66 protein-coding genes and 1 tRNA gene (2 of these 67 running past the window's edge) are annotated in these 54,077 nt (G+C 67.6%); 37 read left to right on the top strand and 30 right to left on the bottom strand.

Annotated features, from left to right (window positions below):
• The 4 genes from BLW32_RS17830 to BLW32_RS17815 all read right to left on the bottom strand — a co-directional run.
• Nucleotides 1-699: the 5' portion of an ABC transporter substrate-binding protein gene (locus BLW32_RS17830; protein WP_068738959.1), read on the bottom strand. 645 nt of this gene lie to the left of the window's left edge; 699 of the gene's 1,344 nt are visible here — the first part of the coding sequence; its start codon is at nt 697-699; its stop codon lies beyond the left edge, outside the window.
• Between the two features lie 29 nt (nt 700-728).
• Entirely contained in the window at nt 729-956 is a 228-nt protein-coding gene (locus tag BLW32_RS17825; protein WP_068520690.1) for a 4Fe-4S dicluster domain-containing protein, read from the bottom strand.
• Nucleotides 957-983: 27 nt separating this feature from the next.
• The gene (locus BLW32_RS17820; RefSeq protein WP_068738957.1) at nt 984-1,709 is read right to left on the bottom strand and encodes a GntR family transcriptional regulator; all 726 of its coding nucleotides are present in this window, start codon (nt 1,707-1,709) and stop codon (nt 984-986) included.
• A 233-nt stretch (nt 1,710-1,942) separates the two neighbouring features.
• Nucleotides 1,943-2,827 (bottom strand): bifunctional helix-turn-helix transcriptional regulator/GNAT family N-acetyltransferase, encoded by an 885-nt coding sequence (locus BLW32_RS17815; protein ID WP_068738955.1) that lies wholly within the window; start codon nt 2,825-2,827, stop codon nt 1,943-1,945.
• Between the two features lie 69 nt (nt 2,828-2,896).
• On the opposite strand from BLW32_RS17815, the gene BLW32_RS17810 reads away from it, so the two are divergent.
• Together BLW32_RS17810 and BLW32_RS17805 are read left to right on the top strand one after the other, a co-directional pair.
• Nucleotides 2,897-3,862 (top strand): aldo/keto reductase, encoded by a 966-nt coding sequence (locus BLW32_RS17810; protein WP_068739661.1) that lies wholly within the window; start codon nt 2,897-2,899, stop codon nt 3,860-3,862.
• A 36-nt stretch (nt 3,863-3,898) separates the two neighbouring features.
• Complete coding sequence (locus BLW32_RS17805; protein ID WP_068738954.1) at nt 3,899-5,428, top strand: AMP-binding protein; 1,530 nt, start codon at nt 3,899-3,901, stop codon at nt 5,426-5,428.
• 1 nt (nt 5,429) lies between these two features.
• Here BLW32_RS17805 and BLW32_RS17800 read toward each other — a convergent pair whose 3' ends face one another.
• The gene (locus BLW32_RS17800; protein WP_068738952.1) at nt 5,430-5,879 is read right to left on the bottom strand and encodes a winged helix DNA-binding protein; all 450 of its coding nucleotides are present in this window, start codon (nt 5,877-5,879) and stop codon (nt 5,430-5,432) included.
• 128 nt (nt 5,880-6,007) lie between these two features.
• On the opposite strand from BLW32_RS17800, the gene BLW32_RS17795 reads away from it, so the two are divergent.
• Nucleotides 6,008-7,231, top strand: a complete 1,224-nt coding sequence (locus tag BLW32_RS17795) for an acyl-CoA dehydrogenase family protein (RefSeq protein WP_068739659.1) — start codon at nt 6,008-6,010, stop codon at nt 7,229-7,231.
• Between the two features lie 113 nt (nt 7,232-7,344).
• Nucleotides 7,345-7,476, top strand: a complete 132-nt coding sequence (locus tag BLW32_RS28375; RefSeq protein WP_255304290.1) for a hypothetical protein — start codon at nt 7,345-7,347, stop codon at nt 7,474-7,476.
• Between the two features lie 91 nt (nt 7,477-7,567).
• Here the strand turns inward: BLW32_RS28375 and BLW32_RS17790 are convergent, their stop codons facing one another.
• On the bottom strand, nt 7,568-8,131 hold the full coding sequence (locus BLW32_RS17790; protein WP_068520679.1) for a LysM peptidoglycan-binding domain-containing protein: 564 nt from the start codon (nt 8,129-8,131) through the stop codon (nt 7,568-7,570).
• A 130-nt stretch (nt 8,132-8,261) separates the two neighbouring features.
• Between BLW32_RS17790 and trxA the strand changes: the two genes are divergently transcribed.
• Nucleotides 8,262-8,630 carry a thioredoxin gene (gene trxA / locus BLW32_RS17785; RefSeq protein WP_068520677.1) on the top strand — a complete coding sequence of 123 codons (369 nt, stop codon included), beginning with the start codon at nt 8,262-8,264 and terminating at the stop codon, nt 8,628-8,630.
• Here the strand turns inward: trxA and BLW32_RS17780 are convergent.
• From BLW32_RS17780 to BLW32_RS17770, 3 genes are read right to left on the bottom strand one after another with little or no spacing between them, the layout of a single operon-like run.
• The gene (locus tag BLW32_RS17780) at nt 8,599-9,666 is read right to left on the bottom strand and encodes a lycopene cyclase family protein (protein WP_074850680.1); all 1,068 of its coding nucleotides are present in this window, start codon (nt 9,664-9,666) and stop codon (nt 8,599-8,601) included. The genes trxA and BLW32_RS17780 overlap by 32 nt on opposite strands.
• The gene (locus tag BLW32_RS17775; RefSeq protein WP_068738948.1) at nt 9,663-10,292 is read right to left on the bottom strand and encodes a response regulator transcription factor; all 630 of its coding nucleotides are present in this window, start codon (nt 10,290-10,292) and stop codon (nt 9,663-9,665) included. The genes BLW32_RS17780 and BLW32_RS17775 overlap by 4 nt, the downstream gene beginning before the upstream one ends.
• A complete protein-coding gene (locus tag BLW32_RS17770; protein ID WP_068738946.1) occupies nt 10,289-11,386 on the bottom strand; it encodes a sensor histidine kinase in 1,098 nt (365 codons plus the stop codon). Before BLW32_RS17770 ends, BLW32_RS17775 begins: the two co-directional genes overlap by 4 nt.
• Before the next feature lie 108 nt (nt 11,387-11,494).
• Between BLW32_RS17770 and BLW32_RS17765 the strand changes: the two genes are divergently transcribed.
• From BLW32_RS17765 to BLW32_RS17740, 6 genes are read left to right on the top strand one after another with little or no spacing between them, the layout of a single operon-like run.
• Nucleotides 11,495-13,015, top strand: coding sequence for an ArnT family glycosyltransferase (locus BLW32_RS17765; RefSeq protein ID WP_068738944.1), 1,521 nt, complete (start codon nt 11,495-11,497; stop codon nt 13,013-13,015).
• A gap of 33 nt (nt 13,016-13,048) precedes the next feature.
• Nucleotides 13,049-14,074: a prolipoprotein diacylglyceryl transferase gene (gene lgt, locus BLW32_RS17760; protein ID WP_082791176.1), complete on the top strand. Its 1,026-nt coding sequence runs from the start codon at nt 13,049-13,051 to the stop codon at nt 14,072-14,074.
• A gap of 10 nt (nt 14,075-14,084) precedes the next feature.
• Nucleotides 14,085-15,506 carry a pyruvate kinase gene (gene pyk / locus BLW32_RS17755; protein ID WP_068739657.1) on the top strand — a complete coding sequence of 474 codons (1,422 nt, stop codon included), beginning with the start codon at nt 14,085-14,087 and terminating at the stop codon, nt 15,504-15,506.
• A 14-nt stretch (nt 15,507-15,520) separates the two neighbouring features.
• On the top strand, nt 15,521-16,411 hold the full coding sequence (locus BLW32_RS17750; RefSeq protein WP_068738942.1) for an acyl-CoA thioesterase: 891 nt from the start codon (nt 15,521-15,523) through the stop codon (nt 16,409-16,411).
• Nucleotides 16,408-16,959 carry a hypothetical protein gene (locus BLW32_RS17745; RefSeq protein WP_068520664.1) on the top strand — a complete coding sequence of 184 codons (552 nt, stop codon included), beginning with the start codon at nt 16,408-16,410 and terminating at the stop codon, nt 16,957-16,959. The genes BLW32_RS17750 and BLW32_RS17745 overlap by 4 nt, the downstream gene beginning before the upstream one ends.
• 6 nt (nt 16,960-16,965) lie before the next feature.
• Nucleotides 16,966-17,694, top strand: a complete 729-nt coding sequence (locus BLW32_RS17740; protein ID WP_068738940.1) for a rhomboid family intramembrane serine protease — start codon at nt 16,966-16,968, stop codon at nt 17,692-17,694.
• A 39-nt stretch (nt 17,695-17,733) separates the two neighbouring features.
• Here BLW32_RS17740 and BLW32_RS17735 read toward each other — a convergent pair whose 3' ends face one another.
• Entirely contained in the window at nt 17,734-18,705 is a 972-nt protein-coding gene (locus BLW32_RS17735) for a cytochrome c oxidase assembly protein (protein ID WP_082791143.1), read from the bottom strand.
• 136 nt (nt 18,706-18,841) lie between these two features.
• On the opposite strand from BLW32_RS17735, the gene BLW32_RS17730 reads away from it, so the two are divergent.
• Entirely contained in the window at nt 18,842-19,150 is a 309-nt protein-coding gene (locus BLW32_RS17730) for a helix-turn-helix domain-containing protein (RefSeq protein ID WP_068520658.1), read from the top strand.
• 7 nt (nt 19,151-19,157) lie between these two features.
• On the opposite strand, the gene BLW32_RS17725 is transcribed toward BLW32_RS17730, so the two are convergent.
• Entirely contained in the window at nt 19,158-19,772 is a 615-nt protein-coding gene (locus BLW32_RS17725) for an ANTAR domain-containing response regulator (RefSeq protein WP_068520656.1), read from the bottom strand.
• Nucleotides 19,773-19,831: 59 nt separating this feature from the next.
• On the opposite strand from BLW32_RS17725, the gene BLW32_RS17720 reads away from it, so the two are divergent.
• Together BLW32_RS17720 and BLW32_RS17715 are read left to right on the top strand one after the other, a co-directional pair.
• Nucleotides 19,832-20,947: an alpha/beta hydrolase gene (locus BLW32_RS17720; protein ID WP_068738938.1), complete on the top strand. Its 1,116-nt coding sequence runs from the start codon at nt 19,832-19,834 to the stop codon at nt 20,945-20,947.
• A gap of 37 nt (nt 20,948-20,984) precedes the next feature.
• Nucleotides 20,985-21,061: transfer RNA gene (locus BLW32_RS17715), tRNA-Leu, on the top strand.
• Nucleotides 21,062-21,073: 12 nt separating this feature from the next.
• Here the strand turns inward: BLW32_RS17715 and BLW32_RS17710 are convergent.
• Nucleotides 21,074-22,264, bottom strand: coding sequence for a tyrosine-type recombinase/integrase (locus BLW32_RS17710; protein ID WP_074850675.1), 1,191 nt, complete (start codon nt 22,262-22,264; stop codon nt 21,074-21,076).
• Nucleotides 22,264-22,743: a helix-turn-helix domain-containing protein gene (locus BLW32_RS17705; RefSeq protein ID WP_139286256.1), complete on the bottom strand. Its 480-nt coding sequence runs from the start codon at nt 22,741-22,743 to the stop codon at nt 22,264-22,266. The genes BLW32_RS17710 and BLW32_RS17705 overlap by 1 nt, the downstream gene beginning before the upstream one ends.
• Nucleotides 22,744-22,869: 126 nt before the next feature.
• Between BLW32_RS17705 and BLW32_RS17700 the strand changes: the two genes are divergently transcribed.
• The 14 genes from BLW32_RS17700 (at nt 22,870) to BLW32_RS17635 (ending at nt 31,104) form a co-directional block, all read left to right on the top strand.
• A complete protein-coding gene (locus BLW32_RS17700; protein ID WP_068738936.1) occupies nt 22,870-23,079 on the top strand; it encodes a helix-turn-helix transcriptional regulator in 210 nt (69 codons plus the stop codon).
• Nucleotides 23,080-23,243: 164 nt separating this feature from the next.
• Nucleotides 23,244-23,657, top strand: coding sequence for a hypothetical protein (locus tag BLW32_RS17695; RefSeq protein WP_068738935.1), 414 nt, complete (start codon nt 23,244-23,246; stop codon nt 23,655-23,657).
• The gene (locus BLW32_RS17690; protein WP_068738934.1) at nt 23,654-24,043 is read left to right on the top strand and encodes a hypothetical protein; all 390 of its coding nucleotides are present in this window, start codon (nt 23,654-23,656) and stop codon (nt 24,041-24,043) included. The genes BLW32_RS17695 and BLW32_RS17690 overlap by 4 nt, the downstream gene beginning before the upstream one ends.
• Nucleotides 24,040-24,345: a hypothetical protein gene (locus tag BLW32_RS17685; protein ID WP_068738933.1), complete on the top strand. Its 306-nt coding sequence runs from the start codon at nt 24,040-24,042 to the stop codon at nt 24,343-24,345. The genes BLW32_RS17690 and BLW32_RS17685 overlap by 4 nt, the downstream gene beginning before the upstream one ends.
• Complete coding sequence (locus BLW32_RS27225; RefSeq protein WP_139286255.1) at nt 24,345-24,932, top strand: hypothetical protein; 588 nt, start codon at nt 24,345-24,347, stop codon at nt 24,930-24,932. The genes BLW32_RS17685 and BLW32_RS27225 overlap by 1 nt, the downstream gene beginning before the upstream one ends.
• A 46-nt stretch (nt 24,933-24,978) precedes the next feature.
• The gene (locus BLW32_RS17675; RefSeq protein ID WP_068738931.1) at nt 24,979-25,332 is read left to right on the top strand and encodes a hypothetical protein; all 354 of its coding nucleotides are present in this window, start codon (nt 24,979-24,981) and stop codon (nt 25,330-25,332) included.
• Nucleotides 25,329-25,529: a hypothetical protein gene (locus BLW32_RS17670; RefSeq protein ID WP_074850674.1), complete on the top strand. Its 201-nt coding sequence runs from the start codon at nt 25,329-25,331 to the stop codon at nt 25,527-25,529. Before BLW32_RS17675 ends, BLW32_RS17670 begins: the two co-directional genes overlap by 4 nt.
• 68 nt (nt 25,530-25,597) lie before the next feature.
• Entirely contained in the window at nt 25,598-26,029 is a 432-nt protein-coding gene (locus BLW32_RS17665; protein WP_068738930.1) for an HNH endonuclease signature motif containing protein, read from the top strand.
• Entirely contained in the window at nt 26,026-27,498 is a 1,473-nt protein-coding gene (locus BLW32_RS17660) for a terminase large subunit domain-containing protein (RefSeq protein WP_068738929.1), read from the top strand. Before BLW32_RS17665 ends, BLW32_RS17660 begins: the two co-directional genes overlap by 4 nt.
• On the top strand, nt 27,495-28,937 hold the full coding sequence (locus BLW32_RS17655) for a phage portal protein (RefSeq protein WP_074850672.1): 1,443 nt from the start codon (nt 27,495-27,497) through the stop codon (nt 28,935-28,937). The genes BLW32_RS17660 and BLW32_RS17655 overlap by 4 nt, the downstream gene beginning before the upstream one ends.
• A gap of 12 nt (nt 28,938-28,949) precedes the next feature.
• Entirely contained in the window at nt 28,950-29,516 is a 567-nt protein-coding gene (locus tag BLW32_RS17650; protein WP_139286253.1) for a hypothetical protein, read from the top strand.
• Between the two features lie 117 nt (nt 29,517-29,633).
• Entirely contained in the window at nt 29,634-30,467 is an 834-nt protein-coding gene (locus BLW32_RS17645; RefSeq protein ID WP_068738927.1) for a phage major capsid protein, read from the top strand.
• 2 nt (nt 30,468-30,469) lie between these two features.
• Entirely contained in the window at nt 30,470-30,787 is a 318-nt protein-coding gene (locus tag BLW32_RS17640; protein ID WP_068738926.1) for a hypothetical protein, read from the top strand.
• Nucleotides 30,784-31,104 (top strand): head-tail adaptor protein, encoded by a 321-nt coding sequence (locus BLW32_RS17635; RefSeq protein WP_068738925.1) that lies wholly within the window; start codon nt 30,784-30,786, stop codon nt 31,102-31,104. The genes BLW32_RS17640 and BLW32_RS17635 overlap by 4 nt, the downstream gene beginning before the upstream one ends.
• Nucleotides 31,105-31,508: 404 nt before the next feature.
• Here the strand turns inward: BLW32_RS17635 and BLW32_RS17630 are convergent, their stop codons facing one another.
• Nucleotides 31,509-32,666 (bottom strand): site-specific integrase, encoded by a 1,158-nt coding sequence (locus BLW32_RS17630; protein WP_074850670.1) that lies wholly within the window; start codon nt 32,664-32,666, stop codon nt 31,509-31,511.
• On the bottom strand, nt 32,653-33,123 hold the full coding sequence (locus BLW32_RS27220) for a hypothetical protein (RefSeq protein ID WP_139286252.1): 471 nt from the start codon (nt 33,121-33,123) through the stop codon (nt 32,653-32,655). Before BLW32_RS27220 ends, BLW32_RS17630 begins: the two co-directional genes overlap by 14 nt.
• Nucleotides 33,124-33,577: 454 nt before the next feature.
• Here BLW32_RS27220 and BLW32_RS17625 point away from each other — a divergent pair, with 454 nt between their 5' ends.
• The gene (locus BLW32_RS17625; protein WP_068738923.1) at nt 33,578-33,838 is read left to right on the top strand and encodes a hypothetical protein; all 261 of its coding nucleotides are present in this window, start codon (nt 33,578-33,580) and stop codon (nt 33,836-33,838) included.
• Nucleotides 33,839-34,020: 182 nt separating this feature from the next.
• Here the strand turns inward: BLW32_RS17625 and BLW32_RS17620 are convergent, their stop codons facing one another.
• The 6 genes from BLW32_RS17620 to BLW32_RS27210 all read right to left on the bottom strand — a co-directional run bounded on the left by BLW32_RS17620 (nt 34,021) and on the right by BLW32_RS27210 (nt 40,734).
• Entirely contained in the window at nt 34,021-34,602 is a 582-nt protein-coding gene (locus tag BLW32_RS17620) for a hypothetical protein (protein WP_068738922.1), read from the bottom strand.
• A 254-nt stretch (nt 34,603-34,856) separates the two neighbouring features.
• Nucleotides 34,857-35,246: a hypothetical protein gene (locus BLW32_RS27215; RefSeq protein ID WP_139286250.1), complete on the bottom strand. Its 390-nt coding sequence runs from the start codon at nt 35,244-35,246 to the stop codon at nt 34,857-34,859.
• A 577-nt stretch (nt 35,247-35,823) separates the two neighbouring features.
• Nucleotides 35,824-36,159 carry a hypothetical protein gene (locus BLW32_RS17610; protein WP_068738920.1) on the bottom strand — a complete coding sequence of 112 codons (336 nt, stop codon included), beginning with the start codon at nt 36,157-36,159 and terminating at the stop codon, nt 35,824-35,826.
• 85 nt (nt 36,160-36,244) lie between these two features.
• Nucleotides 36,245-37,093 carry a hypothetical protein gene (locus BLW32_RS17605; protein WP_068738919.1) on the bottom strand — a complete coding sequence of 283 codons (849 nt, stop codon included), beginning with the start codon at nt 37,091-37,093 and terminating at the stop codon, nt 36,245-36,247.
• Nucleotides 37,094-37,142: 49 nt separating this feature from the next.
• Entirely contained in the window at nt 37,143-39,257 is a 2,115-nt protein-coding gene (locus BLW32_RS17600) for a hypothetical protein (protein ID WP_068738918.1), read from the bottom strand.
• A gap of 214 nt (nt 39,258-39,471) precedes the next feature.
• The gene (locus BLW32_RS27210; protein WP_139286248.1) at nt 39,472-40,734 is read right to left on the bottom strand and encodes a DUF7373 family lipoprotein; all 1,263 of its coding nucleotides are present in this window, start codon (nt 40,732-40,734) and stop codon (nt 39,472-39,474) included.
• A 237-nt stretch (nt 40,735-40,971) separates the two neighbouring features.
• Here BLW32_RS27210 and BLW32_RS17590 point away from each other — a divergent pair, with 237 nt between their 5' ends.
• The 4 genes from BLW32_RS17590 to BLW32_RS27785 all read left to right on the top strand — a co-directional run bounded on the left by BLW32_RS17590 (nt 40,972) and on the right by BLW32_RS27785 (nt 43,339).
• Entirely contained in the window at nt 40,972-41,268 is a 297-nt protein-coding gene (locus tag BLW32_RS17590; RefSeq protein WP_068738916.1) for a hypothetical protein, read from the top strand.
• Entirely contained in the window at nt 41,265-42,089 is an 825-nt protein-coding gene (locus tag BLW32_RS17585) for a DUF2637 domain-containing protein (protein ID WP_068738915.1), read from the top strand. The genes BLW32_RS17590 and BLW32_RS17585 overlap by 4 nt, the downstream gene beginning before the upstream one ends.
• Nucleotides 42,086-42,418 (top strand): hypothetical protein, encoded by a 333-nt coding sequence (locus BLW32_RS17580; RefSeq protein WP_139286246.1) that lies wholly within the window; start codon nt 42,086-42,088, stop codon nt 42,416-42,418. Before BLW32_RS17585 ends, BLW32_RS17580 begins: the two co-directional genes overlap by 4 nt.
• A gap of 285 nt (nt 42,419-42,703) precedes the next feature.
• Nucleotides 42,704-43,339, top strand: a complete 636-nt coding sequence (locus BLW32_RS27785; RefSeq protein WP_156486365.1) for a hypothetical protein — start codon at nt 42,704-42,706, stop codon at nt 43,337-43,339.
• A gap of 136 nt (nt 43,340-43,475) precedes the next feature.
• Here the strand turns inward: BLW32_RS27785 and BLW32_RS17565 are convergent, their stop codons facing one another.
• The 3 genes from BLW32_RS17565 to BLW32_RS17555 form a co-directional block, all read right to left on the bottom strand.
• The gene (locus tag BLW32_RS17565) at nt 43,476-43,940 is read right to left on the bottom strand and encodes a sigma factor-like helix-turn-helix DNA-binding protein (RefSeq protein WP_068738911.1); all 465 of its coding nucleotides are present in this window, start codon (nt 43,938-43,940) and stop codon (nt 43,476-43,478) included.
• 79 nt (nt 43,941-44,019) lie between these two features.
• On the bottom strand, nt 44,020-45,201 hold the full coding sequence (locus BLW32_RS17560) for a DUF7373 family lipoprotein (RefSeq protein ID WP_139286243.1): 1,182 nt from the start codon (nt 45,199-45,201) through the stop codon (nt 44,020-44,022).
• Nucleotides 45,202-45,383: 182 nt separating this feature from the next.
• On the bottom strand, nt 45,384-46,160 hold the full coding sequence (locus BLW32_RS17555; RefSeq protein ID WP_437441753.1) for a DUF7373 family lipoprotein: 777 nt from the start codon (nt 46,158-46,160) through the stop codon (nt 45,384-45,386).
• Between the two features lie 176 nt (nt 46,161-46,336).
• Here BLW32_RS17555 and istA point away from each other — a divergent pair, with 176 nt between their 5' ends.
• Together istA and istB are read left to right on the top strand one after the other, a co-directional pair.
• The gene (gene istA, locus BLW32_RS17550) at nt 46,337-48,094 is read left to right on the top strand and encodes an IS21 family transposase (RefSeq protein WP_231703188.1); all 1,758 of its coding nucleotides are present in this window, start codon (nt 46,337-46,339) and stop codon (nt 48,092-48,094) included.
• Entirely contained in the window at nt 48,091-48,918 is an 828-nt protein-coding gene (gene istB / locus BLW32_RS17545; RefSeq protein ID WP_068526535.1) for an IS21-like element helper ATPase IstB, read from the top strand. Before istA ends, istB begins: the two co-directional genes overlap by 4 nt.
• Here the strand turns inward: istB and BLW32_RS27205 are convergent.
• Both BLW32_RS27205 and BLW32_RS17535 read right to left on the bottom strand, forming a co-directional pair.
• Complete coding sequence (locus BLW32_RS27205; protein ID WP_133298647.1) at nt 48,915-49,166, bottom strand: hypothetical protein; 252 nt, start codon at nt 49,164-49,166, stop codon at nt 48,915-48,917. The two genes, istB and BLW32_RS27205, sit on opposite strands and share 4 nt — an antisense overlap.
• 457 nt (nt 49,167-49,623) lie before the next feature.
• Nucleotides 49,624-50,616, bottom strand: coding sequence for a DUF7373 family lipoprotein (locus tag BLW32_RS17535; protein WP_068739940.1), 993 nt, complete (start codon nt 50,614-50,616; stop codon nt 49,624-49,626).
• A 497-nt stretch (nt 50,617-51,113) separates the two neighbouring features.
• Here BLW32_RS17535 and BLW32_RS17530 point away from each other — a divergent pair, with 497 nt between their 5' ends.
• Nucleotides 51,114-51,761 carry a hypothetical protein gene (locus BLW32_RS17530; protein WP_068739939.1) on the top strand — a complete coding sequence of 216 codons (648 nt, stop codon included), beginning with the start codon at nt 51,114-51,116 and terminating at the stop codon, nt 51,759-51,761.
• Between the two features lie 118 nt (nt 51,762-51,879).
• Complete coding sequence (locus BLW32_RS17525; protein ID WP_068739937.1) at nt 51,880-52,293, top strand: nucleotidyltransferase family protein; 414 nt, start codon at nt 51,880-51,882, stop codon at nt 52,291-52,293.
• A gap of 64 nt (nt 52,294-52,357) precedes the next feature.
• Here the strand turns inward: BLW32_RS17525 and BLW32_RS17520 are convergent, their stop codons facing one another.
• The 4 genes from BLW32_RS17520 to BLW32_RS17505 form a co-directional block, all read right to left on the bottom strand.
• Nucleotides 52,358-52,621 carry a hypothetical protein gene (locus BLW32_RS17520; protein ID WP_068739935.1) on the bottom strand — a complete coding sequence of 88 codons (264 nt, stop codon included), beginning with the start codon at nt 52,619-52,621 and terminating at the stop codon, nt 52,358-52,360.
• A gap of 623 nt (nt 52,622-53,244) precedes the next feature.
• Nucleotides 53,245-53,433 carry an antitoxin VbhA family protein gene (locus BLW32_RS17515; RefSeq protein WP_068739933.1) on the bottom strand — a complete coding sequence of 63 codons (189 nt, stop codon included), beginning with the start codon at nt 53,431-53,433 and terminating at the stop codon, nt 53,245-53,247.
• Nucleotides 53,430-53,975, bottom strand: coding sequence for a PIN domain-containing protein (locus BLW32_RS17510; RefSeq protein WP_139286240.1), 546 nt, complete (start codon nt 53,973-53,975; stop codon nt 53,430-53,432). The genes BLW32_RS17515 and BLW32_RS17510 overlap by 4 nt, the downstream gene beginning before the upstream one ends.
• 14 nt (nt 53,976-53,989) lie before the next feature.
• Nucleotides 53,990-54,077 carry the 3' portion of a helix-turn-helix domain-containing protein gene (locus BLW32_RS17505; protein WP_068739930.1) on the bottom strand. The gene runs 1,031 nt beyond the window's last position, so only the last 88 of its 1,119 coding nucleotides appear in the window; its start codon lies off the right edge, out of view — the gene reads right to left on this strand; it ends in the stop codon at nt 53,990-53,992.

The following is a 54,077-nucleotide window of genomic DNA, read 5'->3' as shown; positions in this document are numbered from 1 at the left end:
GACGACCCCGTGCAGCGTGGGGGTGTTCAGCTCGCCGCCGTCGTAGAGCAGGCGCGCCTTGCCCTGGTGGACGAGGAGGCCGGGCCAGGCGACGAACTGCGCCAGCGCCTGGACCTGGCCGGATTCGAGCGCGCTCGCCCCGACCTGCGGCTGCTGGTTCACGACGGTGACATCGGCGGTGCTGAGGCCCGCGCGGCTCAGCGCGGCGACGAGGGTGCCGTGCCCGGCGGAGCCGACGGACGCGGAGACCTGCTTGCCGCGCAGGTCGACCAGGGAGCGCAGCGGGGAACCGGGGGAGACCACCACCGAGTTGAGGGCGCCCCGCGCGCTCGACCCGGTGACCGAGAGCATCGCCGTCTCGGTCTCGGGGCTCGACTGCGCGCGGGATCCGTTGATCAGGAGGGGGTAGTCGCCCATCGATCCGATCTGGATCTTGCCGGCGAGCATGCCGCTCGTGATCGGGGCACCGGTGTCGAAATCCTGCCAGTCGACGCGGAACTTCCCGACGGTGGCGAGGCGCTTCTCCAGGAAGCCCTTGGCGCGCAGCAGGGTTCCCGCGGTGACGGTGTTGATGGTCTTGGACTGGTAGCCCACCACCAGGGTCTGGGTGGACTCGTCGGCCGCGGGCTCGAGCGAGCAGGACGCGAGGGCGGTGGCCGTCGCGGCGACGACGGCGACCGCGCGCAGGGTGGGTGTCATGGCTGGAGTTCTCCGGGGGCTGGGCGGGGCTATCGCAGGAGGTAGGGCATGTTGACGGTGACGGCGCCGGTCGGGCAGCGCGCGGCGCAGGGCCCGCAGTACCAGCACTCGTCGACGTACATGTGGGCGCGGTTGGTGCTCGGGTCGAGCGCGAGCGAGTCGAGGGGGCAGGCCTCGATGCAGATGTTGCAGCCCTCGATGCAGAGGGAGGCGTCGATGGTGACGGGGACGTCGACGCGCTGTTCGACCTGTGCCATGGGTGTGTTCCTCCGTGTCGGGGGCGGTCAGTCGCGGTGCAGGGTGCCGCGCAGGGTGATCCGGTCGGATCGGATGCGGATGTACTCGAGGTCGACGGGGCGGCCGCCCTCGAGGTGGGTGAGGCGCTCGTAGAGCAGGAGCGGCGAGCCGGTGGCGATCTCCAGGTTCGCGGCGGTGTGCGGATCGGCCGCCGCGGCGGTCAGGCAGTAGTCGCTGGTGCCGAGGCGATGCCCCGTGACGGCCTCGATCAGCGGGAAGACGTCCTCGTTCTCGAGGTCCTGCTCCAGAAGCAGGTCGCCGACATCGGAGACCAGGTAGGTGAGGTCCAGGCTGATGGGCTCGTCGTCCAGGTAGCGCAGCCGCTCCAGGTACACGGCCTCCTCGCCGCGCGGGATGCCGAGCTTCTCGGCGACGATCGGGGGCGGCACGAGCCGGGTGGCGGTCCGCACGCGATTACGGACCTCGCCGTGCAGCGAGAGGGTCTCGCGGAGCCCGCGCAGGCTGTCGAGCCCGTGGTCGACGGTGCGGGCGATGACCTCGGTACCCACACGTGGGCCGCGGCGGATCCAACCCTCGTCGCGCAGGATCGACAGGGCCTCGCGGACGGTGCCCCGGGAGACGGAGAACTGGGCGCCGAGGTCGTCCTCGCCGGGCAGGGTCCCGCGGTAGGTGCCGTCGTGGATCGCCTGGCGCAGGACGTCGGCGACGATGCGCGCGGAGTCGGCGCGGATCGGGCGGTCGGTCGCTGGCATGCGGCAACGATAGGAACAGGTCGGCCGGGTCCGGCCGACCTCGGGAGGGTGCCTCGGCGAAGGACCGGCGTCGGCGCGGGATTCCGCCGGTCGGCCCGCGCTCGCGGGGGCTCCGAACTGGGACTTCCCGGCGGTGGGCCGCTATTGCGCCACCCGCCGGAGCGCGCCGCGGATTTGAATCTCGGTGATCGACTGGTTCGGCGTCCGGGCCCTCGTGGGCGCTCGGACGGTCGTCAGAGCTCCTTGGCGAACCAGTGTTGCGCGTACGGGTTGTCGTTGTACCGCTCGATCTCGCGGTAGCCGAGCTTCCGGTACAGCGCTATCGCCTCGGTGAGCGCGCCATTGGTGTCCAGCCGCAGGGCGCGCACGCCCGCGGCGCGGGCGCGGTCCTCCAGGTCGGCCATGAGTCGCTGGCCGAGACCGAGACCGCGGACCGAGGGCGCAGCCCAGACGCGCTTGACCTCGGCGAACCCGTCGTCCTGGAACGTGAGCGCGCCGCAGCCGACGGTCTCCTCGCGGAGCGTCGCGACGAGCAGCAGCCCCGCGGGCGGGGTGATCGACGCGTCCCTGATCGCGCCGCCGACGCCCGGATCGAAGCCGTCCTGGAGCCGAGCCCCGAGTTCGGCGTAGTACTCGCGCGCCGCGAATCGTCCGGCGGGCGACTGCGCGTCCGCCTCCTCGACCCGCACCAGCGAGGCGACGAGCAGCCGCTCCACCTCGGCCATCGCCGCGACGAGCCGCCCCCGCTGGCCCGCAGAAAGGGGATCGAGCAGCGCGTGCGCGGCGTCCTCGGACCGGGACTCGAGCTCGGCGTACTCCGCGGCGCCCGCGGCGGTGACCCGCGCGGTCCGGACCCGGCCGTCACCGTCGTCCTGCTCGACGGTGACCAGACCGTCCGCCTCGAGCGCGCGCAGGAGCCGGCTGAGGTATCCCGAGTCGAGGTCGAGGCGGGCGCGCAGGTCGCGGACGTCCGCGCCGCCGCCGGTGCGGCCGATCTCCCACAGCAGCCGGGCCTGCCCCAGCGGCCGGTCCCGCGCGAGGTAGCGGTCCTGCAGCACGCCCAGCCGCTGTGTGACCGCCCGATTGAACCGCCGTACCTGCGCGACATCCTCCGTCATATCTCTGACCTTAGTCAGAGATATGACCGCGGGGCAACGGTCGAGCGAGAACTGCGTACCGTGGTCGGCGTGCGCTACCAACCACTCGGACCCAGCGGCCTCATCGTCTCCACACTCGGCGTGGGCTGCAACGCCTTCGGTCGCCGAATCGACCAGCGCGCCACCGACGAAGTGGTCAACGCGGCCATCGACGCGGGCATCACCCTCTTCGACACCGCCGACAGCTACGGCTCCGGTGCGAGCGAGGAACTGCTCGGGCGCGCGCTCGTATCGCGCCGCGACCAGGTGGTCGTCGCGACGAAGTTCGGCATGGACACGCAGGGCCTCTACGGCGAGGACCACGGCGTCCGCGCGAGCCGCACCTACATCCACAAGGCGGTCGAGGGCAGCCTGCGCCGCCTCGGCACCGACTACATCGACCTCTATCAGCTGCACACGCCCGACCGGATCACGCCGCTGGAGGAGACGCTCGAGACCCTCGCCGATCTGGTGACGGCGGGCAAGGTCCGCTACATCGGCTGCTCGAACTTCACCGCCTGGGAGGTCGTAGGCGCCGACTGGCTCGCCGAGACCCTGGGGACGCCGCACTTCATCACCGCCCAGAACGAGTACTCGCTCTACAACCGCAGCGCCGAGACGGAACTCGTGCCGGCGCTCGAGAGCGTGGGCATGAGCCTGCTCCCGTACTTCCCCCTGGCTTACGGACTGCTCACCGGGAAGTACCGGCGCGACCAGGCTGCGCCCGAGGGCACGCGCCTCGCGCAGGAGACGCACCGGCTCGAGGGCGCCGACTTCGACGTCATCGAGGGCCTGCAGGCGTTCGCGGACGACCGCGGCGTCTCGCTCCTCGAGGTCGCGATCGGCGGACTCGCGGCGCAGCCCGCCGTCGGGTCGGTGATCTCCGGCGTCAGCCGCGCCGAGCAGATCGCCGCCAACGTCGCGGCCGTCGCTTGGGAGCCCACCCTCGAGGACCTCGCCGCGATCGACGAGATCGTCTCCGCCCGCCCCACCGGGTACACCACCTTCGCGTTCTGACCCCGGAGGTTTCGGCCCGCACGTAGCCTGACGGGCATGTTCGTGAATCTGGGCGTACGCGACTTCCTCGACCGGGCCGAGATCGTCTATCCGGACCGCATCGGCATGGTCGACGAGCCGGACCAGCCGGCCCCGTCGTGGGGCGCGAAGACCTACGCCGAGATGGCGGCCCTGGCCCGCGGGCAGGCCGCGCGGCTCGACGAGCTGGGCGTGCCCGTCGGCGGTCGCGTCGCGATCGTCTCGCAGAACGCCGCGCGCCTGCTGACCTCGTTCTACGGCGTCTCCGGGTGGGGCCGCGTCCTGGTGCCGGTGAACTTTCGGCTCGCGCCCGCCGAGGTCGAGTACATCGTCGAGGACTCGGGCGCCGACGTCCTCCTGCTCGACCCCGAGGTGGAGCACCTCGCCGAGACAGTGCGGGCGAAGCACGTCTTCGTCCTCGGCCGCGACGACGAGAAGATCTTCGGGCCGGCGGGCGCACCGTCGGATCCCACGCCGTGGGCCGGCGACGAGAACGCCACCGCCACCATCAACTACACCTCCGGGACCACCGCCCGCCCCAAGGGCGTGCAGCTCACGCACCGCAACCTCTGGCTCAACGCGACGGTCTTCGGGCTGCACGTCGCGCTCACCGACAACGACGTCCTGCTGCACACCCTGCCGATGTTCCACGCCAACGGCTGGGGCATGCCCTTCGCCGCCACCGGGGTCGGCATCAAGCACGTGGTCCTCCGCAAGGTCGACGGGGCCGAGATCCTCTGCCGCGTCCGGGATCAGGGCGTGACGATCATGTGTGCCGCGCCCGCCGTGGTCACCGCGGCGCTCGACGCCGCCGCGGAGTGGGACGGCCCGATCCCGGGCGCCGGGACCGTGCGCGTCATCTGCGCGGGCGCGCCGCCGCCCACGCGCGTGATCCACCGGGTGCGCTTCGAGTTGGGCTGGGAGTTCATCCAGATCTACGGGCTCACCGAGACCTCGCCGTTGATCACGGTCAACCGGGAGCGCGCCGAGTGGGCCGGCGACGACCCGATGGAGGTCGCCCGACGGCTCGGTCGCGCCGGCGCCCCGGCGCTGGGCGTCACCCTGAAGATCGACGAGGACGGCGAGATCCTCACCCGCACCAATCACGCGCTCACCGCGTACTGGAACAAGCCGGCCGAGACCGCCGCGGCGCTCGAGGGCGACTGGTTCCACACCGGGGACCGGGGCACCTTCGAGGACGGTTACCTCACGATCGCCGACCGGAAGAAGGACGTGATCATCTCGGGTGGCGAGAACGTCACGTCGATCGAGGTCGAGGACGCGCTGGCGCTGCACCCCGCGGTGCGCGAGGTCGCAGTGATCGGCATCCCCGACGAGAAGTGGGGCGAGCTGGTCACCGCGATCGTCGTCGCCGACGGGGTGACCGCCGAGGAGCTCATCGCGCACACCCGCGAGCACCTGGCCGGCTACAAGTGCCCGAAGCGCATCGACTTCGTCGACGCGCTGCCGCGGACCGCCACCGGGAAGATCCAGAAGTTCGTGCTCCGCGCCCCGTTCTGGGACGCGTTGGAGCGCAAGGTGAACTGACTCAGGCGTGCCAGGCGCGGTCGCCGATGTTCTCGATCATCCGCTGCAGGGTCCGGATCGTGGTGATGAAGTCCTCGTCGGAGACGCCCGCGCGGATCTGCGCGAGGGTGGCGCGGATGTCCGGCCAGGTCTCGTCGCGCCGCCGCTGTCCGGCCGGACTGACGGTGAGCGCACCGTCGGCGTCGTCGAGCAGTCCCGTCGCCACCAGGCAGGCGACGTCGGGGCGCAGCGCGTCGTCGGTGTCGACGAAGCCGCGGTGGTACTCGACCACCTCGTCCATGCCGACGCTGGCGGGGCGGTCGGCGATGTAGTTCAGGGCCCACCACTGCGGCTGGGTCAGTCCGTGGCGCTCGAGCGTGGCGCGGATGAAGGTGACGGCGGACCGTCCGGTCATGCTGGCCCAGTAGCCGATCGGTTGCCCCAGGATGCGGTCGTCCGTGTAGCTCTCCATGCCCCGACGCTATTTCCTCGACGACGGTTGAGGTCAAGGCCTTCCCGGGGGTTCGCGCACCGTCGGGCGGCGCGAGGTGCGAGGATGGACCCCAATATGTAGAACACGTTCTATTGATGGAGGTTGCGGTGTTCGAGTGGTCCGACGAAGACCTGATGGTGCGCGACGCCCTGCGGGCGTTCATCGACAAGGAGGTGCGCCCCCACGTCGACGAGCTGGAGACCGGCGCGCTGCCGCCGTACGACATCACCCGCACGATGCTCCAGACCTTCGGCATCGACCAGGTCAACCGCGAAAACCTGGAGGCCGAGCTGGCCGCCGAGGAGGCAGGGGAGAAGCCCAAGGCCGGCGGCTCCAGCACGCTCAGCTCGTCGATGTTCCTCATCCTCAACGTCGAGATGGCGGGCGTCAGCCTCGGCCTCATCGGCTCGATGGGCGTCTCGATGGGCCTGACGGTGTCCACCATCAAGTCCCGCGGCACCCTCGCGCAGAAGAAGCGCTGGCTGCCCGAGCTGGTCACCATGGAGAAGGTGGGCGCGTGGGCGATCACCGAGCCCGACAGCGGCTCCGACGCCCTCGGTGGCATGAAGACGACGGTGCGCCGTGACGGCTCCGGCGGTTACATCCTCAAGGGGCAGAAGACCTTCATCACCAACGGCCCGCACGCCGACACGATCGTGGTCTTCGCCAAGCTCGACGAGGGCGACGGGACGCCGCTGCGCGACCGCAAGGTGCTCACCTTCGTGCTGGACACGGGCATGGAGGGCCTCACGCAGGGCAAGGCGTTCAAGAAGATGGGCATGATGAGCTCGCCCACCGGCGAGCTGTTCTTCGACGACGTGCGCCTCGGCCCCGACCGGCTGCTCGGCGAGACCGAGGAGACGCCGGGCGGCGGCGGGGCCTCCGCGAAGGCGGGCTTCACCGCCGAGCGGATCGGCATCGCGGCGCTGAGCCTGGGCATCATCAACGAGGCGCAGCGCCTGTCGATCGACTACGCGCGCTCGCGCACCCTCTGGGGCCAGGAGATCGGGAAGTTCCAGCTCATCCAGCTCAAGCTCGCCGAGATGGAGATCGCGCGGATCAACGTGCAGAACATGCTGTTCACCGCCATCGAGGCTTCGCGGGCCGGCAAGCCGCCGACGCTGGCGCAGGCCTCGGCCATGAAGCTGTACAGCTCGCGCGCCGCGACCGAGGTGGCGATGGAGGCCGTGCAGCTCTTCGGCGGCAACGGCTACATGGCGGAGTACCGGGTGGAGCAGCTCGCGCGCGACGCGAAGTCGCTGATGATCTACGCCGGCAGCAACGAGATCCAGGTGACGCACGTGGCGAAGGGGCTGTTGCGCGGCGAATGACGGTTAGCGCGACCGATACGCGGTCTTAACGCGACAAGCGTTGCCCCGCTCGGTGGTTCGGTTCGATACTCGATGGATCACGCTGCACCGATCCGCCGAGAAGGAACCGCATCATGTACGCATTCGCCCGTCGTCTGCACGCCCGCTGGACGATGACGCCGCAGGAGCGCCACAACCTCCGGCTGGCGAGCACACCGCTCGCCGTCGTCTCGGCGTCCCTCGGGTGCCATCCCCGGCATCGCTGACCTCGCCGTCGCCGACCCGTACGACGAAACCGGCCTGCCCTCGCTGAGCGAGAGCAGGCCGGTTCGTGATTCAGAGCGTGATCTTCGGCGATCAGGGGATGGTGATGACCTGGCCCACGTTGATCAGATCCGGGTTCGCGATGCCGTTGAGCTGCGCGATCTCGGTGTAGCGGTTGCCGTCGCCCAGGTACTGCTCGGCGATGGCCCACAGGGTGTCGCCGGAGACGACGGTGTGGGTGCGCGGCGCGGGAGCGGCCGGCGCCTCGGCGGCGACGGGCTCGGGCTCCGGGGCGGCCTGACGGGCCGGGGCGGGCTGGTCGGTGGCCGTGTTGGAGGCCCACTTGTCGGCGTCGCCGGCGTAGACGACGAGGTTGCGGTCGTCCTGCAGGACGATGCGGTCGGCACCGGTGCCCTCGGTCTGGGTCGACCAGACGCCCTCACCCGCACCGTTGTAGAGAACGAAGTTGCCGTCGGTCTGGAAGTTCGCCCGCTCGACGCCCTTGCCGTCCGTGGCGCTGGCCCACACCACGGTGCCGGCGCCCTCGGTGAGCACGAGGTTGCCATCGCTCTGCAGGGTCAGCGTGTAGCCGCCGTTGAGGGAGTCCAGGGTCTCCCCGAGGCCGAGCTGGTTACCTGCGCGAAGCACGTCGGTCATGTGTATCCCCTTAGTAGATGTACTCGGTGTACATGCGGCGCGCGGGTGCGCGCCCGAGTAGACAATAGCGATCCCATCCGACATTTTGGCGAATGGGAATCATGGAGTCGGCAAAATCGTTGGAGGGGGTATGGCGACAGTTGAATTGACCGCAGACAAGTTCGATCAGACCGTGACCGGCAACGATATCGTGCTGGTCGACTTCTGGGCGTCGTGGTGCGGCCCCTGCCGCGCGTTCGCGCCCACCTTTGAGAAGGCATCCGAGACCCATCCCGATGTGGTTTTCGCCAAGGTGGACACCGAGGCCGAGCAGAGCCTCGCTGCCGCCGCGAACATCCGCTCGATCCCCACGCTAATGGTCTTCAAGAAGGGCAATCTCGTGTACAACGAGGCTGGCGCGCTCCCGCCCGCCGCGCTCGAGGACCTCATCGGCCAGGCCCGCGCGCTCGACATCGAGCAGGCCGACGTCAGCGGCGCCGGCGAGAAGCCGGCGGAGTAACCGCCCGCGCCAGGCGCCGGCGCAGCCCCCACGGCGCCGCCCCGAACGCCGCAGCCATCGCTGCGGCGTTCGCGGTCGTCCCGGACCCCGGCGCCAGAAACGCCCGGACGTGCCGGTCCGGGAGCCCGAAGAAGACCTCGAAGAAGGCCCGCTGCTCCGCCGCGGACATGCCCAGGAGCGCGCGCAGCGCCGCCGCCCGCAGCCGGTGCGCAGCCACCGCGTCGGTGCTCATCGGATTCCGGCCGGTGCTCAGCGCCGAGACGGCGTCCTCGGCGAAAGCCAGCGATCCCGCCACCGAATAGCCCGTCGCCGGGTGCAGCGTGGTGCCGCGCACCCCGACCCCGCACCAGCCCCGCCCGCGGCGCGGTCCGGGCGCGAGCAACGCGAAGTCCACCCGCTCGTGCAGCGCGCCCGCCGCGACGCCGCGCGCCGCGAGCCGGGCCCGGAGCCGCACCTCCAGTTCGTCGACGGTGACCGCTGGCGCCCCCGCGAGGCAGGTCTCCTCCACCAGCACCGCGTCGCCCGTCACCCGCACGGCGTAGAGGAACGACGCCGCCGCGTCGGCCGCGACACCCGGCGCCGGCCGCCAGTCCATCCACAGCTCCTCGTGCGCGCCCGCCGGGACCAGCACTCCGGCCGCCGTCTGCCGCGGCACGTCGACCGGATCCGACGGTGCCGGCCCCCGCGCGTCGATCACGAACGCCGCGCCGTGACCGTCGCGGCCGGCCCGCTCGGCGCGGACGTCCACCCCGTCGAGCGGCATCGCGTCCTGCAGGGCGTCGACGTCGAGCACTGCGTAGTCGCGGCGCAGGTCGTGCCGGGTCCGCGCGATGACCTGCGGCGTCGAGACGGCCGCGACCACGTCGGCGGGGAGCCACGACGGCAGCTCGTCGGCCCAGAGTCCGAAGGTGCGCCGCCACCGAGTGTCCGGCGCGGGATCGAAGGCCCGCACCCGCAGGCCCGCCGCCGCCGCCCGGTGCGCGACCGCGCGGCCCGCCGGCCCGAGGCCGACCACCACCACGTCCGGTGCGCTCACAACACCGCCCCGAGCAGGGCGAGCTGCGTGCGGTTAGCGCAGTCCAGCCGGGTCATGAGTGCCGAGACGTAGCCCTTCACGGTGGACTCGGCGAGGAACAGGCGCGCAGCGATCTCCGCGTTCGAGGCGCCGGTCGCCAGTTCCCGCAGCACGTCGCGGTCCCGCTCGCCCAGGGCGTCGACGCGCGGGTCGCGGCGCGGCCGGTCGCCGGCGAGGCGGACGAGGCGCGCCAGTGCGTCGGGCGAGAGCAGCGAGCCGCCCGTCGCCGCGGTGCGCACCGCCGACGCCAGCAGCGCCGGCTCGGCCGTCTTCACCACGAACCCCGCCGCACCCGCGGCCAGCCCGTCGACCAGCACCGCATCGGTGTCCAGCGTGGTGATGAGCACGACCGCCACCGGCGGATCGAGCTCCCGCAGCGCCCGGGTCGCGACGATTCCGTCGACGCCGGGCATGCGCACGTCGAGTAGCGCGACCTGCGGCGCGTGCGCGATGCCCGCCTCCACCGCGGCCGCGCCGTCGGCGGCCGTCGCGACCACGTCGAGGTCCGGCTCGGCCGACAGCACGGTCCGCAGGTACTCCCGCACGAGCGGGTCGTCATCGGCCACCAGCACGCGCACCGTCGTCATCGGGCGGCCGCCGGGAACTCGGCCTGCAGCGTCCAGCCACCGTCGGGCGCGGGGCCGTGGCGGAGCGTCCCCCCGACGAGCGCGGTGCGGGCGGCCAGACCACGCAGGCCCGTGCCGCTGCCGGTCGCGGCGAGCGCGGGGTCGGGCGCCGCCGATGGATTGTGCACGCGGACGCCGCGGCCGGTGACCTCCACGTCGACGGGGGCGCCCGCGGCGTGCTTGCGCGCGTTCGCGAGCCCCTCCTCGAGCACGCGGGCCAGGCAGTCGGCGGTCGCGCGGGGGAGCGGCACGGCGACCGCACCGGCCAGGTCGACGTGCTGGCCCGCGTCCCGGGCCCGGCCCACCGCCTCGGCGATGGCGTCGTCGACCTCGGCGGAGGCGACGATGCCGTCGGTCGCCAGCGGCACCGAGGGCGCCTCGGCCGTCCGCAGCCCGACGACCACGCGCCGCAGGTCGGCGAGCGCGGCCTGCGCGTCCTCCTCGATCCCCGGCTGGCCCGCCGCGCGGGCCGCCAGCACGATCCGGGTCAGGCGTGCGGTCGCGAGGTCGTGCAGCTGCGCCGCGAGAGTGAGCCGCTCGTCGGCCCGCGCCTGCCGCGCCGCGAGAGCGTGCCGCTCCCGCTGGGTCACGCGCAGCCGTATCCCGAGGCCCACCGTCGTGCCGCCGAGCACCGGCGCGAGGGAGCCGAGCGCGCCCCACACCGAGTGCGACGACACCGCCACCGTCGCCGCGAAGACCACGAACGGCGCGAAGGCGATCGCCGCTTCGCGCCGGTCCCGCGCGGTCTGCGCCGCCGCCGACGAGACGAGCGAGGCCGCCACCGCGACCCAGAACGCCGCGCCCGACGCGGTCGCCTCCGCCCACGGACCCAGCACGAGGTAGCAGCCCGCCGCTGCGACCACCGGCGCCGCGAACACGGGCCGCAGAACGCCGACCGCGGCGGACGCGGCGAGCATCGCCGCCGCGCCCGCCCACAGGCCGGTGCCGCGCAGGGTCGGGAACAGCGCCATCACCAGAGCGACGGTGCCGGCCGCCGACACCCCGAGCAGCGCCGCGTGGGCGCCTCGGGTGCGGGGGCCGGGTTCGAAGGACATGCAGCCATCGTAGGGAGCTGCCCGACGGTGCCGATACCTCCTTTCGTCGGTCGACGCGCCGCCGAACGGCGCTACCGGCGCCGCACGCGATCCGGGAGCGTCGAAGCCATGACATCCCAGGTCATCGCCCCCGACACTCCCTCCGCCGAGACCGGCGACGTGCTGCCGCGCCTCGCGCGACTGCCGCTCGCCCTCATCGGCGGCGTCGTGCTCGCCGTGATGCTGATCGGCAGCCGCAACTACGGCTACTTCTTCGACGAGGCCTACTTCGTCGTCGCCGGGCGGGAGCACCCCGCCGCCGGCTACTTCGACCAACCGCCGCTCGTGCCGCTCCTCGCGGCGGGGCTCGACCACCTGGCGCACGGGAACCTCGTAGTGCTGCGGCTGCCGGCGGCGCTCGCCGTCGTCGCCATCACCCTGCTGGCGGGACTCCTCGCCCGCGAGCTCGGCGGCCGCACCGGGGCGCAGGCCTTCGCCGCGGCGGCCGTCGCGATGTCGCTGGTGAGCTCCGTCGGGCACTGGCTCGCGACGTACTCGCTCGACCCGCTGTGGTGGACGGTGATCCTGTACCTGCTTGTCCGTTGGGTGCGCACTCGCGACGACCGGCTGCTGCTCCTCGCCGGCGCGGTGACGGCGCTGTCGCTGCTCACCAAGTTCCTCGTGCCCGCGCTGTGGATCGCCATCGTGCTCGGTGCCCTCGCCTGCGGACCCCGCCGGCTGGTGACCCGCCCGGCGCTGTGGGCCGGCGCCGCCCTCGCCGTCGTCGCCGTCGCGCCCACGCTCTGGTGGCAGGCGGGGCACGACTGGGCGTACACGCGGATGGGCGCCGTCGTCCGGGCCGAGTGGCCCGGCGGAGCAGGGTTCGCGCTCGTCGGGCTGTTCGGCGCGGGCCTCCTGATCGGGCTGCCGCTGCTCCTGGCCGGGGTCGTCGCACTGCTGCGCTCGCGCGACCTGCGCCCGTATCGCTTCCTCGGCGTCGCGCTGGTGCTGGTCGTCGCCGCGATCGTGCTCACCCACGGCCGCGCCTACTACCTGGCCTCGGTGTACGCCCTGCCGATGGCCGCGGGCGCCGTCGTCGCCGAACGGTGGCTCGCGCGCCGCGGACGCCGGGCCCACGGCGTGCTCCGCGCGATCGCGGTCCTCGCGCTACTCGGCTCCGCCGCCAGCTGGATCGCGGCCTCGCCGGTGTGGACGCCCGCGATGGCCGAGCGGATCGGGACGCCGCCGCTGCGCGCGCCCGCCACCATGCTCGTCGACGGCGACACCCTGCTGCAGAAGCTGTCCGGGACGGTCGTCGCCGCCTACCGGACGCTCCCGCCCGCGGAGCGCGACGGCACCGTCATCGTCGCCGAGAGCTACCCCTTGGCCGCCGCCGTCGACTTCTTCGGCCGCGACGAGGGCCTGCCCCGCGCGTACAGCGGGCATCGCGCGTACTACTACTTCGGCCGGCCGCCGGCCGACGCCCGCGCGGTGCTCTGGATCGGCGACCCGTCGCCCGTGCTCGACGGGGCCTTCGCGCACCGTCGGGCCGTGCCCGCCCCGGGGGACACGGGCGATCCCGTGGTGCAGCTCTACACGGGACGCACCGTCGCCTGGCCCGAGCTGTGGGAGCGGCTGCGCTCGCAGTGACGCCCCGCGTCGGCGGTCAGTAGGGTGACGGGCGTGATCCTCGCGAGCATCCCGAGTCCCGCGCAGGGCGTCTGGCACCTCGGGCCCGTCCCGATCCGTGCGTACGCGCTGTGCATCATCGTCGGCATCGTCGTCGCCTGCTGGTGGGGCGACCGCCGCTGGGTGGCCCGCGGCGGCAAGCCCGGCCAGGTCCTCGACGTGGCGGTGTGGGCCGTCCCGTTCGGCCTCATCGGCGGCCGGCTCTACCACGTGATGACCGACTTCAGCACCTACTTCGGCCCGAACGGCCGCGGCCTCGGCGCCGTATTCCGCATCTGGGACGGCGGCCTCGGCATCTGGGGCGCCGTCGCCCTCGGCGGCGTCGGCGCCGCCATCGGCTGCCGGAAGATGGGCATCAAACTCGGCCCCTTCGCCGATGCGATCGCCCCCGCGATCATCGTCGCCCAGGCCATCGGCCGGCTCGGCAACTGGTTCAACCAGGAGCTCTACGGCGCTCCCACGACCCTGCCCTGGGGCCTCGAGATCTACGAACGCGCCAACGACGTGGGCCAGCGCGGCCCCGACGTGCTCGACGGGCACAGCACCGGCGTCGTCCTGTCCGTCGTGCAGCCGACGTTCCTCTACGAACTCGTCTGGAACCTGCTGGTCGCGGCCTTCCTCGTGATCGTCGACCGCCGCTTCCGCATCGGCCACGGCCGCCTCTTCGCGCTCTACGTCGCGGGCTACTGCCTGGGCCGGTTCTTCATCGAGATCATGCGCGACGATCACGCGACCCTGATCTTCGGCGTCCGGATCAACGTGTTCACCGCCGCGCTCGTCTTCGCCGGCGCCGTCGCCTACTTCCTCCTCGCCCCGAAGGGGCGCGAGGACTCCGTCTTCCTCGACGAGTCGGCCGCGGCACCGTCGGAAACCGGCACCGAGCAGGACGGATCGACGGAGACCGACGCTCCCGTCGCCCTGGAGAAGGCCGACGACGCCGCCGGGACGGAGGCTGATGTTCGCCCGATGGATACCGGCGGGTTGCCGGGAGACTCCACATCGCGGAATAAGGAGGACTAACGTGGACGCCGTGACTCGTCGAACCAAGATCGTCTGCACCCTGGGCCCCGCTGTCGGAACCGATGAGAAGGTTCTTGCTCTCGTGGAGGAGGGCATGGATGTTGCGCGCCTGAATTTCAGCCACGGTGAGCACGCCGATCACGGTGTGAACTATGAGCGTGTGCGTGCCGCCTCCGACAAGACCGGCCGGGCGGTGGGGATCCTGGCGGACCTGCAGGGCCCGAAGATCCGGCTGGGCCGGTTCGCCGGCGACGGCCGCACCGTGTGGGAGACGGGCGAGACGGTGCGGATCACCGTCGATGATGTGGTCGGTACGCATGATCGGGTCTCGACCACCTATAAGGAGTTGGCGCAGGACGCCCGCCCCGGCGACCGGCTGCTGGTCGACGACGGCAAGGTCGGGCTGACGGTGACGTCGGTCGATGGCAATGACGTGGTGTGTGAGGTCACTGAGGGTGGCCCGGTGTCGAACAACAAGGGTGTGTCGCTGCCGGGGATGAACGTGTCGGTGCCGGCGCTCAGTGAGAAGGACATCGAGGATCTGGAGTTCGCGCTCGAATTGGGTGTGGATTTCATTGCTCTGTCGTTCGTGCGGTCGCCGGCGGATATCGAGCGGGTGCATGCGGTGATGGATCGGGTGGGCCGCCGCATTCCGGTGATCGCGAAGTTGGAGAAGCCGGAGGCGATCGAGAACCTCGAGGCCGTCATTCTCGCGTTCGATGCGGTGATGGTTGCGCGTGGTGATCTCGGTGTCGAGCTGCCGCTCGAGGAGGTGCCGCTGGTGCAGAAACGGGCGATCCAGATCGCCCGGGAGAACGCCAAGCCGGTGATCGTCGCCACGCAGATGCTGGAGTCGATGATCGAGAACAGCCGCCCCACCCGCGCCGAGGCCTCCGACGTCGCGAACGCCGTGCTCGACGGTGCGGATGCCGTGATGCTCTCCGGTGAGGTCTCGGTGGGCAAGTACCCGATCGAGACCGTGCGGACCATGGCCAAGATCGTGCAGGCCGTCGAGGACGGCGGACCGTCGGTGCCGCCGCTGAACCACGTCCCGCGCACCAAGCGCGGCATCATCTCCTACGCCGCCCGCGACATCGGCGAGCGGCTCAACGCCAAGGCGCTCGTCGCGTTCACCCAGTCGGGTGACACCGTGCGGCGCCTGGCCCGCCTGCACACCCGCCTGCCGCTGCTGGCGTTCACGCCGCTGCCCGAGGTCCGCAGCCAGCTCGCCCTGTCCTGGGGCACCGAGACCTTCCTGGTCGACGGTGCCGACAGCACCGACGCCATGATCAAACAGGTCGACCACTCGCTCGAGGGCATCGGCCGCTACTCCAAGGGCGATCAGGTCGTCATCGTCGCCGGTGCGCCCCCCGGGACCATCGGCTCGACCAACCTGATCCAGGTGCACCGGATCGGCGAGGACGACCACTGACATACGCTCGTCGTATGACGGAGACACTCACCGATTTCGACGAGTTCCTCGGCACCCTGGATCTCGCGGAGGCGGGGGAGGACCGCTACCTCGGTCGTCACCCCGCCAAGACCGCGTCCCGCACGTTCGGCGGGCAGATCCTCTCGCAGGCGATCGTGGCCTCGGGCAACACCGTTCCGGGGGCTCGGGATTCGCTGTTCCTGCACGCCGCGCACACGCACTTCATCAACGGCGGCGAGACGAACGCCGACCTGGAGTTCGTGGTGCGGCGACTGCGGGACACCCGCAACGTCGCGAACCGGCTGGTGTCGGTCGAGCAGGGCGGCACCGTGCTCGCCCTGATGCAGCTCGCCTACCAGACCGACGGCCGGAACCCGCTCGTGCACGGCGACCCCGCGCCCGAGGTTCCCGCCCCCGACGGGCTGCCGAACATCCAGGACACCCTTCAGGGCTACGAGGACGTCGTCACGATGTTCGTCGAGGCACCGCAGCCGATGGACATGCGGTTCACCAACGATCCGGCGTGGATCGCCAAGGGCAAGGGCCTGATCCAGGAGGACAACAACGTCTGGATCCGGACGGCCGGGCCCCTGCCGGACGATCAGGTCATCCACGACGCGGCCCTGGCCTACGCCTCGGACACCACGATCCTCGACTCGATCATCACCCGGCACGGTCTGTCCTGGGGATTCGACCGGATCATGGCGGTCACGCTCAACCAGTCGCTGTGGTTCCACCGCCGCGTCCGCTTCGATCAGTACAACCTGTACAGCTCGCATTCGACGGTGGCCGACGGCGGTCGCGGTATGTCGAACGGGCAATTCTTCGATTCGGAAGGCATTCTGGTAGCAAGCACCACCCAGGAGGGTGTGCTCAAGTACTTCCCGTCGAAGGGGGCGAAGTGACGAGCCAGGACACGCAGCAGCGTCCGATCCCGAACGTGCCGGAGGGCACGCCCGGCCGCGATTGGCGCGCGGAGCTGCCCGCGCCTCTGCCGCAGGGCTCGCAGCAGCCGTGGCGCCGCCACGGCCCCGGCTCCCGTACCTGGGTCGGCGTCCTCACCGCGGTCGTGCTCGTGATCATGGCGGTCGTGGGCATCTTCGCGGTCTCCTTCGGCTTCGCGACGACGGCCTTCGAGCGGGAGGGCGTCGTCGTGCTGACGCCGTCCGAGTACGTCGCGACGAGCAAGACCTGCTCCGGTGCGCGCGACGCCGCCGGCGTCCGCGAGGGATCCCGCATCGTCTTCCGGAACGGCTCCGACAGCTTCGACACGGAGCTCGGCGCGGGCGTGCTGCGCTCCGGCCGGTGCGTCTTCCCGTTCACGCTGTCGTCCGTGCACGCGGACCCCGACGTGAACTACGCGGTGACCGTCGGCGACGCCCAGGCCACTCCCGTCGCGGGTAGTGAGCTCGCCTCCACGTCGGGCACCCTCATGGTGTCCCTCGCGGGCTAGCGGCCGGTGACCGCTCTCGGCACGACGGTCCGCCGCGACTGGCAGCCCGTCGTCACGTACTCGCTGATCGCGGTCAACGTGATCGTCTTCGCGTTCAGCGCGAAGCAGACCGGCAGCATCGAGAACAACATGGCCTCCTACGAGGTCGCGCGGTTCGCGCTGTCCGAGCAGGCCACGCTCAACGGCTGGTGGTGGACGGCGGTGACCTCGGGGTTCCTCCACTTCGGGCCGATCCACCTGCTGGTCAACATGTTCACGCTGTACGTCTTCGGGCGTAACGTCGAGCAGGCGCTGGGCCGGGCACGGTTCGGCACTATCTACGCCGTCTCGCTGCTCGGCGGCAGCGCGGCCGTGCTGTGGTTCGGGCTGGAGAACACGATCACCGTGGGCGCCTCGGGCGCGATCTTCGGCCTCATCGGCGCGGAGTTGGTGCTCTACCTGAAGCTGAAGCTGAATCCGACGTCGCTGCTGGTGATCATCGGCGTCAACGTCGTCGCGTCGTTGACCCTGTCCGGCATCTCGTGGCTGGGCCACCTCGGCGGCTTCGTCACCGGCGTCCTCGTGACGGCGGGCTTCGTCTACGCGCCCGAGTTGCTCCCGAAGGACCGGCGCACGCGGCAGCAGGTCGAGGCACTCGGCTGGGCGTGCGCGGGCGTCATCGCGGCCGTCGTGGTCGCGGCGATCGCGGTCCGGTTCGGCACGTTCCCGGGCGCGCAGGTGTACTCCCTGCGGTGACCCGGGATCTGCCGGCGCGGTACGGCGGCGGCCGGGCTGTCAGTGGCCCCGGTTCATCTCCCGCAGCCGGGCGTTGTAGGCGGCCAGGGCGGCCTCGTCGTCGTCGATGTCGACGTCCTCATCGCCCTCGCCCATGAGCTGGCCGCGGCGCGCGGAATCGAGCCAGGAGCCCATCCCGCCGCCGCGCTTCCCGGTGGCCTCCGCGGTGATCCACTGGAAGGCCACGACGAGCAGCAGGATCATCATGAGCCCGTCGCCGCCGAACCACATGATGGCGCCGGCCGCCGACTGGTCCTCGAGCCCCGTCGGGCCCCAGCCCAGGCGCGACGCGGCGTAGCCGGGCGCCAGCTCGGTGGTGGTCATCATGAGCGTGACACCGACGAGGGTGTCCGGGCCCATGGCCAGCAGGAACGAGGCGAAGCGCAGCGGGTGCGACAGCTTGGTGGGGCCGCACAGCTCGTTGCCGATGAGCGGCAGCATGAAGATCCAGCCGACGACGAAGTAGCCGGTGTACTCGAGCTGCTTGAGCCACGGATTGTCCAGGGCGAGGTCCTGGAAGCCGGTGAGGTGCGTGCTGATCAGGGCGAACGCGTACAGCGGCAGGCCGACGATCGGGCTCGTGACCAGGCGGACGATCCGGTTGCCCAGGAAGGCGCGGACGCGGCGATCGCCGGCCTCGCCCGTCGCCGTCGCGAGCAGGCGGATCGGCTCCGCGAGCACGAGGAACATCGGCACCACCGTGATGAGCACGAGGTGCACCACCATGTGGGCCCAGAACAGGTGCTTGGCGAGCTCGGCCATGACGCTGTTGACGGAGAACACCAACAGCGCCATCGCGACGAACCACGACAGAACGCGGACGATCGGCCACGCGACTCCGGCGCGCCGCGCCCGCACCGTGCCGTACACGTAGAGAATGGAAGCGACGACCATGAGGCCCGTCACCACGGGGGTGAAGACCCACGTGTGGAGCACGTCCGGCGACTCGGTCGCCACTGCTGAGGGATACATCGCTGCCCGTTGTACCACCCCTGGGAAACTAATCCAACCGACGTGTAACAAAGCGCGGAGGATGATCGATGAAGGGACGAACGTCCCTGTCAGAACGCCTGGGTACCCGCCCCGGGCTCGAACGCACGGAGTAGAGATGCCGAAGGTCCCCGAGCCCACGCCTCAAGAGGTCCGCGACTTCCTCAGCCCGATCTCGCACTGGTCCCACCTCAAGGCCAATGCGGAGGAGCAGTACCGCAAGACGATCCTCGCCGCCTACGCCGCGCGGATCCCCATCGTGCACATCGCCCGCTACACGGGCACCTCGCCGCAGGCCGTGAAGAAGGTCATCGACCGTCAGAACGACAAGGCCGCCGGTGACGCGCCCGCGTTCCAGAACATGCCGCGCACCGGGTACTACCGGGGCCAGCAGCTTCCGCCGTCGCGGTCGGTGCGCGCGGTCTGACCGACCGTCAGGGCGCGCCCGCCGTATCGGTGGGTGTGCCCAGCGTGTCGATCACGAGGTGCGCGACGGTGCGCATGTCGGTACGGCGGTCCATCGCGGTCCGCTGGATCCATCGGAACGCCTCCGGTTCCGACACCCCGTGCGCCTGCATGAGGATGCTCTTCGCCCGGTCCACCAGCTTGCGGGTCTCGAGCTGGCCGGAGAGCGTCGTCACCTCCTTCTCGAGCGCCTTGAGCTCGGCGAACCGGCTGATGGCGATCTCGATCGCGGGCACCAGGTCGGCCTTCGTGAACGGCTTGACCAGGTAGGCCATCGCGCCCGCCTCGCGGGCCTTCTCGACGAACTCGCGCTGGCCGAACGCCGTCAGCATCACGACGGGGGCGATCCGCTCGCGGGCGATGTCCTGGGCGGCCTCCAGGCCGTTGCGGACCGGCATCTTCACGTCCATGATCACCAGGTCGGGCTGGAGCTCGCGAGCCTTCTCGAGGGCGACCTGGCCGTTCTCGGCCTCGCCGACCACGTCGTAGCCCTCCTCGCGGAGCATCTCGGAGAGGTCCATGCGGATGATCGCCTCGTCCTCGGCGACGAGCACGCGGTGCGGGGTGGGCTCGGTGTCCTTCATCAGGGGGTACGTTACCGGGCGGCGGAAATCGGGCCCGCCGCGCGCGGTACCGTAGGCCCATGAACGTATTGAGCCTGACTCAATTGCGCGAGCGCGCCGGCAACCTCTGGGCGTTGACTCTGGGGGAGGGAATCCGCCCCGTCGAGCGCACCCCGCACGTCGTCGTCGCCGACGGTGACCACCGCACCCTCCGCCGGTTCGCCACGGATCCCGACCGCGCCGCGGCCGCCGTGCCCGGCGCCGCACCGGTGCTGCTGGTGCCGCCGATCGCCGCGCCCGCCACCTGCTACGACCTCTCGCCCGAGACGTCCGTCGTCGCGCACCTCGCCGCGACGGGGCGCGTCCCCTACGTCATCGACTTCGGCGAGATGGGCTACGGCGACCGCGGTCTCGGCTTCGAGGACTTCGCCCTCGACATCATCCCGCAGGCCATCGCGCGCGCCCTGGATGACTTCTGGGGTGGGGACGTGCCCGACGGTGCCGGCGTCGACCTGTACGGCTGGAGCCTGGGCGGCACGCTGTCGTTCCTCACCGCCGGCGCGTCGACGGACTCCATCCGCTCGATCGTCTCCATCGCGACTCCACTGAAGTACGCCGCGCAGCCGCCGTACCCGCTGGTGACCTCTGTGATGAAGCCCGTGCGCGGCCTCGGCCCCGGCGCGCTGATCGCGCTCATGGGCGGCATTCCCGCGCCGATCGTGCAGGTGGCCTACCGCGCCACCTCGTGGGACCGGGAGCTGAAGAAGCCCAAGTTCGTGCTCCAGAATCTCGGCGAGCCCGAGAAGTTGGCCCGCATGGAGGTCATCGACCGGTTCCAGCGCACCTTCCCCGGGTACCCCGGCAAGCTGGCGACGCAGCTGTGGGAGCGGCTGATCTTCCGCGGCGAGCTGGCGGACGGTCACGTGACCCTGGGCGAGACCGTCGTGGATCTGCATTCCATCGACGTGCCCGTGCAGCTGTTCGGCTCGCACCGGGACGCCCTGTGCGCGTGGGAGACCGCGCGTCACGGCGTCGACCTGTTCACCGGTTCGCCCCGCGTCGAGTTCGCGACCGTCGAGTCCAGCCACCTCGGCCTCGTCGCCGGCCCCGACGCCGTCCGCGAGACCTGGCCCGTGATCGACGCCTTCCTCGCGTCCGTGGACGCCGAGTCCGAGGCCGCCGACCCCGCCCGGTAAGCTGGCTCGGCTGGCCGTCTCCGACGGTCCGCCGGACGCCCCCGTAGCCCAATTGGCAGAGGCAACGGATTCAAAACCCGTCCAGTGTGAGTTCGAGTCTCACCGGGGGCACCACATCGCCGCAGCTCAGAGCGGTATTCGCCACTGTTTGACCAGGCTCAGCTTCCCGCCAGTCCGCAGCTGGTCCGCAGCAGCATCGAACGAGTCGCTCACCCGGTCCAGATCGTCCGGGAACAGGTGCCCGTACCGATCCAGCGTCAGCGTCGCCGTCTTGTGGCCCAGGAGGGTTTGCAGCACCTTCACGTTCGCGCCGCCGCGGATCGCCAACGACGCGCAGGTGTGCCGCAGCTGGTGCGGTGTGAGCCCCTTCTCGCCGACCGTCGTCGCTGCCTTGTCGAACACCCATCGCACCTGCCCCTCGGTGAGCCACCCGCCCTCGCGGCCCGGGAACACCAGCTCGTCATCCTCGCGTCCGTCGAGCTCGGTCCTGAGTAGCGGCACCAGGAACTTCGGTACCGGCACTCGCCGCGTCGAGCTGTTCTTCGGGGCGCCCTCGACCTGTCCCTGCCCGGTCACGTACGTCACGGACTTGGCGACCGTGATCCGCCGGGCATCGAGGTCGACACGCCCGACCGTCAGTGCGATCGCCTCGCCGAAGCGGAGGCCGCAGTACGTCAGCACTAGAACGAACGTCCGGTACTCGCCGCACGCGACCGCCAGACGGTGCGCCTGCTCATGTGACAGGTATCGCTGCTCCACCTCGACCTTGCCTGGCAACTCCACGTCCTCGGCCGGGTTCGTAGCGATGTACCGGGCCTTGACCGAGAACCGCAGCACGGAACCGACGACCTGGTGGGTCTGAATCACGCGGGATGCGGACAGCCCGCGGCCGGCGAACCTGGTCGACCCGTCCGCGCTCAGCCCGGAGATCCACACCTGCATGTCGTCGAACCGGATGTCGCCCAGCGGCACGTCCCGCCAGCGGGGGAGCGCCACGGTGTCCAGAATGGACCGGTAACCGGCTACCGTCTTCGGCTTGCGGCTCGCCTTCGTCGCGATCCACTTCTCGGCGACCGCGCCGAACGTCTGCGCGGCCAGCTCCGGGTCCGTCCACGTCCCGGTCACCTGGTCGGAAACCTGCTGCTCTAGCCACCGTTGAGCGTCCTTCTTGAGCCCGAACGACTTCGTGCGCTCCCGGCCGTCGCCCGCTACGTAGCGGCCCATCCATCGAAGGCCCTTGCCATGGCGCGCGCTCGGCTGGCCGTCGGCCCGCGTCCACCGGTCCTCGACACCGGAGCGACGGTTGCGCTTCTGCATCACAAAATGTCGCCCTGCTCTACGAACGCGCTTGCGTCGCAATATCCGTCAGTGACGTAGCGCAATGTCTCGATGGTCTCATCGTCGATCAACTCCTGAGCCTCGGCGTCAAGCTCCTTCATCAGATCGCTGAGGCGTGCGAGCGCTGAGTCGAACGATTCGCTTGCCTCAACCGTGCGAGTCGCCGCTGCGTACGTGGCCTGATATTGCTGGACAATCGCTGCAGCCAACGACGCCGCCTCGGGTTTCGCCATCAGGGAGTCCAACGGCTGCATGAGGGCCTTAGCGATGAGTTTCGCCTCGCCCAGACGTGGTGCCCTGTCTCCGTCCTCGATTCGGGTGATGGTCGTTTGGTGAGCGTTCTCCCAACCGAGCCCCTCTAGCCACCGAAGTAGGTCGGCCTTCGACAACCCGAGAGCTTCGCGGGTGCGCTTCATGTTGGTCCCGAAGTTCTTGTCGATCGCATCCTCTTCACCCATAGCCACCATCATGACACGCCAATTCACAAAACACGGGGTTCGGGGGCACCAGACGTGAATCCCCGTGCTACTCTCATCCTGTGCGTTGCCACGCACACCTCGTGAATCCTTTGAGGGAGAACCTGAATGACCACTTCTAGCCTCGGAGCCCCCAGGGTGCTCCTGTCCGCCAAGCAGCTCGAGCAGCGCTACGGGATCAGCGTGAACACCTGGCGCTACTGGCGACAGTGCGGCACCGGACCCGCCGCCGTCGTACTCGGCAAGCGCAAGATCCTGTACGACGTCGATGTCGTCGAACGCTGGATCGCCGCTCGCAGCGAGCAGGAGACGGCGTGAACGTCTCCGACTTCCTCGAGGCCCCCCCACGCCTGCTGCATCTGCCGTGACCAGATCCCGAACTGGCCGATCGGCGCGAACATGCCCGACCCGATCGCGGCGGACGGCGAGTGCTGCGACTCATGCAACCGGCAGATCGTCATGCCGGCCAGGGAGGCAACCTCGTGAACCGCCCGCAGGAACAGCACTGCGACCTCGGCCTCGACCCCGATGCCGACCGCACCCCGGATATGAGACGAGCCCCGGCGGATGCCGCCGCCGAGGCCCAGATCAACGCAATCGCCAGCCAGCAGAAAGAGAAGATCATGACCAGTATCGCACGACCCGCGTTCCCCCGCACCGACCGAAGGGACACGCTGACCGAAATCCTGGCCGAGCACTACGGCCCCGAAGTACAGATCGTCGACGCGCCTCTCGAGTGGATGCCGATCAACCTGTTCCTGGAGAACATGGGCATCAGCACCACCGAATTCGTCGCCACCGCGCGCCTCATCGCGGAGATCACGACCTGCACGATCGGCGATGCGTCGAACCAGCTCGAGGCCATCGGAACCGCGATCGAGGTGATGAGCCGATGAGCGCCCTCGACAACCAGCGGGACTTCGACACTCAGCTCTACGACAAGCTAGGCGCGTTGCCCAGCGAGCCGGGTGAGTACTGGGCGGACGCGAAATCCGTGTGGATCGACGGTATCTACGCCGACTCCGACCACTACCGGCAGAACAGCAACACCATCGTCGCCGTGTCCCGGTTCGCGAGCAATGACCCCGGCTTCGGGGAGCCGGTCATCGAGCACGTCGTTCGGATAGAACGCAGCTACGAGCGGGAGAACCCACTCGAGATGACCCCCGAGGCCGCGGTGGTGCTTGGCCGACACCTGCTTGTTGCGGGAACTGCCGCGATCCGCGATCTTGCCGCTCACGCCAACTGGCTCGCCCATGAGCATCCGGAGGTCCCGAAGTGACCGGGCCCGCGGCCGCGGTCGCCGCATCCACCAACGTGGTCACCCTGCCGCACCACGATCGGATCAAGAAGGCGATCGAGAAGGTCATCGCCGCCGGCCAGCCGTTCGACGCCGACGCGATCCACGCCGCTCTGCCGAAGGCCACGCGGGAATGGCTGGACGAGCACCCGCAGGTGTTGGGCGGGTACGTGCAAGGCGTCGTGCATGACGGCCGCATTCGGTTCGTCGGCTGGACCGACTCGCGCCGCCGCCCCGGACGCCCCCAGCGCGTCTGGGACTGCCCGAGGAGGGAGAGCAAGTAGTGACCGACGCACGACTACCTGAGCGGTGGCTCATGGACCTGCGGATCGCCCGCGCGTCCGACGAGGCGTTCCGCTCGTACTGCCTCGCGCTCATGTGGTCGGTGTCCAACCGCACGGACGGGGTGCTGCTGCCCGACGACCTGAACCTGATCCCGGGGTTCCGGCGCGGCACCCCGTCCGAGCTGGTGGCCGCTGGCTTGTGGACGGCGCAGTCCAACGGCTGGCTCATCACCGACTTCGAGAACACCCAGACGACCCGCGCCCAGCTCGAGGCAGCCGACCGGGCGCGGGTCCACGAGAGGGAGAAGAAGCGACGGCAGCGTGAGGCCAAGCGCCAAGCGGATGCTGCAGGCCAAGTGTTGACCAGCACCGATCCTGTTGTCCCGGGGGACATCCCCGAGGGCGTCCCGACCTACAACACAGGACAGGCTAGGACAGGACAGGCATTTACTAGAGCGACTACTTCCAGCGCGCCCGATCGCTCACTGTCGCCGGTGCTTGACATCTCAGAGCTCCCCGCTGATCCCGATGCAGCAGCACGCGCTGCTGACGCCCTCATCGCCCGTGTGACGGGCAAGACCGCATAGCGGCTCGCTACCAAGTCGCTACCAAGTGCTTCCCGAAAGGAACCCCATGACTGAGTTCGACCCCCACAATCCGCCCGCTGAGGCGTTCATCGTCGACGAGCAGGGCATGCCCATCGGCCACATGGACATCGACAAGATCCAGTCCGACGCCGTGCTGTTCATGTACGACATCGCGTCGACCGCCGGCAACGACGCCGAGACCGACCGGGTATCTGCCGAGTGGGTGGGCAAGGTCGGGCCGCAGAGTTTCGGATACGTCGCGGCGGGCGCACTGTCCATGCTCGTGCGGCACATCCTCGGCCCGACGCTCGACACCTGCGAGCTCGCGGGCATCCACCTGCGTGATGGGCTGAGGGCTGCACGGGACGACGCTCACCGCGACCTCGGCGGTGCGCAGTGAGCGGCAGTCACCCGTGCTCGGTGCCCGGTTGCACCCAGAGCACCGCGTCCGTCACCACCTTGTGTGTCGAGCATCGCCCGTCGCCGCCCGTCACCCGCGACGGTGAGCGCATCTGGATCGGCACCGGCCTGTGCCTCGCACCCGCTGCGGCCCGAGACCTCGCCCTGGCCCTCGCAGACGTCTTGGAGGCCCCATGAGGCGCCCATGCCTCGGGTGCGGGGAGCTCATCGCCCGGGGAAACCGCTGCGGCCCGTGCACCCCGAAGGTGCCCACCCGTGCGGTCGCGCACGCCGGCACAGATTCCCGGTGGCGGCGCCTGTCGCTCAAGGCCCGCAAGCTGCAGCCGTTCTGCATCGACTGCCGCACCACCCGCAACCTGACCGCCGACCACCTGCTGCCCGTCTCGGAGTTCCCCGAACTGGCGTACGAGATCGAGAACCTGACCGTCCGGTGCCGCTCCTGCAACAGCATCCGGGGCACCACGTGGACCACCGCCGACGCCGAGGAAGTCCTCAGTCGTCTCCTGCGGGCACAGAAGCACGCACGCAAGGTTCGGTACGCCCGGCTCATCCCGATCGCTCAGCGGGCCGCACAGGGTGGGGGGATACCCCCTTCCAGCAGCCCGAACACCTGCCTCGGTAGCCGCAATCACGAACTATTTGGTAATGGTTATCATTTCGATAGGGAAATCCGATGAGACGTGGACCGAAGGCACCGACGACGGACGAGCCGCTGCCGTTCGCCCCGATCGGCTCGCTCGAGTCGGAACGCTGCCTCGAATTCATCGCGCAGTTCATCCGCGTACCGAAGGGCACGGGCGCGTTGGAGCCGTTGCAGGTGGCGGACTTCCAGCGCGACATCGTGGTCGCGGTGCTGGACTCGGGGGCGCGGACGGTCGGGATCATGCTGCCCCGCGGATCGGGGAAGACCACGCTGAATGCGGCGATCGCGCTGTACGTGTTCTACACGTGGGGTGAGGGCGCGCATGTGGTGGTCTTCGCCGTCGACGAGCGGCAGGCCGGACTGGCTTTCAACGCGGCCCGGCGGATGGTGGAGCTCAACGATGAGCTGTCCGAGCGGGTGCAGGTGTACCGCGACAAGCTGGTGCTGCCCGCCACGGATTCCACGTTCCAGGTGATGCCGGCCTCGGCTGCCGCTGCGGAGGGTCTGGACTTCGTGCTGGCGATCGTCGATGAGGCTGGTGTGGTCTCGCGGGATCTGTTCGAGGTGGTGCAGCTCGCGCAGGGCAAGCGCGCGCGGTCGGTGGTGGTGGCGATCGGCACGCCGGGCCCGAACCTCGACGACCAGGTGCTACTGAGCCTGCGCGAGTATCACCGGGACCATCCGGAGGATGTCTCGCAGGCGTGGATCGAGCATTCGGCCGCGGGCTTCGAGCATCACGAGCCCACGTGCCCGCATTGCATCGCTCTGGCGAACCCTGCGATCGAGGCGGGGTTTCTGCACGCGGATGCGGTGGCCGCGCTGGCGCCGCCGAAGACCCGCGAGGCCACGTTCCGGCGTGCGCGTCTGTGCCAGCTCGCCACCGACACCGAGGGCGGTTTCCTCCCGCCGGGCGTGTGGGATGCCCTGTGCCAGGCGCACCCCATCGACAAGGGCGCACAGGTCGTCGTCGCGCTGGACGGCTCATTCAGCGACGACACCACGGCGTTGCTGCTCGCCACCGTCGCGGAGGAACCACACCTCGATGTCCTCGGTGTGTGGGAGCGGCCGGCGGGTGATGACGAGTACCGGGTGCCGATCACGGAGGTGGAGGACACCATCCGCCAGGCGTGCAAGGACTACCGGGTGCAGGAGATCATCGCGGACCCGTTCCGGTGGGCTCGGACCCTGCAGGTACTCGAATCCGAGCGGCTGCCGATCGCGGAGTTCCCGCACTCGCCGTCACGTCTGACCGCTGCCACGTCCGCCCTGTACACGGCGTGTGTGAACGGCAAGCTCACCCACACCGGAGATGAGCGCCTGGCCGCTCACATCGCCGCCGCGGTCGTCGCGGAGGACCCGCGGGGAATGCGCCTGGCTAAGCGCTCGCGTTCCCGCACCGCTCGAAAGATCGACCTGGCCGCGTGCGCGGTCATGGCCCACAGTCGCGCCACCTGGCGTGCATCACGCCCCAAGAAGAAGCATCGCGTAAGGAGCTTCCAATGACCGAACCCACACTCGCCGAACTCGACAACGCACTGAATGTGCGACTGCCGCAGCTCAACCGGCTCGGCAAATACTATGCGGGACAACAGCCCTTGTCGTTCATCGCACCGGAGGCACGCAAGGCCCTCGGGCAGCGGTTCGACCGGTACTCGGTGAACCTGCCCCGCCTCGCCGTGACCGCGATCGCCGAACGCCTGCGGGTGCAGAGCTTCCGCACCGCCGACGGCGCCCGCGATACCGCCCTCATCGCGGCGTGGCGGCGCAACGACCTCGACCAGCTCGCCCCCGTCGCGCACCGGGAAGCCCTCGCCGTCGGTGAGGCTGCCGTCATCGTGTGGGCCGACGAGCGCGGCAAGGCCCGCGTGTCCGTCGAATCCGCCGAGCAGGTCGCCGTCTACCGCGACGCCGGCAGCCGCGAGACCATCGCCGCGATCAAGCGGTGGGTCGACAAGGCGCCCGACGGCACCGACCGGCAAACCCGTTGGGTGGTGTACTATCCGGACCGGATCGTGCACCTGCAGGGCGACGGCGCCTCGATCACCGCCGCGAAGACCCTCAAGACCGTGGACAATCCGTTGTTGGCGGTGAACGTGGTCGCGCTGACCAACGCGGACCGCCCGATGGACACCTTCGGAGTGAGCGAGTTCGAGGACCTCATCCCCATCACCGACGGCATCAACAAGCTCTCCACGGACCTGCTGACCGCCTCGGAGTACGGCGCGCGGCCCCGCAGGTGGGCGACCGGCCTCGAGCTCGAGGAGAAGCCCGTCGTCGACGACGAGGGGAACCCGGTCCTCGACGACGACGGGGAACCGGTCATGGAGGCCGTGAACCCGATCGGTGAGACCGACAAGCTGATGATCAATGAGGACTCCGCGGGCAAGTTCGGGCAGCTCGACGGCGCTGCACTCGATGGATACGAGAACGCGGTGTCCGTGATGCTGCAGCAGGCGATGGCGGTATCGGGTCTGCCGGCGCACTACGTCGGTGTCACCACCTCCGTGCCGTCCTCTGCGGAGGCGATCCGCGCCGCCGAGGCCGGTCTGACCGCCAAGGCGGAGGCAGCGCAGGCCAAGTTCGGCCGCGCGTGGGAGGCCGTCGGCCGTCTCATCCACGCGATCGAGGACGGTGGGGAGGTCGACGACTACGCCCCGCAGATCGTGTGGTCCGACCCCGCGACCCGCTCCGTCGCGCAGGAAGCCGACGCCACGGTCAAGCTCCACGGCGCCTCGATCATCTCCACCGCCGAGGCACGCGAACGCCTCGACATCGACAACCCCGACGACACCCCCGCACCACCACCCGCAGATGCCCGCGTTTCAGACGCGAGCAAGGGTCGCACCCCGGATGCGACCCCTCCCAAGGGTCGCGTTTCGCCCGCGACCCCCGCCGCCCCGAAACAGGGCGGCGACTTCAACCCAATGACCGCAGCATTCTAGGAAGGACACACCATGACCGACGACAAGTCTCGCGCTCAAGGACTACAGGAGTCCTTGACGGACCCCCCCGAAGCTGACATCCGCCAGACGGACGCTGATCAGGCTTCTTCGGCGACCACCGAAGAAGTTGACGGCACCGGCAAAAAGCCTGATGTCAGTGCTGCTGACACTCCTGAGAGTTCTCAGGAGCAACCCGCAGAAGGGTCCGATCTCGAATCTGACCCCTCCGAAGGTAATCCCGATTCCGGGACTACCGAGGGCGACACGTTCCCGCGCTCGGTGGTGGAGAAGCTGCGCACCGAGAGCGCCGGATACCGCACGCGGGTGCGCGAGCTCGAACAGCAGCTCCACCGGATGCAGGTGGAGGGCACCGGAGCGCTCGCAGACCCCTCGGATCTGCCCTTCGACCCGGCGCATTTGGAGTCTCCGGAGGCTCTGCAGGCCGCGATCGACGCCCTGTTGGAGGCGAAACCGCACCTCAAGGCCCGCCGATTCGAGGCCGGCGCCGCAGCCCAGGGACCGAAATCCGGCACCGAAGCACCCGTCGATCTGCTCGCGGCACTCCGAAGCCAGCTCTAACCTGACCGTAAGTTGAGGTATGGTGGGGATCGAACCCAGGCGGTTCGATCCCCATCACGCATCCAGGGCCCAGGCGGCGAGAGACGCGAAACACCCTCTCCCCGTTAGGAATTGCTCATGGCTCCCCAGACCCCCGCCACCGTCCCCACTCTGCTCAACGACACGGTCTCGCAGATCGTCGTCCAGCCGCTCGAAGCCGCGTCCGTCGTGCTCGCCGCCGGCCCGAAGATCTTCGACACCAGCAGCCAGCTCCGCGTGCCCCGCATCGCGACCACCACCAGCCCCGGCTTCGTCGCCCCCGGCGGCACCATCCCCGACGCCGCCCCCGGCTTCGACGAGATCACCCTCCTGCCGCCCGCCCTCAAGTCCCTCAAGACGCTCACGCGCCTGACGAACGAGGCGATCCGGCAGACCGTCGTCGGCCTCGACTCCATCGTGCGGCAGCGGATCACCACCGACCTCGCCAACAGCCTCGACATCGCACTGCTCACCGGCGCCGGCACCGCGAACACCATCAAGGGCCTGGTCAACCAGAGCGGTGTGCAGGCCCTCGCCGCCGACCCCGCCGTGCCGGACACGTTCCTCACGGCCCTGTCGCTGCTGCGCGCCCAGGAGGTCAAGCCCAGCCACATCTTCATCAGCCCGGCCGACTACTTCGCTATCCGTGCCCTCAAGGACGCCGACAACAGGTACTTGATCACCACCGACGCCACCGCCGACGGCTTCGAGCGCCTGTTCGGCGTGCCGCTGGTCATCACCAGCCGCCTCGCCACCGGCAAGGCCGTCGCCCTCGACATCCAGTACGTCGCCGTCGCCCGCGACCTCGCCCCATCGGTGTCCCTGGACACCTCGCGGTACTTCGACACCGACGAGTCCGCGATCCGTGTCGTCGCCCGCTTCGACATCGGCCTGCTGCAGCCCAAGGCCGTCGTCGTCATCACCAAGGCGTAACCGTGGCGACCACCGCGGTCGACCTGCTCAAGTGGTTGGGGCAGCCCACCGACGACGCTGCCCTGACCGCGCAGGCAGGGCAGGCGATCACCGTCGCCGGCGGCATGATCGACGCCTACACCCGCGGTCGGCACCTCACCGCCAACGGCGAGACCCGCCCGGGGGTCGCCGCGGTGGTCCTCATGGTCGCCGCCCGGATGCTCGCCAACCCCGAGCAGCTACGGCACACCGTCGGATCGGTCGCCTTCAACGAGGGCTTCGCCGGATTCACCCTCGCCGAGCTCACCGTCCTCAACCGGTACCGGAAGCGGGCGGCATGATCTTCCACGACACCATCGACCTCATGCTCGGCGGCGGTGAGGACGACGACGGGAACCCGCTGCCGACGGTGGCGGTGCCGTACCGCGCCGACGTGTGGCCCATCTCGGCGGAGGACCGGCAGGCGTTCGGGCAGACCACCGCGGTCGCCGCGTACCGCGTGGTGATGCCGCCGTTGCGCGCCGGCCACAAGGTCACCACCGCCACGAAGATCCAGTGGGACGGCCTGGAGTACGACGTGCTGGGCCCGCCGATGGTGAACAAGGTCAACGGCCGGGTCCGGCACCTCGAGCTACTGCTGAAACGAGGCACCGGCTAACCCCGGGCCCAACCCTTAGACGGGCCGACGTTCAGTGCCCTTTCCAGGCGTCGGTAAGGAGCCGCGAACGATGCCGCGGCACCTGCGCCCCCTTCCGCGTTTCGGACGCGAGAGGGGGCGTTTCCCGTCCGCCAGTCCGCAGCCAGTCCGCAGTAGCTCAATCAACACCCATCGCTACCCATTCACGCCCACGCTTTGACCTGCGCTTATTCGTGCACCCCATCGTTGCTCGGATTACGAATCCCCAGATAGGGCGGATTCAAAACCCGTCCAGTGTGAGTTCGAGTCTCACCGGGGGCACTACCGCACTTGCTGCGAACCTGCAGGTAGATCGCCTGCGGGTTCTTTCGTCTTCGGGTTCCGAGCTGGTCATGAGCACGTTTTGAGCACAGTTCGGTCGATGCTTACGCGGAGAAGGTGGCTGCGCGATCCAGTGCGACAGCGACGCTGTCGAGGTCGTCGGGGAAGAGATCCGCGTAGGTGTCGAGAGTGAGCGTGGCAGAGCTGTGGCCCAGCATTCTCTGAACAGCCTTGACATGCGCGCCCGCGGAGATGGCCAACGAGGCTGCAGTGTGTCGCAGGTCGTGCGGTGTCACACGAGGGAAAGGTGGCGTCGTCGCCTCTCCGTGTTCGCTCTGCGCAGCTTCCTCCGCCCGGGCCTTCGTGGTCCTCTTGATGCACCGCTGCACAGCGCCGTCCCACCAGGTGTTATGCCCTGGCGGCTTGGCATAGCCGCCCTGACCTGCGGGAAATACGATGTCGTCGGGCTGCATCCCTCGGCAGTGCTCGGCGAGCATCGTGACGACGAACGCGGGTAGGGGAACCGTTCGACGCTCGTAGTCCTTTGGATCGCCGATGTGCACGGTCTTACCCACGAACACGGCGATCCTCTCAACCGACACTCTGCCGCGTCGGAGGTCTATATGGCGACGCAAGAGGCCCGCGAGCTCGGACCAGCGCAACCCCGTGTAAGCGAGGATATAGACCTCAATCGCATGCTGCTTGGCCTCGTTGGCGAACAGTGCGACTTGCGCGTGAGTGAGAAATTCGTTGCTCTTCGCGGTACCTCGGCGGGGCAGCTTCACGCCGCGGGCGGGATTCGACCCGATTCGCCTATCTGCCACTGCCCCTTCCAAGATGCCGGACAGTATGCCGTGGATCCGTGCGACTGAGTCAGGGCCCACCCTGTCGGACAGTTCGGCGATCCACACTCGAATGTCGGTGGTACGGACCTTTACGACTTGAACCTGGCCCCAACGTGGTTCGACGTGGACCCGCCAAGCCGATTCGACTGAGCGCTCGCCAGACGGTTTGGTGTGGGCGCGACCCGTGAGCCACTCCGCGCCGAGCGTGCCGATTGTGACCCTGCCGGCGTTGACATCGATGTACTCGCCGCGAAGTGCGCTGACCTGGACGGTGGCGAGGTAGGATTCCGCTTCCCTTCGTGTTCGAAACCCACGTTTCGTCGTCTGGACGCCGCTCGGACGGCGGTACCTCACCATGTACCGGCCACGGTCTCGTGCGGGGCCGCGTTTGAGTTCGTATCGCTCAATCGTTGCCACGCCGATGTCTTTCGGCTTCTTCGAACGATTCCGCAGCAGCAACCCGATTGACTTCAGTCGCGACTTCGTGCAGCAGGTCGCGGGTAACTCTTCCCTTTTTCTGGGGAGTTGCATCCGAACCGGCCCTGCTGTCTCGTTCTTCGGTCGCAGTGCGCCCGAAGAGGTTGGAGGTGGCAACCTGAACCTGAATCGGGAATAGATCGAGTTCCTTGCATAGGCGATCGTCTACCTGTCCCCAACCGCGTGCAAGGGTTGGATCGGGCAAGGCGGGCAGCGATGCTGCGGTCGGGGCGACCGGGACACCGCGAAGGGCAGCCGACAATGCTCGGTGCTCACCGTCAGCCGGAAGTAGATCTGCGAGAGCGACCGGGTTGCCTGAGAGCTCTGCGATCGCGATCGCGATCGCGTGCAGAGTAAGGAGATCCGGTGCCAGATGGCCAACCTCGACCTGCGCCACCCGGACGTTCGTCCACCGAAGCTCAGGCCCGGCGCGGTTTACAGCCCTTGCCAGCTGATCCTGCGTTGCGCCAGCCGCTTCGCGCCGTCGTCGAATCTCAGCGCCAACCTCTCTCCCGAATGCCCCGCCCATGCCACAGACTATATGCAGAACGTAACCCTGTTGACAAGTCGTGATTCTGCCGCATATGGTCAACAGTATTACTGATGACAGCAACTCTGAGAGGTGAGCAAATGGGAGCGGTCGCTGTCGAAAGCATCGATCCGGAGAGGCTTTACAGCCCTGCGGGCGTTGCGGAGCTTGTTCCTAACACGAGTACAGCTTCACTCGCTCAGATGCGCCGTCGAAGGACGGGACCGAGCTACAGTCAGCACTGCCCCCGTGGGCGAGTTCTGTACCGCGGGCGAGACCTCCTCGCATGGATTGATGCAGGTATCCAAGAGCCGAGTGCACGATGACGCGGGCGGTGATTGTCAGCTTGTTCAGCACCGATGCCGATTGGCGAGCCTTGAGCCCGAACACCGCCGAGTGGTCGTCGCCCGAGGGGCATGTGGTAACAGTGCACGTTACCGACGACATGGCGGAGGTGCGTGTCGACCATGCGGGTGACGCCGTATCCAGCGTGCTCGACCTTGGGCCCTGCGCCGATCCAGGAGAGGCGCACGCTCGGATCGAGGAGGAGGCCGAATTCCTGCTGAGGCAGGTCGAAAACTAGCAAGGCGGGCTTGGTGAGTAGGCATTCGAGTAGCAATCGCTTCCTCTGCGTCGGTGCGTGGCCTCCTTTGGGCGGAGTTCTGATCGGCGGCATGCGGTGTGGTCGGCGATGTGGGGCCGCGGCGGCCGCCCCCAAGAGTTTTCCTCGCACAAACATGGCTCAGTCCTGTTGCGGAGCTCGCATCAGGATCCCGATCGAGCCGTCTTCCGCCGGGTCCACCATCCGGTGACCAACCCGGGCGCGTGTGTTGGATAGGCCGTGAGCTGGCGCGCACGCAGCGTGTGGGCCGCTTCTACGAGAGCTGCAATTCGGTCAGGTTGTTCCTTTGAGACCGCTTCGTTCCAGAGCTGCTTCGCAGTCAGTCCGCCATCTTCCTCATCGGGTGCAGCCAGGATCCTCCGCGCGAGGTCGCTGAATCCTTGGTTCAGATGTTTCACCTCCTCGTCGTCGATGAGCAGGACAAGGTGGTCGAGCTTGCTTGCCGATTCGCGGAGCGGGCCGACGAGCGGACGCGCTTCGTGCCATTGCTCCGGGGTGATCGTTCTTGATTCGAGGATGGCGTCGTCGGCGTACCACACGTAGGCCTCCATTGCTCCCGCCGTCGCGATGACAGCGTCGGCGTATTCTTTCGACGCCGCGAGCAGAACGTCCCGCCGCTTCTGCTCGGCGTTCAGCTCAGCGATGGACATCGCTGTCTGACGCGCAATGAATGCTCCGATACTGACCCCGCACAGGCCGATGACCGCGGCGATGATGGCTCCCATAGCGGAAGGGTGCCACTCACAGGACCGCCTCGGCGCGGATCCGGACACAGATGTGCCACTGTTCAGGCTGAAAGTCGACGAGCTACACCCCCTGTGGAAGGCAAACGTCGATCCGCGGGGGCCATTGAGAGCACGCTGAATTCACCGGTTGCGAAGGCCGGCTCATGGTGGCCGCTGCAGGAAGCAGCAAATCGGAACGAACGTTTGAGGGCGAGCAAGCAACCTGGCCAGCTGGCAAACCGAATGCTGGTCGATCACGTCAGAAGGAGGTTGAGTCCCCAGCGAGATAGCGTGTCGTCCAGGTATGTGACCTCGTTAGAGCGATCTGTGTCGCCGCTACTCAGGAGGCCGACTGCGTACGCGTCGTACCCGTTCGCGGTCCTCACTGTGAGGAACACACCGCTGCCGCTGTCGCCCTTCACCGCGTAGCCGCCCCATTTCACAACGTCGGGCCCCGCCGAGACCATCGGCCCGCAGGTGACTCCTGCGCGTCCGCCCATCATGCAGAGCGGCGTACCGGCGGGTAGAGAGCGTACGGCGTCGCGGTTGAGGCCGCCTGCGATGCGTACCCCGGCGGTCACGTTCGTCCGATAGCGGTTACTGGCGACCGCGTCAGAGGGTAGGCCGATGAACGCTGCGTCCAATCGCGCCCCTGATGGTCCTGTGCCCTGTTCCGCGCCGATGTAGTCAGCAGCCAGTTGGATGTCCCCGGTTGGGGACACGAAACTGACAGGACCGTCTGACTTGTCACAGTGCCCAGCCGTGAGAAACCCAGTGCGGCCGGCGTTACTCCGGACCGGCCACCCAATCGTGCAGGTCGCGGCGGTATCTGGCCCAGACGGTTGGCTGACGGTGACACCCATTCCCGGAATGGTTCCGCTGCTCCCATCAGCCGGTATGCCGCCGTAGCTGTCCGGAAGCGCGACGTAGGGCCCTGGCGGTAGCTGGACGGTGACGCCACCAGGGACCGTCGGTGGCGCTGCGATCGACGGCGGCGTGTAGCCCGGTCCGTCAGTCGGCACCGGCGTCACCGAATAGTCCGGTGTGGCGGTGCCGGTAGTGGGGGAGTAGCCAGGCGGAAGCGGGAGTAGGCCGTTCTCGTTGGTGGTCGGGGCGGAGCTGCCATCACTCGCCGTCTGAGTGCGGTCGACGCCACACGCTGAAGACAGTGCTACTGCCGCGGCGAGCGCCGCGATGATGCCCCGCCTCATTCTTCTTCCCCTAGATCTTGCTCACGCTATCCGCGCCGTCTCGATCAGCAGCCTGGATCCGGTCGTACGTGAACTTCGCTACCTTCGACCCGAGGATGACATTGTCAGCTGCGGTCGTCAGTCCGGCCACCTGCCTCTCGAGGAATGCGGACAGCGACTTTCCACCCGCGTCGTAGATCGGCATCGGCCGCTTGGTGCTGCCGTTGCTAGCTTCGTCCGCGTACGTCTTCTCCAGGCGGGCACGTTCCGCGGCAGCAACGGCTTTCAGGTTCTCGGCTGCGGCGATGATCGAGGCAGTCTTGCCTGGGAATCCCGGTACGTCCCGGATCTCGATGTCTTCGGCCATGTGCGCGCCCTTCTGAATTCGGTCACCCGACCATACCGAGAGATGCTGACGATGCAGGAACGTGACGCGACGCCTCGTCCCGGGTCTAACGAGACGCTTCTTCGCGGATCCGCTTCGCCAGATCGTCGATCAAAGTACTGGGCGAGCGGCTTTCGACCAGCGACTTCTCTGCTGGCGTCTGCGATGTCGCATCGAATGTCCAGCGGAGGTAGGTCATCGGTAGCCGGTCCATGAACTTTCGACTCATCGCGGGCTGCTTTTCCAGCAGGTCGGCACGGCACGCAGCGTTATCGTCGACGTGGCACCTTCCAACGAACCCATATCGGGAGCTGAGCATCCCCCACAAACGCCGGAACTCTTCTTCGTACAGCACCGACTTGGTCGTGAGCGCCACCCGGGCGGTTGAATCCAGCTGGAACAGGAGAGTCGACGTTCTCTCCAGGTAGGACTTCAGCTCGAATGCCAGTTGCTGCGTTTCTCCGTCACGAGCAGGGAAGACGGTGACTTTTTGGTACGCAACGCTTAGATCCCTACCGCGCGTCGAGAGGTCGCGCACAGCCTGGTCGTCGAGGCGCAGCGTACCTGGCACGAACTTCTCGCCCGGTAGAGCAGAGTCCGGATTCCAGAGAGGGTTCGGGCCGAGTTGAACGGGGACGTTGTTGTTGAGCAGTAGCTGCAGGGACTGTGCAGCATCGATGAACGCAAGATGAGCGTCGACGGTCTGTTGCCGGGTGTAGTTCTCCTTGGACTGGGTGACCGAGGCGGACGCTCCGTAGTAGCCGACCAGACTCGCGATGACACCGCCTGCCAGTGTGGCGGCGAGCGAGGAGATCAGGGATCCACGATCATCCCGAAACTTCCTCCACGCGAGGCCGGCGAGGATAACCGAGACGATGAGGACGACAGCGAAGGCTCCCATGGGAAACAGAGTCATGGAACTGAGCGTATGCAGAAGCCTCCTGATCGATCGGCTTACGGTCCACCTACAGAATCCCCGCGGAGTCGAGCGGCTTCGAGCCGGAGGACGTCCCTCCCTGTCCGTTGCCGGTGTTGGTCCCGCTGGTGCCGCCGGGCCCGCTACCTCCCTGCACGGGCGCGTTCGGCTCGCCGCTGGAGGTCACGCCGGGCTTCGAACCGCCGGAGGGCGAACCGGGCATCGGTGTTCCCGAACCGCTCCCGCTACCGCCCTGGCCGGAGCCGCCGTGATCGCCCGTTCCCGGGGTCGGCTTGGGGTCGGTACCCGCAGCGGGGTTCTCGACCTTCGTGCCACCCTCAGCGGGGCCGGAGACCGCACCATCGTGCTGACCGCCGCCGTTCTGGCCTCCCTGACCGCCCTGGTCGCCGCCCTTGTCGGTGGCCGCGGCGTTCGGGTCATCGGGCAGGTGGAACCAGCCGCCCTTGTCGCCGAGCTCGGGAACCTCGGATCCGGAGACGACCTTGTAGTCGTCGGTGTAGAACTTGTCGTCGCCGAGGAACAGGAACTGACGGTCCCCGGCCACCAGCAGGTCGCCGGGCTTGGCCTTGGTCGGCGCGATCTGCTCGCCCGGATCCTGGCCCGCGACCGGCGGCTTGAGTCCGGCCTCGGCTGCCGCGTCGGTCAGCGTGAGCGGGTGCTCGGCGTCGGCCTTGCCGAGCAGGTCCGCCATGCGGGCGACGCGCTCGTTCGGGAACTCGACCTTCGTGCCCTTCATGTCGACCGTGGTGTTCGGCTTGGGAGCGCCGGGCTTGGGGGTCTTGTTCTCCTCCTCGGGCTTCTTGTTCTCGCCAGGGACCGTCGCTGCGGGAGCGACCGCGGCCGGAGCAGCCTCCGGCTTCTTCTCCTCGGGCTTCTGCTCGACGGGCTTGACCTTGTTGTTCAGGCCCGACAGGTCCGGCTTCTTCGGCTCCTCCCGCTTCTTGATCGGCTCGTCCTTCTTCTCCTCGGGCTTCTTCTCGTTCAGCTTGTCGCCGAGGTTCGCCAGCGGGTTCTGGCCCTGGTTGCCGAGCGGGTTCGATCCGCCGAGGTTCGGCATCTGCGGAGTCGACAGGTTGGGCATGGACGGCGTGTTCGGAGTCGCCTGCTTCGCCGTGTTCTGCAGACCCTTGAGCGCGTTCGCGAGATCGTCGGTGCTCTTCTTCTCCGGCGTCTCGGTCTGCTGCATCGTGGGCATAGCCGGCATGGCCCCGTTCACAGGCTGCGGCTTGTGCATGCCAGGCCGGTCGTGTGCCCGGACCTGCGTCGTCGTACCGTCCTTGAAGGCGGCAGCCGACAGCGGGGCCTCATTCATCACGTCGGCCATCCGCTGCTCGGCCCGGTCGAGTGTGGCCTCGACACCCTTCATGACCGTGATGATCTGAGACGAATTGTCGGTCAACGAGCCGTCTTTGGACAGTTGGATGCGCGCGGCCCGATTCATCTCAATGATCTGCTTGTATGCTTTATCCGCGGCGTCCGAGCACGTGGCCAACTCTTTGACCATTACCTCGCCGGCTTCGTTGGGAACGCGATCGAGCACCGCAAGATGTCTCAGCAGCGGGGGTGCGGATTCGCGAATCTTCGGTTCATCAGAGTTCTGGAGGACGTCTCGGATCTCCGCCGATGCCGCAGCGATCGTCTTGCAGTAGTTGGCGATCGCGGTCTTGACCTCGTCAGGGTCGATACGAGTCGCGGGAAGCGGGTTCTGAGTCCAAATCTGTCCCTGGGGACCGTCGGTCATGCCGAAGATCTTGTTCTTGTTCAGGTCGGTCAATACCCGGTCGAGATCCGCAACATGGTTGATGTCCTTCGCTGCCCCCGGCAGGATGAACGTGGTGGTGCCGTCAGGCGGTGCCCACTCATCGACCCGGTTGCCTCCCGTTGCGTCGCCGTCGTCGGTGAGGCTCCAGACTGTGTACGCGGCGGTGGCGGCCCAGCCGATCGGACCAGGGACGAGTCCGACAAGGCCGAGGGCCCCCTTGGTGTAATGACCTTCAGCGATATCCTGGACGGCGAACCCCGCACCGACGAACGGAGCGATCCGCGCGACCCGCGCGAGCTTCCCACTCTTCATGAACCCCTTCAGGGCGGGCGCGACCTTGGGGCCGAGCTTGGTGGCCACCTTGCCGATCGCTGCAGTCATTCTGCACCTCCATCATTGACGACTTTGAGTGCACGCTACGTCGAGTCCCTGACATCGAACGACTGTGGCGCGCAAAGTGATCAACAGATTAGAGGCGGACTATCGGCTTGCTTGTATGGCTGCTGTCAGGCTGGCATGACAGCAGGCCAGCATGCTTGCTTGCCAGCAAACATGCAGCCTGACCAGGACATTCTTTCGCGAACAGCTTCACCAGTCAGTCGCCGGCGCGCACCATGATCGAGTACGAGGCGGCCGCAGCCTGCTTCGCTTGAGCGGCGGTCGCCGCAGTGACCGAACTCCCGTACTTACCGACCTTGACCGCGCATCGCGTGTAGTCCGCGAGCTCTGCTTGGCCTCCGCTGCCTTGGTCGGTGTACCGCTGAGCCTTCCAGCACGCCGCCGATGTGGCGGGGACACCAGGCACATCTTCGATCGCGCCACCTTGACCGGATTGGAACTGGAACCACTGCTCGGCGCGCGCAGAGTCCGGGAAACGCGAGACCGCCCCGACCGGTGTGGCGCCGATCCAGTCGATTCCGAATCTGTTCTCGATCGCCTCGGCGTTTCCGTCCAGCAGCCCTTGGACGTAGGGAGTCCTGTACCCGGTGTATAGACCGAACCCGGGTGTCGTGTCGTGCAACGGATACAACGCGGGCCCCTGTGCCTTGATCGTCCGCCGCATCACTCCAGCGACGTCCATCCTCACGGACGGTATGCCGTCGGTGGTCGACGGATTGGGTGGCTGCTCCAGGGTTCGGGCTTTCGCAACTTGGAGTGCCAGCGCCTTGTCTGCCAACGCGAACGCGGCATCTTCTCCTTTGACGGTCGCCGAGCCGATGGCCAGCAAGTTGCCGACGGGCGCAACGCTGGTGACCTGTGATTGCCCTGTCGAAAAGTTGCCTGCCACGACGTATCGCGCATCGGCTACAGGAGGGCGTTGAGGAGACGTTCCGAATCCGCTCGCGGCGACGAGAGCGTCTAAGGCTTTTCGTGCGGTCGCCTCATCCGCGTATCGGACGATGGCCGTCCGTACAACTCTGTCCAGTCCGGATCCAGATGTGCCGGCGGTACTACGCCCGCCCAGCGCCGCGACGAATCCCGCTTGAAGGGGCACGCTGTTCAGAGCTGCTTGTTGCTGCGGGCGGAACACCGTCGTTGCACCGGCGAAGAAGTCATTGGGAACGATCACCGACATCGACCCGCCCGGCTTCACGCCCAAGCTGAGGTCGCCCGCGACTTCACGAGGATTCACAACCCGATCGCCGATGGTAAGCCCGACCTGATACCAGGCATCACGAGGTTTGGCCGCCGTTGTGACGTCTGTGCGCGGCTGAGTCGCGTAGTTGCCAGTATCGAGACCGCTGAGCTTCGACGACTCATCCGTTACTGGCGTCCCGGCAACCTCACTTGAGCACGCCGCAGCGCCCAGCGTAAGTGCGACCAGCACCGACAGCAGGCCCCGCCCTCCCCGTTCCATGAACTAGTTCATACACGGTTTCTCCTTATGTTTCGGCTAACCGTCGCTTGGATTGGGGCGTGCTTGCTTGCCTGCAGGCTGCAAGCACACCCTGAAGCAAGCCCGTAACGTGCTGCTGAAGGGCGCCGTGACATATCGATGTGGCGGTGGACCAGAGACGCCGTGGCGCAGGTCGGCCGAAGTTGACATTCAACTGGCTCAACATGTTTCATCCTGTCCGCGAGTACCCTGACATAGATGCGAACAAGCATCACTGACACCGTCGACCCCGCCGAGTTGCATACGCACGTCGTGCAGCTCCTCGACGCAGTCGCCACTGCGCGGCATCAGCTCAAAGACATCCGTCACGCGTACGCAGCCCTAGATCCGGGCCAACTAGGCGTCGACGATCTCGGGTCCGAGCTTGCGGCCGCCGACTGCATTGCGACAGCCCAGAGGGCATTCCTCGCTGTCGGCGGCGCACTCGCAACGGTCTCAGACAGCGTCCACGACGCGATGCGGCACACATCGCGGTTGAAGGCGACGGCGGTATGACGCACACGAGCACAGTCCGCCGATACCTCTGGGCGCTCCTGATCGTCGGCACCGCCGCGTCGGTAGCGGCGAACGTGGCCCACGCGCACCCGGGGATCGGGCCGCGGATCATGGCAGTCGCCGCGCCGATTGCCCTCCTCGCCTTCACCCACCTGGTCGGCTTGTGGGGTCGGATCCGCACCAGCGGTGTCACGTACTGGGCGATCCTCGTGACCGTCGCGCTGATCGCCATCGGGGCTGCGCGTGTCTCGTTCGCGGCGGTGCGAGACCTCGCGGAGAGCTACGGGTACGGGCCACTCGACGCCGCCCTGATCCCCTTGATGCTCGATGGTGGGCTGGCTACGACCGCGCTGGCACTCGTGGTCCTGGGTCGCATCGAGGCGGAGACTATCCAGCCTGCCGCTCACCAACTGATCGATGATCATCAGGTGACTACCGGGCCTGGTCACCCGATCACCGAGTCGATCATTGTTGATCAGACGGTTGATCTGCCGCTGATCGGAGCAGGTCACGAGGGTGATCAGCCGCGGGCCGGCGAGCTGGACCCGGTGATCATCGAGCCCCACTCCGAAGTTCCCGTGTGCCTGGTAGAGCCCGGCGCTGATCAGCCTGATGATCGAACTGATCCCCGCGGTGATCACTGGGCGCTGGCCGAGTTGATCGCTGCGACTGGGCGCACCAACCAGCCGATCAATGTGATCACCGCGGTTCTCGCCGCGCGAGCCGATGGCAAGGGGCAGAAGGCCGCAGGGCTCGCCGCCGGGGTCGCCCAGGGGACCGTTAGGACCATCGAGAAGCTCCGGGAAGAGGTGGCCGCGTGAACTTTCGATCAAGACAGGACGCGGTCGAAGCCCTCGAATCCGCGCGCCGCTATCTGGCCGCCTGCTCGGCACGAAGCCGTACCGCGAACGATCTGTGGTTTGTGCTCGCCGACGATGACGAAGCCGAGCTTCTGCGTGACGCCGCCGAGCTCCGCATCGCGCTACGCGAAGCAGCCATCGGGGCAGTGGTAGACCAAGACTGGGTTCGCGAACGCATCGATGAGTACCAGCACGAGAAGTTGGCCCGAGATCTGGCGGCAGGCGCGTTTCGTAGCTTCCCGGAGTTCGTTCTGAAGTTCGAGAAGTGGTACCGGCAGGTGTCCGTATGACGGGTGGCGCTCGAAGCTGGCGGGTGATCCGAGCGGACGCTGTGGCCGCACGGAAGGTTGATGAGACCCATGCGGCTGCCGCGCACCACCTTGCCGCTGTCTTGCCCGAGGAGGCTCGGATCGTTGGACTCGACGACATCGTGGACGGGTGGGAGCAGCAGCTTGCAGTCTTCTACTTGAGGACAATCGCAGGAGGCGAAGGCAGGAAGCAGCTGAACGTGGATCAGCGCAGGCGTTGACACGGCTCGATCGCGCTCGGCGCGCGACGCATGCTTCAATCCTGTGATGCAAACACTTACCTGGACGCAACTTCTATCCACCGCCGTCGCGCTCTTTGCGTTGGTTGTCAGCCTTGTCACTTCTGGTCGTAGTATTCGCTCTTCGCAGGCGGTAGCAGAACAGAATCGGGAAGCAACCAAGCAGATAGCTAGAGACAACATTCGGAACCATCATGAAGATCAAGTTACCGACGCTGCGGTCGAACTGGTGGGGGGAATTAGCGACGAGCTGCGAATCATGGGGCAGGTCAGGGCTAAGCTGGAGATTCTGCCGCGCGGAAACGCCGCCGAATCCAGGAGGGTTTACGAAGAGTGTGAGGCTCTTCTTCACGAGCGGAGCCGCATAACCACGCTCGCGATAACCAGAATCCACCTAGTTATTCCAAAGAACCTTCAAGCCGAGGCTAAGTCGCTTGAGCGGTCTATCAACGGCCACCGCGAGGAGTTCATCAAGTATTTCGGGTCCTTTCAGGGGCGCAACTCGGACCGGCAGGAGTTCCCTGAAATGGACCAGGCGTACAAGGATCGACTCAATGGCTTCGTTGTCTTGATCCGTGGCTATCGAGAGACGACACGCGATCTCGTGGGGAAGACAGCAGTGCCGACCAATGACCAAATGAGGCAGAAGGGAGTTTCGTACTGATTGGTAGCTCGAGAGGGGGCGAGCTGGCCATACTCCCACACGGGCTGCCTTGGCTGGATGTGATCAGGCTTCGGGTGATGGCACTGGCGGTAGGCGCGGAACCTGGAGGTCGCGACGGCTCTGCCGTGCGCCAGGCCTACATGTCCACCGGAGCGAAGGTGTCGTCGACAAGGTCCGCCAGCTCGGACGGCGACCGTCCGGTACTCAGCCACTCGACCGGAGACATCGGATCGCCATGCAGATGCAGGTCCACGTGCTTCCACGTCATGAAGCGAACAGCGGCAACGGCCTGGGTTCCCTCGGGGATGTGCGGGGCTACGTGGGCCCACCCCGGGAGTTCGCCGTCCTCCGTGAACTGGAACGCGGGGAATAGCCTGCGGTGGTTGTGACTGATCGAGAACAGGGTGCGATCTCCCGCTCGCTGGCGAATGCGACCCTCCGAGACACCTAGACGGTCCCCTGCTTCCTTCGTGGTGAGGCTGGTTCGGACGATGTCGAGGTAGATGAGGACCGTCTTCGTAGAGGCGCGCTCCATCACGAGCGGCATCGACTCGACGAACGACCCGGCATCGCGCAGAGCCTGCTCCTGCTCCGCGGTCATATGACGAGTATGCCCGCGACGAACCGGTCAGCACTGCCGCGAACGCCAGGCTGATCAAGTATCAGTCCCCGTCGCCGGATCACTTGGTGGCTTTGAGGACGAGGTAGGAGGCAGCGACGCCCTGCTGTGCGGCAGCCAACGTCGAGGCGTCATCGACCGCGATGTATCGCCCGTCGACTACCGAGCACGCGTAGTAGCGGCGCTCCGCACCGTTCGCGTCGGTGAGTGCCGAAATGCACCACGAGCCGGGCACCCCAGGCGCTGCCGCCTCCTCGCGCTCACCCGCCAACTTGGGTGCCTCTTGGTCGAGGCGCTTGAACAGTTGCGCCCCTTCGGGCTCAGTGGCGCGAAAGATCGTGTTCGCGCTGTGCCCGACCAGGTCGATCCCGGCTCGTCGGTACAGGTCGGTCTTCTGCTTCCAGCTTCCCGATGTCGCCATCGCCCAGGCATGGGATGTCATCCAGCCGGTGGAGTAGTACACCCCGTTCGGGTTGGCGTTCGCCAACCGCGTCCGTCGCATGATCCCGTCACGATCCGCATCGGGGTAGTTGGCGGTCGCGTTCGCGGAGAACGGGACCTGGTCAAGTCGGGGGAGTTGTTGGTCGAAGTACGCGGTCGCAAGGCGCTCAACGGTCTCGCGATTCTGAACGTTGACGAACCCGGCTCCCGCCAGGTACTCCTTGTGCTGCACCCAGAACATCGGCGATCCACCGATCTTCTCCGGCGTGCCACCCTCGAACGCCGCCGGATACTTCACCAGCGGTGCCCCCGCACCGGTGGCCGAAGCGAATCGTGAGCGCAGAGTGTCCAGCGCCGCCGCAGCTGCCGCCGGATTCGCGAACCGTACGACGACTGTGTTCATCTGCTGCTCAAGCGTCGTCGCGCTCTCACCCTTGATCTTCTGGGCGGTGTTGACGGCACCGACGTGCCCCCAGAAGGCGCTCATCATCCGGGTCCCGAGTGACAGCGGCATCATCGCGGCGTCCGGCAACACCGGGATCGGAACGTACGCACCTTCATCGAACCGAGCGTCTAACTCGGCAGGGGACACCAGGTAGTCCAAGAGCGCGTTGCTTCCTTGCACACGCGCGTCGTCGGCACGTCTGGGGCCAACAACGCGCGGCGTCGTCGGGAAGTTGCCGGTATCGAGTCTCACCCCCGCGCTAGGGTCAGCGACTGGCGTACCAGGGACGCCGGCCGAGCAGCCTGCAAGCGCCACCGACAGCGCCAGGCCGATCGCGATGAGTACCCGCCGTGTCATCTTTGCTCCTCGTTGTCGCCGTTGGTGCACATTCTCGACTGTCGCTTGAAGGACGGTTGTCTCTGGCTTGGCCGCGCCAATGGCGGGTGGGTCTTGTCCGCGGGGCGTGGGGACTGCCGAGAAGCGCGTGGAGAGGCGGTCAATCTCGTTCGTGTCCAGCGTTATCCGGGCCCCGCAGTGGGCTACTTCGCGTCCTTCAAGATGAGGTATGCCGCGGAGGTCACCTGGCGGACTCGTGCGGCTTGGTTGTCGGTGAACGCCGAAATGTATCGGCCGACTGCGATATAGCAGGTGTAGCGAGGGGTGTCGGAGCCGACCCATAGCGTGTGGCTGCGGCATTTGGCGGTAGGCAGTCCCTCGACTGCGAATGAGCGTGCTGAGGGCAGCTTGTCCAGCCATTCGCTCGCGACACGGTCGATGAACTGCTGCGCTGCTGCATAGTCTCGCGTGCGGTACACGGTGTTCTTTCCGTGTCCGACGAGATCCATCCCGGTGTCGGCGAAGATCTTGCCAGCGGTGATCGGGTTGTCGTCCCTGTGCCGGCTCGTGCGTTGCTCGTGGAACCCGTAGACGGCGTCGAAGAATCCGGCCTCCCCTTGGTCTGGGACGACCGTGAGGCTGACGATCCCGTCCTTGTCGAGAGGCAGGCCTGCCAGGTCACTGGACCCTGGGGAAGTGAACCCTGCGAGTAGGTCACGCTGAGCGTCGACGGTCTTGGCGATGAGGCTGCGGGCCTTGTTCTCGTCCGTCCCCCAGGGTGACGCGATGATCAAGTGGGGACCGACGGACGTGAGTGCCGTGAACCGGGTGTACTTGAACGTGTCGTTCGGCGGCATCTTCCGTACTGCGAGGTCTGCCCGGTCGGGTATAGCCTCGGTTGCCTTTCCTTCCGTTCGGAAGTCGGAGACTGCGACCTTGGCAGCCGCCTCGTCGGTCATGCGGATCACGTAGATCGCCAGGCCTTCATCGGTGGTCTTGGAGGCGATTGGCTATGACAGCTTGAAGAGGCCCCGGCTCGACGGCTAGACCTGGCCCCGTTTGCGACTCGCCGGTGGTGTTGCGACGGTTTGATCTGGCCCCACCTGATGGTTGCTCGTGAACATCGTTTCCGAGCCGAAGCAGGTGGTGGCCAATGATGGGATCGAAGGTGGAGCTGTTCGCGCAGATCCGGCGGGACGCCCGGGTCGAGGGCATGAGTATCCGGGCGTTGGCTCGCAAGCATGGCGTGCACCGGAGGACGGTGCGGCAGGCGTTGTCATCGGCGGAGCCGCCGCCGCGGAAGACGCCGGAGCGGTCGTCGCCGCGGTTGGACCGGTTCAAGGCGGCGATTGATGAGATGTTGCGGTCGGATCTGGATGCTCCGCGTAAGCAGCGGCACACCGCGACGCGGATCCGGGAACGCCTGGCGATCGAGCACGATGCGGTCGAGTTGTCGTATTCGACGGTGCGGGACTACGTGCGGGTCCGGCGGGCGCAGATCGAGGTGGAGGCCGGCCGCCGGACGGAGGTGTTCATCGCCCAGGACCACGCCCCGGGCGCGGAGGCGGAGGTCGACTTCGGCGAGGTCTGGGTGATCCTGGGCGGGGTGAAGACCAAGTGCCACATGTTCGTCTACCGGCTCTCGCACTCGGGCAAGGCCATTCACCGGGTCTATCCGACCGGCGGGCAGGAAGCGTTCCTCGAAGGGCACGTCGAGGCGTTCCGCGAGCTCGGCGGGGTCCCGACCCGGCATATCCGCTACGACAATCTCACCTCGGCGGTGGTCGCGGTCCTGCAGGGCGGAGACCGGCGGCGACAGGAGAACCCGCGGTGGACGTTGTTTCACTCGCACTACGGATTCGATCCGTTCTACTGCCAGCCCGGCATCGCCGGGGCGCACGAGAAGGGCGGCGTTGAAGGCGAGGTCGGATGGTTCCGCCGCAACCGGCTGACCCCAATGCCGCAGGTCGAGTCCCTCGATGAGCTCAACGAGCAGATCAAAGCCTGGGAGGACCGCGACGAGGGCCGCCGGATCGACGGACGACTGCGCACCATCGGCCAGGACTACGAGCACGACCGAGCAGCGCTCGCGCCGCTGCCGGTGGAGGATTTCGACCCGGGCCTGATCCTCACACCACGGGTCGATCGGTCGGCGATGATCACCGTTCGGATGGTGAAGTATTCGGTGCCGGCGCACCTGATCGGCCGCCGAGTCCGCGTCTCACTACAAGCCTCCCAGCTGCTGGTCTACGACGGCCGGACCCTGGTCGCGCGGCATCCACGGGTCGCCGGCCGCGGCACCGCGAAGATCGACCTCGACCACTACCTCGAGGTGCTCAAGTTCAAACCCGGTGCCCTGCCGGGATCAACGGCGTTGGCGCAGGCCCGCGCTGCCGGGGTGTTCACCGCCAGCCATGATGCGTTCTGGGCCGCCGCCCGACGAGTCAACGGCGACACCGACGGCACCAGCGAGCTGATCGACGTCCTGCTGCTGCACCGCAGCCTGCCCGCCGCGGCGGTGATCGCCGGCATCGATGCTGCATTGCGGGTCGGGGCGGTGAGCGCCGAGGTCGTCGCCGTTGAGGCTCGCCGCGCCGAAGCCCGCCTGCTCGCGCACGCCTCGGTCGCTGCCGACCAGACAGGTGGGGCCAACGCTGGCCGTCATCTCGATCGCCATGCCGAACGACGCGAGCAACGAGTTGTCAGCCTCACCCAACGACGGCTCGCAGACCCCGCGGCGGTGATCGCCGGCCTGCCACCCGACCGGCGACCGCTGCCCAGCGTTACGGCCTACGACCGCCTGCTCCCGCAGCACCGGCGACGCACTGCCTCCGACGCGCTACCTGCGTCGCTGGACCCACCACCGATTGAGTCGCTGGACCCACCACCGATTGAAAGGCCCACCCGGCTATGACCGCAACCGCCAATAAGAACCAGACGAATGCGCTGGCCCCGTCGTTGCGCCGCCGGGGCGGCCTCACCGAAGAAGCCGCCCTCGCCGCCGTTGACCAGGCCTGCCGGCGCCTACGCCTGCCGACAGTGCGGTCGATGATCGACCAGCACCTCACCGCCGCCGCCAAGCAGCAATTGTCCTACCAGGGGTTCCTCGCCGAACTCCTGCTCGCCGAAGTCGACGACCGGGACCGCCGCTCCACTGTTCGCCGCGTCAAAGCCGCGGGGTTCCCGCGGGAGAAGTGGCTGGCGGACTTCGACTTCGACGCCAACCCCGACATCGAACCCGCCACCATCCACCAGCTCGCCACCGGCGACTGGATCCGCCACGGACTGCCGCTCTGCCTCATCGGCGACTCCGGAACCGGCAAATCCCATCTGCTGATCGGATTGGGAACCGCTGCCGCCGAGCAAGGCTTTAGAGTCCGCTACACCCTCGCCACCAAACTAGTGAACGAGCTGGTCGAGGCCGCTGACGAGAAGCAGCTCGCGAAGACCATCAACCGCTACGGCCGCGTTGACCTGCTCATCATCGACGAGCTCGGCTACATGGAACTCGATCGCCGCGGCGCCGAACTGCTCTTCCAAGTCCTCACCGAACGCGAAGAGAAGAACAGCGTCGCGATCGCTTCCAACCAGTCCTTCTCCGGCTGGACAGACACCTTCACCGACCCACGACTCTGCGCCGCGATCGTCGACCGGCTCACCTACCGCGGCACCATCATCGAAACCGGCACTCACAGCTACCGCCTGGCTCACACCGAAGCAGCAGCTACCGCGGGCTAAGCGCGGCGTTCGTCCTTGACTACCGACAGATGCCGGCGCAAGGCCCGGTTCTGGTGAGTGACATAAACCACGGTCCACCGGGTCGTCAGGTTCGGCAGTGGCTCCCCGTCTTTAATCTTCACCCGGACCGATACCTGATCACCGAGCTGATCATCACGCGCGATCACGAACTCGGCATACGCACGCACCGACTCGCGATCCCAACCAGTCGGCGCAACCACACTGCGCACCCGCGGCCGCCCATCCACACCCCGGACTCTAGCGGCTCAGGGCCCCACTCAGGTGGGGCCGAATGAAACCGCCCTACCGGGGCCAGATCAACTTGACATAGCCAGGCGATGCTCCTTGTGTCCATGAATCCGTAGAGCATGCCTCGTTTGGCGATCCGGTCAGTGTCCTCGGACTCGAGAGAGATGAAGTTGCGGGCAGTCACCGCTGTCTGGGCGCCTCCGTCGGTGTAGGCGGCCTCGATGTCGGAGGGGATGACCGTGCGCTCGGAGAGCATGTTCGCGGCGAGGACTTTGCGTTGCGAGCCTGGCGCCGTGGGTGTCCGGGGCTTCGTCGATAGTCCGCCTGTGTCGAGCTTGATCGCGGCCGCGTCGGGGTCGGGCACCGCGGTGCCGGGGACGACGGTGCTGCAACCGGTAAGCAGTGTCCCGGCCGCGGCGAGGCTGACGATCGTTCGGGTCAGGTGCACAAAGTCTCCTACGGGTTCTGGGTGAGAATCGCCCATTGCGCGGCGGCCATCTGCCGCACTACGACAGCGTCGGATGCGGACACGTTCGCGTAGTAGCGGCCGACGACCATTGCGCACGAGATGTCGTCGGCCCGGTCGCCTTGGGTACACACCACGCTGTCGTTCGTGTGCAGCACGCCCTCCACGCGTTTGCGCTTCGAGGAGGCGCGACCTTGCTCGATGAACCGAAGGGCAGCGGCGTCGTCCCTCATCCGGATGACGATCCCGAGATTCCAGCCGACGAGGTCAGCCCCGGCCTCCCGTAGCAGGGGGACCAGGGGGTTGTTCCCCACACGACGCTCGAATGCCGGCAGCGTGAGTATTCCGATGATGCGCTGGTCGCGGTCTGATAGTTCCCCTCTGGACCAGAGCGCGCGGGCGAGGACCCCGTCGCGGTCAAGGGGGATCTTCGGGACGGATTCGCTGGGGGTCGGCTTGAACCGCGATGCGGCCACGGACTGCCGCGCGTATAGGTCGGCGGCCAACTGCGTCGACTTCTGGGTCGTCGGCGACTTCACGTGGACGGTGAGGATGATCTCGCCGCGTCGGAACAGCACGTCGATGACCCCTGGTTCGGTCTCGACGGCAATCCCGTTCGTCAGGTTTGGGATTGCGGCCCTGTTCGCTGCCCGGAAGTCGTTTTGAGCTGCTGTGATCGCCTCAGTGGTGTGCTCGTCGGATGCGTACCGGGCCGCACCGACTCGCACCTCCGTACTGGGCGAATCCGTGCGGTCAGCGCGTGTGAGTGCGACGCTGACCTTGGCCTTGTACGCGACGAAGTGTGCGTCCTTTGGCATCGAGTCGTCGGTCACGGATTGGACGCTCGGTGTTGCGTCATGGTCCTTGACGGCTTCGATCAAGGTCGGGTCTGCGTCCGATGGCTGTACCAGCATCTCCAGCATCCTGTTGCCCTCGGCAACCCAGGTCGAGTCTGTGCCTCCCTGCCCTGGCGAGTAGAGCATGGTCGGGTTGTCCCCAACATCCAGGCCAGCAGGCAGCCGAGAGGTCGACGAAGCTGGTGCAGATAGGCTGGACGGTGCAGTCGCTTCACCAGCGACAATCTGGCACCCAGTGACGGCGAGCAGTGCTATCAGCCCGATCCCGATGAGCCCTTGTCGCTTCATCCCCGCTCCTCACCTGTCGCACCGCTGTCTGGTGCACATTCTCGACTGCCGCTTGTTGGCGGGTTGTCTCCGGCTTGGCCTTCGCCCCATCGCTGGATCAGCTTGCCGGTGTCCGCGAGGTCGATGACACCTCCATCCCGCAGCGCCCTCCAGTATTCGCGCTGGTCAGCAAAGTAGTCCTCGACCCAGTAGGGCAGGGCGGGTACGCCTTCGTGTTCTTCCTCCACATCAATTGGACGCACCAGCTCCCTGATCGGTTCCAAACTCGCTCGCGCGGCCGGTCCCCGCGGCGATAGGCTGGTCGGCTTTGCTCCCGTCAGCCCAGGAGGCCCGCCGTGATCACGTTCAAGCTCAAGCTCGGCATCGGCGTGCACCGTGAAGATCGGTCCGCCAGCTCTCACGTCACGCACGGCGTCGCGCTGGATCTGGGGGACCGACTGCACCTGGAGATGCGGCTGCGCGCGGACTGGGATCCGAAGGTTCTCGAGCGCTCCGACGACCGGCGTGGGATGTACACCGGTGCCACCGCGTGTGTCGGTCCCCTCGCGCTGCACGGGGCGTGGCGGACCCTGACCTACGGCGAGGCTGTGGGCGCACCGCCGTACCTGCGGGATCCCGCGTTCGACTGGGTGATCGACGAGCTGGATAGCAGCTTCAACGCGCTGGCCATCGCCTCGCTGAAGTACCACTGCGACTGGTCCATCTGCGACATCGGAGACGAACGCCGTACCAAGTTCCGGCAGCTCATCGTGCGACTCCAGGAGCCCGCGCCGACCTACACGGAGGCCGAGATGGCTGTGTTCGACGCAGCCGGTCCACGATTCCGACACTCTCGGGTAGGTGGACCTGTCACGATGCGCCCGTCCACCCCGGCGGAGCGCGAGGCGCACGAGGATTGGCGAGCTCGTGAAGCCGCGTGGGAGGAGCGGCTCGATCAGGCTCGTCGGGACTTCGTGGACGTGATGCGGGAGCTGTGGTCGTGAGGGGACCTACGGTGGCGGGGCAACTCCTGACTCGGCACGAAGATTTACAATCACTGGCTCAGCATGTTTCGCCTATCGAGCAGCACTGACACGATGATTCAAATGTGACAATCAGTGCATGGCACCAGGCGAGATCATCGAGGCGATCCGCTCTGCGGTGAACCAGATCGACGGCGTGGACGCCGCGTACATCTTCGGATCCTGGGCGGCGCGGTACAGCGGGATAGACGGTCCCCCTCCGAGCGACATCGACGTACTGCTGATCGGCACCGTAGAGCGCCGCGCCGCGAGCGCTGTCTCGGCCGAGCTGACCCGCAGACTGGGCCAGGACGTCAACACCTACCGGGTCAGCACGCAGATGTGGGAGTCGAACCTCCCCGACGCCTTCACCGAAGACGTGCGCGCTCATCCATTGATCCTGCTGCTCAACGACTTTGAGGTCGCATATCGCGATTCTGAGGTTCGCCGGATTGTGGACGAGTCGCGTGCCTCCAGTATGCGCATCGCTTGGAAGCCAGGCCCGCCCAACTGACCGCCAGCAGGCCAGCTTGCTGGCTGGCAGGCAAGGAGGACGCAGGACCCCGGCTCAGTGTCGACTACCGGTCGCGGTACGTCTGCTCGGAGCGGTTCCGATCTGCCGCAGCGGCGGCAGCCCACCACCACAGTGCGTACAGCCGGGCCTGGGCGACGGTGAATTCAGCGTCTTCGGTGAAGACACGTGGATCGTCGTCCGCAACCCAGAGCGGCCCGAACGAGATGCCTCCCTCGTCGTCACGCACACCTAGGGGACCGTCGGTCTCTGCTAGTCGGCGATCCAGCTCGTCGCTGATCCTGTGCTCTTGCTCATTCATGATGGTCACCGGTTCCTCTCGACGCAGCGTGTCATGTCATTGAACCGAGGAGCGCCGGCCGAGACGGGTACCTCTTGCCCGAAGGGCTCACGCGGCGCGGTGGGACCTGACCTTCAGGGTGATCGACGGTCCGCTCAGCAACGCTCGTGGGTCCGCTCGGTGATCTCCGTTACGCGGATCGCGGCTAGCAGGCGGTGCGGTTGGCGCGCAAGCGACACGCTGAAATTGGTGGTTTCTCAGGTGAATCGGCGGATCTACTGTCGGTCCCCCCCACGCTAAGCGGCCTCTTGCCAATTTGCGGCGTGTCCATTCCGCTGCGCCGCTCTGGCGGGCATGGTTGAGGCCGCGCGGTCGCCGTGACCGCGCCTGCGCGACAGAAGGGAGGTGCTATGTCGACACCTACGCGTAAGCCCCGCAAGAGGAAGCGGAAGCCGGGCGAACGTTGGGCGATTGCGACGTTCGCTGTCAACGCCACCCGGCTCGCGATCGAGCTGTTCACGCTCTGACTCCACCACCCCAACACAAAGGACGATGAAGCCCCGCCGACCTGTTCCAGCAGGCAGCGGGGCTTCATCGTATCGCGGGCGATGTCCAGAGTCTCGGGGCTGCGCCCATCGCATCAACGGTCCCCCTCAACGAGGATCGATCCCGTACCGGCGGCGTGTGCGTGCACCGAGTTCCGCGGCGGTGATGCGCCCGAGGATGTAGTCGGCCTGATCCGCGCGCAGCGCGTCGGTACTCCGCCCGCCTTCCAGCTCCGTGCTCCGCCGAACCGATTCGACGGTGCGGATCCGACGGAGGATCTCCCGTTCGCTGATCACTCGGCGGCTCCGTGTTCCCACGGCAGATAACCGATCTCGTAGGCGTACGGGAAGAGGCTCGTTCCGTCGTTGATCGGAAGATCCATCACGGTCTCCAGCAGGGAGTCGACTGCGGCTTCGGCCACCGCGCGATCCACTCCAGCAAGGACGTGACAAGCGATGAGGATCCAGATGGTGTCGTGCACGATCAGTCCACGGTCGAGAGCCTCGTTGAACGCCACCCGTTCGTCCAGTACCGCGACAAATTTACGTGCGGTGGCGCACGCGATGACCGCGCACTCGCCGATGTGCTGTTCAGGTGTTTCCGGGTCCATCTCGATCTGCAGGGTCAGCATGTCGGCGTACTCGTCGTTGGTGAGAAATACCCGATCGTAGCCCTGCGCGTTGTCGATTCCAGGGATGCTCGGGTATCTGTCCCGCCCCCTTTCGATCTCCGTCTCGACCTGGGCTGGGATGAGTACTACGGACCCGTGTGGAGCTACCTGTAGAAGGAGGTCCTCGACTCCCGCTCGGTGGAAGTGAGTGAAAGTGCTGGTGTCCATCACCCACTGCGCTGTCACGACGAGGTTCCGCCCACAACCGTGAACGGACGGTCCTCCCGTGGTCGCAGATCGGTGTCGGAGATCGATCCGCGCAGGATCCTC

The sequence above is a fragment of the Tsukamurella tyrosinosolvens genome (genome assembly GCF_900104775.1).
Lineage (GTDB): Bacteria > Actinomycetota > Actinomycetes > Mycobacteriales > Mycobacteriaceae > Tsukamurella > Tsukamurella tyrosinosolvens.
The sequence above is the reverse complement of the archived record's forward strand: the minus strand, read 5'-3'. Positions and strand labels throughout refer to the sequence as shown.

Bases quoted from the DNA above. Each gene is read 5' to 3' on its own strand.
- BLW32_RS17825 (WP_068520690.1), bottom strand. From the start codon at position 956: ATGGCACAGGTCGAACAGCGCGTCGACGTCCCCGTCACCATCGACGCC.
- BLW32_RS17820 (WP_068738957.1), bottom strand. From the start codon at position 1,709: ATGCCAGCGACCGACCGCCCGATCCGCGCCGACTCCGCGCGCATCGTC.
- BLW32_RS17815 (WP_068738955.1), bottom strand. From the start codon at position 2,827: ATGACGGAGGATGTCGCGCAGGTACGGCGGTTCAATCGGGCGGTCACA.
- BLW32_RS17805 (WP_068738954.1), top strand. From the start codon at position 3,899: ATGTTCGTGAATCTGGGCGTACGCGACTTCCTCGACCGGGCCGAGATC.
- BLW32_RS17800 (WP_068738952.1), bottom strand. From the start codon at position 5,879: ATGGAGAGCTACACGGACGACCGCATCCTGGGGCAACCGATCGGCTAC.
- BLW32_RS28375 (WP_255304290.1), top strand. From the start codon at position 7,345: ATGTACGCATTCGCCCGTCGTCTGCACGCCCGCTGGACGATGACGCCG.
- BLW32_RS17790 (WP_068520679.1), bottom strand. From the start codon at position 8,131: ATGACCGACGTGCTTCGCGCAGGTAACCAGCTCGGCCTCGGGGAGACC.
- trxA (WP_068520677.1), top strand. From the start codon at position 8,262: ATGGCGACAGTTGAATTGACCGCAGACAAGTTCGATCAGACCGTGACC.
- BLW32_RS17775 (WP_068738948.1), bottom strand. From the start codon at position 10,292: ATGACGACGGTGCGCGTGCTGGTGGCCGATGACGACCCGCTCGTGCGG.
- BLW32_RS17770 (WP_068738946.1), bottom strand. From the start codon at position 11,386: ATGTCCTTCGAACCCGGCCCCCGCACCCGAGGCGCCCACGCGGCGCTG.
- BLW32_RS17765 (WP_068738944.1), top strand. From the start codon at position 11,495: ATGACATCCCAGGTCATCGCCCCCGACACTCCCTCCGCCGAGACCGGC.
- BLW32_RS17750 (WP_068738942.1), top strand. From the start codon at position 15,521: ATGACGGAGACACTCACCGATTTCGACGAGTTCCTCGGCACCCTGGAT.
- BLW32_RS17735 (WP_082791143.1), bottom strand. From the start codon at position 18,705: ATGTATCCCTCAGCAGTGGCGACCGAGTCGCCGGACGTGCTCCACACG.
- BLW32_RS17730 (WP_068520658.1), top strand. From the start codon at position 18,842: ATGCCGAAGGTCCCCGAGCCCACGCCTCAAGAGGTCCGCGACTTCCTC.
- BLW32_RS17725 (WP_068520656.1), bottom strand. From the start codon at position 19,772: ATGAAGGACACCGAGCCCACCCCGCACCGCGTGCTCGTCGCCGAGGAC.
- BLW32_RS17720 (WP_068738938.1), top strand. From the start codon at position 19,832: ATGAACGTATTGAGCCTGACTCAATTGCGCGAGCGCGCCGGCAACCTC.
- BLW32_RS17710 (WP_074850675.1), bottom strand. From the start codon at position 22,264: ATGCAGAAGCGCAACCGTCGCTCCGGTGTCGAGGACCGGTGGACGCGG.
- BLW32_RS17705 (WP_139286256.1), bottom strand. From the start codon at position 22,743: ATGGGTGAAGAGGATGCGATCGACAAGAACTTCGGGACCAACATGAAG.
- BLW32_RS17700 (WP_068738936.1), top strand. From the start codon at position 22,870: ATGACCACTTCTAGCCTCGGAGCCCCCAGGGTGCTCCTGTCCGCCAAG.
- BLW32_RS17690 (WP_068738934.1), top strand. From the start codon at position 23,654: ATGAGCGCCCTCGACAACCAGCGGGACTTCGACACTCAGCTCTACGAC.
- BLW32_RS17675 (WP_068738931.1), top strand. From the start codon at position 24,979: ATGACTGAGTTCGACCCCCACAATCCGCCCGCTGAGGCGTTCATCGTC.
- BLW32_RS17660 (WP_068738929.1), top strand. From the start codon at position 26,026: ATGAGACGTGGACCGAAGGCACCGACGACGGACGAGCCGCTGCCGTTC.
- BLW32_RS17655 (WP_074850672.1), top strand. From the start codon at position 27,495: ATGACCGAACCCACACTCGCCGAACTCGACAACGCACTGAATGTGCGA.
- BLW32_RS17650 (WP_139286253.1), top strand. From the start codon at position 28,950: ATGACCGACGACAAGTCTCGCGCTCAAGGACTACAGGAGTCCTTGACG.
- BLW32_RS17645 (WP_068738927.1), top strand. From the start codon at position 29,634: ATGGCTCCCCAGACCCCCGCCACCGTCCCCACTCTGCTCAACGACACG.
- BLW32_RS17635 (WP_068738925.1), top strand. From the start codon at position 30,784: ATGATCTTCCACGACACCATCGACCTCATGCTCGGCGGCGGTGAGGAC.
- BLW32_RS17625 (WP_068738923.1), top strand. From the start codon at position 33,578: ATGACGCGGGCGGTGATTGTCAGCTTGTTCAGCACCGATGCCGATTGG.
- BLW32_RS17620 (WP_068738922.1), bottom strand. From the start codon at position 34,602: ATGGGAGCCATCATCGCCGCGGTCATCGGCCTGTGCGGGGTCAGTATC.
- BLW32_RS17610 (WP_068738920.1), bottom strand. From the start codon at position 36,159: ATGGCCGAAGACATCGAGATCCGGGACGTACCGGGATTCCCAGGCAAG.
- BLW32_RS17605 (WP_068738919.1), bottom strand. From the start codon at position 37,093: ATGACTCTGTTTCCCATGGGAGCCTTCGCTGTCGTCCTCATCGTCTCG.
- BLW32_RS17600 (WP_068738918.1), bottom strand. From the start codon at position 39,257: ATGACTGCAGCGATCGGCAAGGTGGCCACCAAGCTCGGCCCCAAGGTC.
- BLW32_RS27210 (WP_139286248.1), bottom strand. From the start codon at position 40,734: ATGGAACGGGGAGGGCGGGGCCTGCTGTCGGTGCTGGTCGCACTTACG.
- BLW32_RS17590 (WP_068738916.1), top strand. From the start codon at position 40,972: ATGCGAACAAGCATCACTGACACCGTCGACCCCGCCGAGTTGCATACG.
- BLW32_RS17585 (WP_068738915.1), top strand. From the start codon at position 41,265: ATGACGCACACGAGCACAGTCCGCCGATACCTCTGGGCGCTCCTGATC.
- BLW32_RS27785 (WP_156486365.1), top strand. From the start codon at position 42,704: ATGCAAACACTTACCTGGACGCAACTTCTATCCACCGCCGTCGCGCTC.
- BLW32_RS17565 (WP_068738911.1), bottom strand. From the start codon at position 43,940: ATGACCGCGGAGCAGGAGCAGGCTCTGCGCGATGCCGGGTCGTTCGTC.
- BLW32_RS17560 (WP_139286243.1), bottom strand. From the start codon at position 45,201: ATGACACGGCGGGTACTCATCGCGATCGGCCTGGCGCTGTCGGTGGCG.
- istA (WP_231703188.1), top strand. From the start codon at position 46,337: ATGGGATCGAAGGTGGAGCTGTTCGCGCAGATCCGGCGGGACGCCCGG.
- istB (WP_068526535.1), top strand. From the start codon at position 48,091: ATGACCGCAACCGCCAATAAGAACCAGACGAATGCGCTGGCCCCGTCG.
- BLW32_RS17535 (WP_068739940.1), bottom strand. From the start codon at position 50,616: ATGCTCTACTCGCCAGGGCAGGGAGGCACAGACTCGACCTGGGTTGCC.
- BLW32_RS17525 (WP_068739937.1), top strand. From the start codon at position 51,880: ATGGCACCAGGCGAGATCATCGAGGCGATCCGCTCTGCGGTGAACCAG.
- BLW32_RS17510 (WP_139286240.1), bottom strand. From the start codon at position 53,975: ATGGACACCAGCACTTTCACTCACTTCCACCGAGCGGGAGTCGAGGAC.